Source organism: Streptomyces sp. NPDC101776 (assembly GCF_044766845.1).
GTDB lineage: Bacteria > Actinomycetota > Actinomycetes > Streptomycetales > Streptomycetaceae > Streptomyces.
Map to the genome: position 1 here is coordinate 57,101 of NZ_JBIWMV010000027.1, position 55,478 is coordinate 112,578.

53 protein-coding genes and 3 pseudogenes (1 of these 56 cut by a window edge) are annotated in these 55,478 nt (G+C 72.9%); 31 read left to right on the forward strand and 25 right to left on the reverse strand.

What is annotated here, in order from left to right; all coding sequences use genetic code 11:
• Nucleotides 1–14: 14 nt before the first annotated feature.
• Nucleotides 15–881: a hypothetical protein gene (locus ACIRRY_RS46075; RefSeq protein ID WP_403985395.1), complete on the forward strand. Its 867-nt coding sequence runs from the start codon at nt 15–17 to the stop codon at nt 879–881.
• 250 nt (nt 882–1,131) lie between these two features.
• Here ACIRRY_RS46075 and ACIRRY_RS46080 read toward each other — a convergent pair.
• Nucleotides 1,132–1,413, reverse strand: a pseudogene (locus ACIRRY_RS46080) (MFS transporter); the annotation flags it as partial.
• A gap of 541 nt (nt 1,414–1,954) precedes the next feature.
• On the opposite strand from ACIRRY_RS46080, the gene ACIRRY_RS46085 reads away from it, so the two are divergent.
• The 4 genes from ACIRRY_RS46085 (at nt 1,955) to ACIRRY_RS46100 (ending at nt 4,045) form a co-directional block, all read left to right on the forward strand.
• Nucleotides 1,955–2,179, forward strand: a complete 225-nt coding sequence (locus tag ACIRRY_RS46085) for a hypothetical protein (protein WP_019888794.1) — start codon at nt 1,955–1,957, stop codon at nt 2,177–2,179.
• The gene (locus ACIRRY_RS46090; RefSeq protein ID WP_403985397.1) at nt 2,176–2,586 is read left to right on the forward strand and encodes a type II toxin-antitoxin system VapC family toxin; all 411 of its coding nucleotides are present in this window, start codon (nt 2,176–2,178) and stop codon (nt 2,584–2,586) included. Before ACIRRY_RS46085 ends, ACIRRY_RS46090 begins: the two co-directional genes overlap by 4 nt.
• A 426-nt stretch (nt 2,587–3,012) precedes the next feature.
• The gene (locus ACIRRY_RS46095; protein ID WP_403985399.1) at nt 3,013–3,204 is read left to right on the forward strand and encodes a hypothetical protein; all 192 of its coding nucleotides are present in this window, start codon (nt 3,013–3,015) and stop codon (nt 3,202–3,204) included.
• A 283-nt stretch (nt 3,205–3,487) separates the two neighbouring features.
• On the forward strand, nt 3,488–4,045 hold the full coding sequence (locus ACIRRY_RS46100; RefSeq protein ID WP_403985401.1) for an SMI1/KNR4 family protein: 558 nt from the start codon (nt 3,488–3,490) through the stop codon (nt 4,043–4,045).
• A gap of 15 nt (nt 4,046–4,060) precedes the next feature.
• Here ACIRRY_RS46100 and ACIRRY_RS46105 read toward each other — a convergent pair whose 3' ends face one another.
• From ACIRRY_RS46105 to ACIRRY_RS46155, 11 genes are all read right to left on the reverse strand, one after another.
• Nucleotides 4,061–4,942, reverse strand: coding sequence for an IS5 family transposase (locus ACIRRY_RS46105; protein WP_403985403.1), 882 nt, complete (start codon nt 4,940–4,942; stop codon nt 4,061–4,063).
• A gap of 293 nt (nt 4,943–5,235) precedes the next feature.
• A complete protein-coding gene (locus ACIRRY_RS46110; protein WP_403985405.1) occupies nt 5,236–6,768 on the reverse strand; it encodes an FAD-dependent monooxygenase in 1,533 nt (510 codons plus the stop codon).
• 83 nt (nt 6,769–6,851) lie between these two features.
• Nucleotides 6,852–8,276 (reverse strand): FAD-dependent monooxygenase, encoded by a 1,425-nt coding sequence (locus ACIRRY_RS46115; protein WP_403985505.1) that lies wholly within the window; start codon nt 8,274–8,276, stop codon nt 6,852–6,854.
• A 67-nt stretch (nt 8,277–8,343) separates the two neighbouring features.
• Nucleotides 8,344–9,288 (reverse strand): aromatase/cyclase, encoded by a 945-nt coding sequence (locus ACIRRY_RS46120; RefSeq protein ID WP_403985407.1) that lies wholly within the window; start codon nt 9,286–9,288, stop codon nt 8,344–8,346.
• 52 nt (nt 9,289–9,340) lie between these two features.
• Nucleotides 9,341–10,174 carry a 3-oxoacyl-ACP reductase FabG gene (fabG, locus tag ACIRRY_RS46125; RefSeq protein WP_403985409.1) on the reverse strand — a complete coding sequence of 278 codons (834 nt, stop codon included), beginning with the start codon at nt 10,172–10,174 and terminating at the stop codon, nt 9,341–9,343.
• 12 nt (nt 10,175–10,186) lie between these two features.
• Nucleotides 10,187–10,456, reverse strand: coding sequence for an acyl carrier protein (locus ACIRRY_RS46130; protein ID WP_403985411.1), 270 nt, complete (start codon nt 10,454–10,456; stop codon nt 10,187–10,189).
• 101 nt (nt 10,457–10,557) lie between these two features.
• Nucleotides 10,558–11,769 carry a ketosynthase chain-length factor gene (locus ACIRRY_RS46135; RefSeq protein ID WP_403985413.1) on the reverse strand — a complete coding sequence of 404 codons (1,212 nt, stop codon included), beginning with the start codon at nt 11,767–11,769 and terminating at the stop codon, nt 10,558–10,560.
• Nucleotides 11,766–13,037: a beta-ketoacyl-[acyl-carrier-protein] synthase family protein gene (locus ACIRRY_RS46140; protein WP_403985415.1), complete on the reverse strand. Its 1,272-nt coding sequence runs from the start codon at nt 13,035–13,037 to the stop codon at nt 11,766–11,768. Before ACIRRY_RS46140 ends, ACIRRY_RS46135 begins: the two co-directional genes overlap by 4 nt.
• Complete coding sequence (locus tag ACIRRY_RS46145) at nt 13,034–13,363, reverse strand: TcmI family type II polyketide cyclase (protein WP_403985417.1); 330 nt, start codon at nt 13,361–13,363, stop codon at nt 13,034–13,036. Before ACIRRY_RS46145 ends, ACIRRY_RS46140 begins: the two co-directional genes overlap by 4 nt.
• A 268-nt stretch (nt 13,364–13,631) precedes the next feature.
• Nucleotides 13,632–14,330 (reverse strand): antibiotic biosynthesis monooxygenase family protein, encoded by a 699-nt coding sequence (locus tag ACIRRY_RS46150; protein ID WP_403985419.1) that lies wholly within the window; start codon nt 14,328–14,330, stop codon nt 13,632–13,634.
• A 77-nt stretch (nt 14,331–14,407) separates the two neighbouring features.
• Nucleotides 14,408–15,874: an FAD-dependent monooxygenase gene (locus ACIRRY_RS46155; protein WP_403985421.1), complete on the reverse strand. Its 1,467-nt coding sequence runs from the start codon at nt 15,872–15,874 to the stop codon at nt 14,408–14,410.
• A 175-nt stretch (nt 15,875–16,049) separates the two neighbouring features.
• Here ACIRRY_RS46155 and ACIRRY_RS46160 point away from each other — a divergent pair, with 175 nt between their 5' ends.
• Complete coding sequence (locus tag ACIRRY_RS46160; protein WP_403985423.1) at nt 16,050–16,661, forward strand: nuclear transport factor 2 family protein; 612 nt, start codon at nt 16,050–16,052, stop codon at nt 16,659–16,661.
• Here ACIRRY_RS46160 and ACIRRY_RS46165 read toward each other — a convergent pair.
• From ACIRRY_RS46165 to ACIRRY_RS46190, 6 genes are all read right to left on the reverse strand, one after another.
• A complete protein-coding gene (locus tag ACIRRY_RS46165; protein ID WP_403985425.1) occupies nt 16,651–17,073 on the reverse strand; it encodes a pyridoxamine 5'-phosphate oxidase family protein in 423 nt (140 codons plus the stop codon). The genes ACIRRY_RS46160 and ACIRRY_RS46165 overlap by 11 nt on opposite strands.
• Nucleotides 17,074–17,256: 183 nt before the next feature.
• The gene (locus ACIRRY_RS46170; protein WP_403985427.1) at nt 17,257–17,484 is read right to left on the reverse strand and encodes a hypothetical protein; all 228 of its coding nucleotides are present in this window, start codon (nt 17,482–17,484) and stop codon (nt 17,257–17,259) included.
• Between the two features lie 73 nt (nt 17,485–17,557).
• A complete protein-coding gene (locus tag ACIRRY_RS46175) occupies nt 17,558–19,045 on the reverse strand; it encodes a condensation domain-containing protein (protein WP_403985429.1) in 1,488 nt (495 codons plus the stop codon).
• Nucleotides 19,046–19,411: 366 nt separating this feature from the next.
• On the reverse strand, nt 19,412–20,233 hold the full coding sequence (locus tag ACIRRY_RS46180; RefSeq protein ID WP_403985431.1) for a 4'-phosphopantetheinyl transferase family protein: 822 nt from the start codon (nt 20,231–20,233) through the stop codon (nt 19,412–19,414).
• A gap of 91 nt (nt 20,234–20,324) precedes the next feature.
• A complete protein-coding gene (locus ACIRRY_RS46185; RefSeq protein WP_403985433.1) occupies nt 20,325–22,121 on the reverse strand; it encodes an acyl-CoA dehydrogenase in 1,797 nt (598 codons plus the stop codon).
• Nucleotides 22,118–23,080: an aromatase/cyclase gene (locus tag ACIRRY_RS46190; RefSeq protein ID WP_403985435.1), complete on the reverse strand. Its 963-nt coding sequence runs from the start codon at nt 23,078–23,080 to the stop codon at nt 22,118–22,120. The genes ACIRRY_RS46185 and ACIRRY_RS46190 overlap by 4 nt, the downstream gene beginning before the upstream one ends.
• 627 nt (nt 23,081–23,707) lie before the next feature.
• Here ACIRRY_RS46190 and ACIRRY_RS46195 point away from each other — a divergent pair.
• Nucleotides 23,708–23,914, forward strand: coding sequence for a hypothetical protein (locus tag ACIRRY_RS46195; protein WP_403985437.1), 207 nt, complete (start codon nt 23,708–23,710; stop codon nt 23,912–23,914).
• Here the strand turns inward: ACIRRY_RS46195 and ACIRRY_RS46200 are convergent.
• Nucleotides 23,903–24,982: a BTAD domain-containing putative transcriptional regulator gene (locus ACIRRY_RS46200; RefSeq protein ID WP_403985439.1), complete on the reverse strand. Its 1,080-nt coding sequence runs from the start codon at nt 24,980–24,982 to the stop codon at nt 23,903–23,905. The two genes, ACIRRY_RS46195 and ACIRRY_RS46200, sit on opposite strands and share 12 nt — an antisense overlap.
• 558 nt (nt 24,983–25,540) lie before the next feature.
• On the opposite strand from ACIRRY_RS46200, the gene ACIRRY_RS46205 reads away from it, so the two are divergent.
• The 4 genes from ACIRRY_RS46205 (at nt 25,541) to ACIRRY_RS46220 (ending at nt 30,073) form a co-directional block, all read left to right on the forward strand.
• On the forward strand, nt 25,541–26,362 hold the full coding sequence (locus ACIRRY_RS46205; RefSeq protein ID WP_403985441.1) for a BTAD domain-containing putative transcriptional regulator: 822 nt from the start codon (nt 25,541–25,543) through the stop codon (nt 26,360–26,362).
• 347 nt (nt 26,363–26,709) lie between these two features.
• A complete protein-coding gene (locus ACIRRY_RS46210; protein WP_403985443.1) occupies nt 26,710–27,492 on the forward strand; it encodes a thioesterase II family protein in 783 nt (260 codons plus the stop codon).
• Complete coding sequence (locus ACIRRY_RS46215; protein ID WP_403985445.1) at nt 27,489–28,754, forward strand: beta-ketoacyl-[acyl-carrier-protein] synthase family protein; 1,266 nt, start codon at nt 27,489–27,491, stop codon at nt 28,752–28,754. The genes ACIRRY_RS46210 and ACIRRY_RS46215 overlap by 4 nt, the downstream gene beginning before the upstream one ends.
• A 101-nt stretch (nt 28,755–28,855) precedes the next feature.
• Nucleotides 28,856–30,073, forward strand: coding sequence for a beta-ketoacyl synthase N-terminal-like domain-containing protein (locus ACIRRY_RS46220; RefSeq protein ID WP_403985447.1), 1,218 nt, complete (start codon nt 28,856–28,858; stop codon nt 30,071–30,073).
• A 390-nt stretch (nt 30,074–30,463) separates the two neighbouring features.
• Here ACIRRY_RS46220 and ACIRRY_RS46225 read toward each other — a convergent pair whose 3' ends face one another.
• The 4 genes from ACIRRY_RS46225 to ACIRRY_RS46240 all read right to left on the reverse strand — a co-directional run bounded on the left by ACIRRY_RS46225 (nt 30,464) and on the right by ACIRRY_RS46240 (nt 34,391).
• A complete protein-coding gene (locus ACIRRY_RS46225; RefSeq protein ID WP_403985449.1) occupies nt 30,464–31,303 on the reverse strand; it encodes a BTAD domain-containing putative transcriptional regulator in 840 nt (279 codons plus the stop codon).
• 411 nt (nt 31,304–31,714) lie between these two features.
• Nucleotides 31,715–32,338 carry a ScbR family autoregulator-binding transcription factor gene (locus tag ACIRRY_RS46230; RefSeq protein ID WP_403985451.1) on the reverse strand — a complete coding sequence of 208 codons (624 nt, stop codon included), beginning with the start codon at nt 32,336–32,338 and terminating at the stop codon, nt 31,715–31,717.
• 10 nt (nt 32,339–32,348) lie between these two features.
• Nucleotides 32,349–33,914 carry an acyl-CoA carboxylase subunit beta gene (locus tag ACIRRY_RS46235; protein WP_403985507.1) on the reverse strand — a complete coding sequence of 522 codons (1,566 nt, stop codon included), beginning with the start codon at nt 33,912–33,914 and terminating at the stop codon, nt 32,349–32,351.
• A gap of 267 nt (nt 33,915–34,181) precedes the next feature.
• Entirely contained in the window at nt 34,182–34,391 is a 210-nt protein-coding gene (locus ACIRRY_RS46240; RefSeq protein WP_403985453.1) for an acyl-CoA carboxylase epsilon subunit, read from the reverse strand.
• A gap of 360 nt (nt 34,392–34,751) precedes the next feature.
• Between ACIRRY_RS46240 and ACIRRY_RS46245 the strand changes: the two genes are divergently transcribed.
• The 6 genes from ACIRRY_RS46245 to ACIRRY_RS46270 all read left to right on the forward strand — a co-directional run bounded on the left by ACIRRY_RS46245 (nt 34,752) and on the right by ACIRRY_RS46270 (nt 42,437).
• Nucleotides 34,752–35,738, forward strand: coding sequence for a ScbA/BarX family gamma-butyrolactone biosynthesis protein (locus tag ACIRRY_RS46245; protein ID WP_403985455.1), 987 nt, complete (start codon nt 34,752–34,754; stop codon nt 35,736–35,738).
• Between the two features lie 1,336 nt (nt 35,739–37,074).
• Entirely contained in the window at nt 37,075–37,776 is a 702-nt protein-coding gene (locus ACIRRY_RS46250; RefSeq protein WP_403985457.1) for a ScbR family autoregulator-binding transcription factor, read from the forward strand.
• A gap of 1,210 nt (nt 37,777–38,986) precedes the next feature.
• Nucleotides 38,987–39,385: a DUF485 domain-containing protein gene (locus ACIRRY_RS46255; protein ID WP_403985459.1), complete on the forward strand. Its 399-nt coding sequence runs from the start codon at nt 38,987–38,989 to the stop codon at nt 39,383–39,385.
• A complete protein-coding gene (locus tag ACIRRY_RS46260; protein ID WP_403985461.1) occupies nt 39,382–41,007 on the forward strand; it encodes a cation acetate symporter in 1,626 nt (541 codons plus the stop codon). The genes ACIRRY_RS46255 and ACIRRY_RS46260 overlap by 4 nt, the downstream gene beginning before the upstream one ends.
• Nucleotides 41,008–41,535: 528 nt before the next feature.
• A complete protein-coding gene (locus ACIRRY_RS46265) occupies nt 41,536–42,189 on the forward strand; it encodes a DUF2975 domain-containing protein (protein WP_403985463.1) in 654 nt (217 codons plus the stop codon).
• The gene (locus ACIRRY_RS46270) at nt 42,189–42,437 is read left to right on the forward strand and encodes a helix-turn-helix domain-containing protein (protein WP_403985465.1); all 249 of its coding nucleotides are present in this window, start codon (nt 42,189–42,191) and stop codon (nt 42,435–42,437) included. The genes ACIRRY_RS46265 and ACIRRY_RS46270 overlap by 1 nt, the downstream gene beginning before the upstream one ends.
• A gap of 114 nt (nt 42,438–42,551) precedes the next feature.
• Here the strand turns inward: ACIRRY_RS46270 and ACIRRY_RS46275 are convergent, their stop codons facing one another.
• The gene (locus ACIRRY_RS46275; RefSeq protein ID WP_403985467.1) at nt 42,552–43,475 is read right to left on the reverse strand and encodes an RNA polymerase sigma-70 factor; all 924 of its coding nucleotides are present in this window, start codon (nt 43,473–43,475) and stop codon (nt 42,552–42,554) included.
• A gap of 243 nt (nt 43,476–43,718) precedes the next feature.
• On the opposite strand from ACIRRY_RS46275, the gene ACIRRY_RS46280 reads away from it, so the two are divergent.
• The 8 genes and pseudogenes from ACIRRY_RS46280 (at nt 43,719) to ACIRRY_RS46315 (ending at nt 49,764) form a co-directional block, all read left to right on the forward strand.
• Nucleotides 43,719–44,390 carry a hypothetical protein gene (locus ACIRRY_RS46280; RefSeq protein WP_403985469.1) on the forward strand — a complete coding sequence of 224 codons (672 nt, stop codon included), beginning with the start codon at nt 43,719–43,721 and terminating at the stop codon, nt 44,388–44,390.
• Nucleotides 44,391–44,600: 210 nt separating this feature from the next.
• A complete protein-coding gene (locus tag ACIRRY_RS46285; RefSeq protein ID WP_403985509.1) occupies nt 44,601–46,037 on the forward strand; it encodes a carboxylesterase family protein in 1,437 nt (478 codons plus the stop codon).
• A 128-nt stretch (nt 46,038–46,165) separates the two neighbouring features.
• Nucleotides 46,166–47,188: an alcohol dehydrogenase catalytic domain-containing protein gene (locus ACIRRY_RS46290; protein WP_403985471.1), complete on the forward strand. Its 1,023-nt coding sequence runs from the start codon at nt 46,166–46,168 to the stop codon at nt 47,186–47,188.
• 155 nt (nt 47,189–47,343) lie between these two features.
• Nucleotides 47,344–47,790: a YybH family protein gene (locus ACIRRY_RS46295; protein WP_403985473.1), complete on the forward strand. Its 447-nt coding sequence runs from the start codon at nt 47,344–47,346 to the stop codon at nt 47,788–47,790.
• A gap of 169 nt (nt 47,791–47,959) precedes the next feature.
• Nucleotides 47,960–48,391: a YybH family protein gene (locus tag ACIRRY_RS46300; protein WP_403985475.1), complete on the forward strand. Its 432-nt coding sequence runs from the start codon at nt 47,960–47,962 to the stop codon at nt 48,389–48,391.
• A gap of 121 nt (nt 48,392–48,512) precedes the next feature.
• Nucleotides 48,513–48,914, forward strand: a complete 402-nt coding sequence (locus ACIRRY_RS46305; RefSeq protein WP_403985477.1) for a VOC family protein — start codon at nt 48,513–48,515, stop codon at nt 48,912–48,914.
• Nucleotides 48,915–48,956: 42 nt separating this feature from the next.
• Nucleotides 48,957–49,145, forward strand: a pseudogene (locus ACIRRY_RS46310) (hypothetical protein); the annotation flags it as partial.
• Between the two features lie 259 nt (nt 49,146–49,404).
• Nucleotides 49,405–49,764, forward strand: coding sequence for a cyclophilin-like fold protein (locus tag ACIRRY_RS46315; protein WP_403985479.1), 360 nt, complete (start codon nt 49,405–49,407; stop codon nt 49,762–49,764).
• Between the two features lie 26 nt (nt 49,765–49,790).
• Here the strand turns inward: ACIRRY_RS46315 and ACIRRY_RS46320 are convergent, their stop codons facing one another.
• Nucleotides 49,791–50,642 (reverse strand): helix-turn-helix domain-containing protein, encoded by an 852-nt coding sequence (locus tag ACIRRY_RS46320; protein WP_403985481.1) that lies wholly within the window; start codon nt 50,640–50,642, stop codon nt 49,791–49,793.
• A 241-nt stretch (nt 50,643–50,883) separates the two neighbouring features.
• Between ACIRRY_RS46320 and ACIRRY_RS46325 the strand changes: the two genes are divergently transcribed.
• The 6 genes and pseudogenes from ACIRRY_RS46325 to ACIRRY_RS46350 all read left to right on the forward strand — a co-directional run.
• On the forward strand, nt 50,884–51,279 hold the full coding sequence (locus ACIRRY_RS46325; RefSeq protein ID WP_403985483.1) for an MmcQ/YjbR family DNA-binding protein: 396 nt from the start codon (nt 50,884–50,886) through the stop codon (nt 51,277–51,279).
• The gene (locus tag ACIRRY_RS46330; protein ID WP_403985485.1) at nt 51,276–51,644 is read left to right on the forward strand and encodes an MmcQ/YjbR family DNA-binding protein; all 369 of its coding nucleotides are present in this window, start codon (nt 51,276–51,278) and stop codon (nt 51,642–51,644) included. Before ACIRRY_RS46325 ends, ACIRRY_RS46330 begins: the two co-directional genes overlap by 4 nt.
• A 121-nt stretch (nt 51,645–51,765) precedes the next feature.
• The gene (locus ACIRRY_RS46335; protein ID WP_403985487.1) at nt 51,766–53,073 is read left to right on the forward strand and encodes a replication-associated recombination protein A; all 1,308 of its coding nucleotides are present in this window, start codon (nt 51,766–51,768) and stop codon (nt 53,071–53,073) included.
• 333 nt (nt 53,074–53,406) lie between these two features.
• Entirely contained in the window at nt 53,407–54,168 is a 762-nt protein-coding gene (locus ACIRRY_RS46340) for an SDR family oxidoreductase (RefSeq protein WP_403985489.1), read from the forward strand.
• Between the two features lie 40 nt (nt 54,169–54,208).
• Nucleotides 54,209–54,901, forward strand: a complete 693-nt coding sequence (locus tag ACIRRY_RS46345) for a TetR/AcrR family transcriptional regulator (protein ID WP_403985491.1) — start codon at nt 54,209–54,211, stop codon at nt 54,899–54,901.
• A gap of 532 nt (nt 54,902–55,433) precedes the next feature.
• Nucleotides 55,434–55,478 (forward strand): annotated as a pseudogene (locus tag ACIRRY_RS46350) (TnsA-like heteromeric transposase endonuclease subunit); its annotated part runs 426 nt beyond the window's last position; the annotation flags it as partial.

The following is a 55,478-nucleotide window of genomic DNA, read 5'->3' on the forward strand; positions in this document are numbered from 1 at the left end:
AGGAGAGCCCGCCCGTGCAGACGACCGCCCTCACTCCCTACGCCCACCTCCCCCGAGCTCACCACGACCGCCACGTCCTGGCCAGTACCGTCGACGTATTCGGTGTCGCCCACTGGCTGCTCGCCGAACACGCCCCGCAGCCCGGCGGCGATGCCCGGGTCTTCGACGCCCTGGTCGTGTCCGTCCATCCGGACGGCGCCGTCGGACTCACCGAGCTGAGCGCCGTACGGGCCCGCTGGCCGCATCTGGACCGCATGCCCGACGGCGGATTCGTCGTAGCTGCGTCTCGCGCCCGTCGGTACGAGGACGGGAACCAGGTCCAGGTCTTCGATGCGCTTGGCCGTGAGACCTCGTCCTTCTCAGTCGGGGACGCCATCGAGCACCTGCTCGTGGACGAGGCCGGCCTCATCTGGGTCGGGCACTTCGACGAGAACCCGTCCGGAATCCGCCGCTGGAGCACCACAGGCCACCCCATGTGGGCGTCGGACAGTGCCGACATCCCCGGTCTCTTCGACTGCTACGCCCTGAACGTGTCGGGCACCACCGCCTGGGCCTGTACCTACACGGACTTCCCGCTCGCTGAGATACGCCCCAACCGACGCGAACAGCCCGTGAGGGTCTGGACGAACCAGATACGGGGCGCCAAGGCAGTGGCCGTCCACGGAGATCAGGTGGCCTTCTACGGCGGCTACGGCGAGGAGCAGGACCGACTCGCTCACGGCAAGCTCACCGAATCATCGGTCGAGCCAACGGACGTCGGCCTGCTCACCCTCCCTGATGGCACCGCCCCGGGCCGCCGACGGGTCGTCGGCCGAGGAAGCAGGATCTACGTCCAGGTCGAGCCGTTCACCGCGTGGGGCATGCTCGACCTCAGCAGCTGATACCCGGCGCCGGCGGGGCGCATCAGCGAGGGGCAGATGGTCTTCGACCGGTTGATCGAAATCTCCGATGCGCAGGCACCCGGCGCTCCTGTGCTGCGCTGAGTCCTCGACGCCGCAGCGGGGCCACGGCCGAGGCACCGTTCCGCTGGTCGACACGAGCAGGCGAGCCAGCTCGCGCTCGGCGTCACCGTCGGGCGGAATCTGTGCATCGGGGTTGTCCATCCGGGCCAGGTACAGCGCTCAGTCACAACATCACGGGTATCGCACCAAGCAGGACTGCCCTTCCGAGATCCGTGGCGACCATCATCGGCTTGCGCCGCCAGCGGTCCACCACCACCCCGGCCACGAGTCCGAAGAGCAGATACGAAACCCAGCGGGCGGCGTTGACGATGCCCACCTCCGTGGCAGACGCGCTCAACGTCACGGCGGTAAGGATCTGCAAGGCCAGCCCCGTGACCTGAGAACCGAAAGCAGACACCGCCGAGGCGGTCCAGAAACGTACGTACCCAGGAACTTCCACCAGGCGCGGCATGACCGGACCGTATATCAGCGAAGATCACCGGCAGGCGATGGCGGAACAGGTCACCCAACTACGGCAGACATGCGCCAGTGTTGTCGGCTCTCTCATCGACATTGCCGAGCGATCTGGTGCAGCACCAGGTGTCTGCCTCCTGACACCGCGGCCAGAAAGAAAGCCGCGCGCGGCCCTCACGGGCACCGGCTCAAGTGGGGCCAATCGACTCGTTCACAGCAGGCCCCGAAGATTGCCAATCGGGGCCAGAAGACTCGTTCCTCTGGGGCCAGAGGACTCGTTCGAAGCCAGTGGGCAGTTGGAATTGTGAACCAGGACCGGAGTCTGGCCCGCCAGCACATAGTACGTGTGCTAGGTGACCCCTCCCACCTGCGTTTTCCCAGTTCATCGGCAGTTTCGTACTCCGCTGGCGTCCGTGGCTGTGCCCTGGTGTCCGTGGTTGTTGCCGTCGGCGCTGCCGTCAGAGGTACGGACGGTGCGCAATGGCGGGGTGGTCCGGCAACTCCTGGGCTGCAGGGGCTCGGGACCTTACACTGAGCGCATGACCGTACGCGAGGAAGCACACCGGCTGCTCGACGCGGTGCCGGAGGACCGGCTGCCCGACGCCATAGAGCTGCTGCGGCAGTGGGCGGAAGTGGAGCGCGGCGAGCGCCCCCGCCGCCGGTTCCGCACGACCGGCGTCTTCGACGGCGAACCCGACCTCGCGGTCCGCTCAAAGGAGATCGTCCGCGACGCCTGGGCCAGTGAGGAGCCCCGGAGCGCGTGATCGTCATCGACACCGGCCCCGTGGTGGCAGCCGCCAACCGCAAGGACGACTACCACCTGCAGTGCGTCGACCTGCTCCAGAACTTCCCCGGCCCACTCCTATTGCCCGCCCCACTGCTGACCGAGATCGGCTACATGCTCGCCAGTCGCGCCGGAGCCAAGGCCGAGGCCGATTTCCTGCGCGACGTCGCGGACGGCGTCTACGAACTGGTGCCCGTGTCCTCCTCCGAGGTCAGCCGGGCCGCCGACCTTGTCGAGCAGTACGCAAGCCTGCCCCTGGGCACCGCCGACGCCTTCGTCGTCGCGGTCGCCGAGAAATACCGCGCGGTCAACGTCGCCACCCTGGACCGCCGCCACTTCACCGTGGTGCGCCCAAGCCACCTCCCGGCATTCACTCTGCTGCCTTAGCCGGGCCGCCCCGCTGACGTACCCGATCACGCAGGGGCGGCGGGACCTTGGACCGGTGTCCTGTCCAGTGCTTTCCCCGGGGGCGGGGCCGGCCGCCGCCCCCCGGCGCGCCTGCGGCGGACCTGAGGGTCGGCCCCCCTGGTCGGCCCTGTGCCTGCGATCCGGCCGTAGGACGGTCGCGGGTGACAACTTGCTCCGCCAAGAGCCCAGTTACGGTCAGCCCAGCGATCTGCCCGGTTGCCACCCTCGCAGCCCTGGATCACGCCCCGGCCACAGGGGCGGCTCGCCACCTGCCGCGCTGCCCTCCCGCGTGAACAGCGGGCTTGTCGGCAACGGCGGCCAGCTCCGGCGGGCGGGACCCGCCTTGAACCTCGTAGAGAAAATCTGAACGCACCGCCCTGACCAGCGTCCCGGCACGGCGGGTCAGTGGCCCCGCCCGCCGCCGCCCGACTCCAGCGCCTCGACACGGCCACGAAGGTCGGCAATCTGCTGAGCGGCCTCGGCCAGCGCCAGCTCCAACGCCTCGACGCGGGCCGCCATCCCGCCGACGGGTGCGGTCGCCTCCGGGCAGTCGAGGTCATCAGCGTTGTCGGCGACGTGGTCGCGGTGGGCGACTAGGTTCTGTCCGGCGGATCGTGGTCGGAGCTGTGTCGAGCAGTAGAGCCAGCTCCTCGCGACTTCCCTGGCTAACCCGTGAAGCGTCTGCCTACAGGCCGCGCCCGTGCGGGGGGGGGATCGCTGCAAGCCAAGCCGTACCCGCCGCAGGATCCGCCGAGGCCGCGCCGCGTCCCGAGCGGCGGTTTCGAGGGCCAGGTCGCCGCCGGGTCAGCACACGCCTCGATTGTCAGTGAGTCGTGTGAGGCTGTTCGAGACCCACCGTATAAATCACCGGAGTTCAGGTATGACGACCCCTTCGCCCGTGACGGTCGCGGAATGGCGCGCGTTCCTCAGCGGCTACAACGCCAGGCACATCAACTCGGACAAGGTCCGTAAGGCCATCGAGGATCATCGGCAGGTCATCAGTGAGGAGCGGCTGGAGGCCGGGTGGGCCGGTGCCGAACCGGCTGGCGAGGAACCGATCGTGGCCGCCGAGGAGCGGATCGGGGTGAGGCTTCCTCCCTCGTACCGAAACTTCCTCCGGGTCAGCGACGGCTGGGAGAACATCGGGTTCGTCGACCTGCTCCAGGTCGGGGACATCGGCTGGTTCGCCGACCTGTGCGCCGACCTCATCGAAGCATGGTCGGACCTCGACCACTTCGTGGACCATCTCGCCATACTCAAGCGCTGCCTGCTGATCGGCGAAGACAACGGCGGCAGCGGCTGCTACTGGCTGCTGCACGCCGACAGCGTTGGGGAAAACGGTGAGTGGACCGCGTATGAGTGGTGGCCCGGCAGCGGTGAAGACCCCGAGCCTTGCCACGACTTCGCCGCCATGGTGCGGGAAGCAGCGCACCCCTAGGATCTGTGCGGCTGATCATGGTCGGAGCCATAAGCGGATCACCGCAGCGGTGATCGTGCCGTAAAAGATGTAGGCCCTCTTATCGTAGCGGGTGGCGACGGCTCGGGAGTTTTTCAGCCGGTTGATGGTCCGCTCGACCTCGTTGCGGCGCTTGTAGACCTCGCCGTCGAAGCCAGTGGGCCGGCCGCCCTTGCTGCCGCGTCGTTGGCGGTTGGCCCGTTGGTCCTTCGGCTCGGGGATGGTGTGACTGATCTGTCGTCTGCGCAGGTAACGTCGGTTTCGGCGTGAGCTGTATGCCTTGTCGCCGCCCACGTGGTCCGGCCGGGTGCGTGGGCGGCCGCCCTGCGGGCGGGAGACACGGATGTGTTCGAGGACCTCGATCATCTGTGGCGCGTCGCCCCACTGGCCGGGGGTGAGCAGGAAGGCCATCGGTCGGCATCCGCCTTCACCCGCGAGGTGGATCTTGCAGGTCAGACCGCCCCGGGAACGTCCAAGTCCTTCGTCCGGGCGGTGGTGCCGGGGCGTTGTCCTTTTTTTCGGGACGCGTGGCTTCCTCTTTCGGGCACCGGCCGCGTGTTGATGGGCACGGCAGGACGTCGAGTCGACGCTGACCATGCTCCAGTCGATCCGGCCCGCAAGATCGGCATCCGCTTGGACGGCACGCAGGATCCAATCCCACGTGCCGTCCGCCGACCAGCGCCGGTGTCGTTCATAGACTGTCTTCCAACTGCCGAAACGCTCAGGAAGGTCCCGCCACGGTGTGCCAGTCCGGACCCGGAACAAGATCCCGTTGATCACCATGCGGTGATCTGTCCACTGCCCGCCGCGCTGTCCCGGCACCGGCAAGTGCGGCTCCAGCCGCACCCACTCCGCATTCGTCAGATCACCCCGCCCCATGCCGGATATAACGAGCAGGCAATCCGCCGGTCACATGATCCGCCGGACACTGCCTAAGACCGTGTCCTACGTGGTGAGGCGGCGGCCCCGGGGTCCGCTTCCTGCGCGCGGGCACGCCGGGCGCAGGAAGAAAGACAGAGGAGGGGAGGCGCAGGAAGAAGCCGGGGCAGAGACAGGGAGAGGGGCACGTCCGTGCGGGCATGCCGCGGGCCCCGGCCGCGCGTCAGGGCGCGGCCGGGGCCGGTGGGGGAACCCCGGGGGGGGTGGCGGGGTCCGCTTCGGTGCGCGGGGGTTCAGTCGGCCGGGCCGAACCAGCGCTCCAGCGCGGCGGTGAGACCGTGCACGGCCCCGCCTGCCGGACAGACCCAGGCCACGTGGCCGTCGGGGCGCACCAGGAGGGCCACGGTGCCGGCCAGCGGGTCGGGGCCCTGCCCGTCGGAGGGCTTGGCCAGGACGCTCTCCACCCGCACCCGGCCCTGCCAGCCCGACGCGGCGGCCCGCACCCCGGGGTCGTCGGCGAGGTCGAGGAGGACACCGCGCCCGTCGTGCAGCAGGTCGGCGATGCGGCGCTCGCCCGTGGCGCCGGCCAGCAGCCGCGGCGGCATCCGGACACCCGCCAGCGGATGGCCCGCCTCCCCCACGCCGTCGCCGAGGTCGTAGCGGATGTCGAGGTGGCTGACGATGCCGGCCAGGTGCCGTTTGACGTCGTCGTAGCGCAGGAGCTCGGCGAACAGCTCGCGCAGCGGCTCCGCGGGTTCGCCGCCCAGGAAGACCACCCCCTGGGCGCGGGTGTTCATCAGCAGCCGGCGCCCCACCGGGTGCCGTTCGTCGTGGTAGCTGTCCAGGAGTGCGCCGGGGGCCGTGCCGCGCACCGCCGAGGCCAGTTTCCAGCCGAGGTTGACCGCGTCCTGCACGCCGGTGCTCAGCCCCTGGCCGCCGGCCGGGAGGTGGATGTGCGCGGCGTCGCCGGCCACGAACACGCGGCCGCGCCGGTAGCGGGAGGCCTGGCGGGTGGCGTCGGTGAAGGAGCTCACCCAGGTCGCGCCGCCGTGGTGGATGTCCTCGCCGGTGATGTCCTGCCAGACGTCGGCGATCTCCCCGAAGCCGACGACGGCGTCGCGGTCGCCCGACGGGGTGCCGTGCGGGCAGGCGATGATGCGGTCCACGCCGTCGCCCAGCGGGCCCACCATCACCATGCCGCCCGGCAGCCGCTCCCCCAGGTAGCGCGGGCGCAGACCGCAGCCGGTCACGTCGGCCACGTACATCGTGCGGGTGGCGGGGGTGCCGGGGAAGGCGAAGCCGGCCGCCTTGCGCACGGCGCTGCGCGAGCCGTCGCAGGCCACCAGGTAGGAGGCGCGCAGCCGCTGCGGGCCGTCGGGGGTGCGCAGGGTGATCTCGACGCGGTCGCCGTCCAGGAAGCCGGCGGCCAGTTCCTCGAACTGCCAGCCGCGCCGGATGTCCGCGCCGAGTTCGCCGGCCCACTGCTCCAGCACCTCCTCGGTGCGCCACTGCAGCACGCCGCGGGCCCCGAAGTGGCCGTCGGGCAGCACGCTGTAGTCGAACTGCACCCCGCCGAAGTGGCCGACCGGCATCGTCTCCAGCCCGCCCCAGCGGGGCAGCAGCCCGCGCTGGTCGAACACCTCCATGGTGCGGGCGGTGAAGCCCAGGCCGCGTGACTGGCGGGTGGGTTCGGTCAGCTTCTCGGTCACGATGACGCGTGCCCCGCCCAGGCGCAGTTCGCCGGCGAGCATCAGGCCGGTGGGGCCGGCACCGACGACGATGACGTCGGTGTCCACCGCCGGCGGTGTCCCTTGCGTGTCCTGCATGGGTTTCCCTTTCGTGAAAGTGCCGCGGGATGCTGCGACGGCCCGGGGGGTGGCGGGGGTGTGGCGGGGTGTAGGGGCGGGGGTCAGGCGGGTGGGCCGAACCAGTGTTCGAGGGCGGTGGGCAGGCCCGCCGTGCCGGTGCCGGCCCAGGCCACGTGGCCGTCCGGGCGCACCAGAAGGCGTTCCGTGCCCGTCGGCAGGCTGCCGGCGGGCACGGACGCGGACACCGTGCGCACCCGGCCGGTCCAGCCGTCGGCGCACGGCGGGCCGGCGGGGTACGGGCGGCTCCGGCCGGCGGGGTGCAGGTCCAGGAGCAGGCCGCGGCCCTCGCGCAGCAGCCCGGTGGTGGTGACGGTGCGCCCGCCCGTCAGCAGCGCCGTGTCCGGCAGCCGCAGTCCGGCCAGCGGGTGGGGCGCGGCGCCGGTGTCGTAGCGCACGTCCAGGCCGCTGATCATGCCCGCGAGCCGGGTGCGGACGTCGGGCAGCGCGGTCAGTTCGGCGAACACGGTGCGCAGCGGTTCCACCTCCGCCCCGCCGAGCAGCATCAGGGCCTGGGCGCGGATGTTGGCCAGCACGCGCCGGCCGGCCGCGTGGCGTTCGCTGTGGTAGGTGTCCAGCAGGGTGTGGGGGGCGGCGCCGCGCACGTGCAGCGCCAGCTTCCAGCCGAGGTTGAAGGCGTCCTGCAGGCCGAGGTTGAGGGCCTGCCCGCCGATGGGCATCTGGCGGTGGGCGGCGTCGCCCGCGAACAGGATCCGGCCGTGCCGGTAGCGGGTGAGCTGGCGGGAGGCGTCGCCGAAGGAGTTGGCCCACAGCGGGGTGCCGCCGCTGATGTCCTCGCCGGTGACCCGTTTCCAGACGGTGGCGATCTCCTCGAACGCCGGCGGGCCGGTGCGCGGCCCGGTCCCGGAGCCGAACTCGTGGACCATCACCCGGGTCACACCGTCCGGGCGGCGGGCGGCGATGGCCAGCCCCCGCTCAAGGCGTTCGAAGCGCCGGTCGGGCACCTCAATGCCGGCGACGTCGGCGCGCAGCAGTTCCCGGCCGGCGTCCTGGCCGGGGAAGTCCGCGCCGGCCAGCCGCCGCACCGTGCTGTCCTCGCCGTCGCAGGCCACCAGGTAGGAGGCGTGCAGCCGCAGCACTCCCTCCCGGCCCAGGGCCACCGCCTCGACGCCGTCGCCGGTGTCGGTGATCGCGGACACCTCGTGGCCGCAGCGGATGTCGGCGCCCCGGGCCAGCGCCCACTCCTCCAGCACCGCCTCCGTCTTGGCCTGCGCCACCTTCCACTGGCCCGGATGGGGGCCGGGCAGGGTGAGGTCGAGGGGGAGGCCGCCGAAGTGGCCGTGCGGCTGGCGGGGCGGCGTGCCGAGGTCGGGCAGCAGCCCGCGGCTGTCGAGGATCTCCATGGTGCGGGCGTGCAGGGTCGAGGCCCGTGACTCGCCGGTGGGGGCGCGCCGTTTCTCCAGCACCACCACGGCGGCGCCGCCCAGGGCCAGTTCGCCGGCGAGCATGAGCCCGGCGGGACCGGCCCCGACGACCACGACGTCCGCCCGCACACTTCCCGGGGCCGTCACGGCGTCAGGCCCTCAGCTGTTCGGCGTGGGCCTTGGCGTGGGCCAGCGTGGCGCTGCTGTTGGTGGACAGCGCGGTGTGGACGTAGGAGCGGGCGTCCGCCACCGTGGCCGCGGGTCCCAGGATCCGGGCGATGTTGGCGGTGTTGAGGGTGACGGTGTGCTGCGAGGAGGCGAGGGTGCCGGTGGCGGTGTCCGTGAACGTCCACTCGCCGGTGTGCAGGCTCATCAGGGCGGGCAGGGTGACCTGCTTGTAGGCGATCTTGTGGTGCGGGAAGACGACCCGGTAGGACTTGGTGGTGTGCACCGAGCCGTCCTTGGCGCGGGTGTCCATCTCCAGTTCCTGCAGGCCCGGGCTGTCCTCGCTGAGCCGTACGGTGGCCACGTGCGGCAGCCGCCGGTCCCACAGGCCGGCCTCGTTGACGAAGTCGAAGGCGTCCTTGGCGCTGCCCGCGATCCGCACGCTGTCGACGAAGGAGAAGGTCAGCTCCGCGGTGTCGGCCGCGTGCACCAGCTCGACGTTCTCCTTGAGCGCGGCCAGCTCGCTGGTGCTGTTGGTGTCCACGGCCCGTTCGATCCACAGCAGGTCGTGGGGGTCGTCGCCGAGCGCGCTGTAGTCGTGCAGCAGCCGGACCCGGCAGGCCTGTTCGTGAAGCGGTTCGATGATCCAGGTGCCGCCCATGTGCGCCACCGGCGGGGCGGGGACCTCCTGGCGGAACGTGATGCGCAGCGCGGCGGCGTCCAGGGTGCGCTGTGAGGTCCAGTTCTTCGCCCTGCCGTTGGCCGTCGCCCAGATGCGGATGCGTTCGCCGGCGTCGTCGCCGCCGGTGCGCTCGGCGTGGATGGTGGGCGGGAAGATGCGCGGCCAGTTCGTGACGTCCGCGAGCAGGGCGTAGACCGTGGCCGCGGGTGCGCCGACGGTGATCTCGTGCTCGACCTCACGTGTGGTCATGAGGTTTCTCCTCCTGGTGGTGTCGGGGGGCGGGCCGGAGCCGGCCGTCGGGTCAGAAGTTGCCCAGGCCGCCGCAGACGTTGAGGGCCTGGGCGGTGATGGAGGCGGCCGGGTCGGAGGCCAGGTAGCCGACGAGGCCGGCGACCTCCTCGGGCGTGGAGTAGCGGCCCAGGGGGATCTTCGCCCTGAACCGCTGGAGGATGGTGTCCTCGGTGGTGTCGTAGGCGGCGGCGTAGCCCTGGCGCACGCGCTGGGCCATCGGGGTCTCCACGTAGCCGGGGCAGACCGCGTTGACGGTGATGCCGGTGGGGGCCAGTTCGTTGCCCAGCGCCTTGGTGAAGCCGACGACGCCGTGCTTGGAGGCGGAGTAGGGGGCGCCCAGTACGACGCCCTGCTTGCCCGCGGTCGAGGCGATGTTGATGATGCGGCCGCGGTTCTTGTGCCGCATGCCGCCGGTGGTCAGGGCCGCGCGGGTGACGCGGAAGACGCTGTTGAGGTTGGTGTCGATGACGTCGTCCCACAGCTCGTCGGTGAGGTCGGCGGTGGGGCCGCCGCCGGAGCGGCCGGCGTTGTTGACCAGGACGTCGAGGGTGCCGAAGCGGTCGACGGCGGCCTGGACGAAGGCCTCGACGGAGGCGACGTCGCGGACGTCGAGGCAGGTGCCGTCCACGGGGAGGCCCTCGGCCTGCAGTTCCTTGACGGTCGCGGCGACGTTCTCGGCGTTGCGCGCGCCGATGAAGACCCGGTGGCCGGCCGAGGCCAGCAGCCGGGCGGCGGCCAGGCCGATGCCGCTGGTGGCGCCGGTGACGACGGCGACACGCGACGGGGCGTGCCCGGCCGTCCCGGTCGTCTCGCTCGTTTCGGTCGTCTCGGTTGTCTGGGTCATGGCGGGCCTCCTTCAGGCGGCCGGGGCGGGCACGAGCTGGGCGTTGACGACGTCGATGAAGGCGCGCGGCGTGTTGGCCTCGCCGACGGCGTCCTCGTCGAGGCGGATGCCGTACTCGCGCTCGATGAGGCTGCCGGTCTCCAGCAGGGCGAGCGACTCGTAGCCGATCACCTCGAACTCGGTGTCGAGGATGTCGGCGTCCAGGTCGACGCCCTCGGTGACGCCCGCCGCCTCGCGCAGGGTGCGCTTGAGGTCGGCGAGCGTGAACGGTTCGGTGGCCATGACGGGTCCCTTTCGTCGATGGTTCGTCGGTGGTTCGTCGGTGGTGAGCGGTGGCCGGACAGAGAACAGGCCGGGGGTCAGGGGGCTGGGGGCTGGGGGGGTCAGGGGGCGCGCAGGAGCAGGGCGGAGTTGAAGCCGCCGTATCCGCGGGCCAGCACCAGTGCGGTGCGCACCCGGGCCGGGCGGGGCCGGCCCAGGACCAGGTCCAGGGCGTGGTCGGGGCAGGGTTCGATGTGCACGGCCGCCGGGATGACGCCGTCGCGCATCGCCAGCAGGGCGGCCGCCACGTCCAGCGGCGCGGCGCCCGCGTACAGGCGGCCGGTCATCGTCTTGGGGACGCTCACCGGCACGGCCCGTTCACCGAAGACGGTGTTGATGGCGGCCGCCTCGGCGCGGTCGCCGGCCGGGTCGCCGGCGCCGTCGGCGAAGACCACGTCGACGTCGGCCGCGTCCGCGCCGGCGTCGGCGAGGGCGATCTCGATGGCCTTGCGCAGGCCGGGGGCGCGGCCGCTGCCGGGCCTGGGGTCGGTCGTCGCGCCGTAGCCGGTGATGTGTCCGTAGACGCGGGCGCCGCGGGCGCGGGCCGCCTCCTCGTCCTCGGCGATCAGGATGGCGCCGCCCTCGCCGGGTACGTAGCCGTGCGCGTCGCGGTCGAAGGGCAGGTAGGCGCGGGCCGCTTCGCCGCTGGTGGACAGCCGGCCGGTGGCCAGCTGGGCGACCCAGCCCCAGGGGCAGATCGAGGCGTCGACGGCGCCGGTGACGATCAGCGGGGTGCCCTTGCGGATCTGCCGGCGGGCCTGGGCGATGGCGTCCAGGCCGCCGGCGCCCTCGCCGACCACCACGCCGGCGGGGCCCTTCATGCCGTTGCGGATGGAGATCTGGCCGCTGTTGACGGCGTAGAACCAGGCGAAGGACTGGTAGGCGCTGACGTACTGGCTGCCGCGGCTCCACAGGTTCTGCAGCTCGCCCTGGCCGAACTCGAAGCCGCCCGCGGCGGAGGCGGTGATGACGCCCATGTCGAAGGCGGGCAGCCGGGCGGGGTCGGCGCCGGCGTCCGCCAGCGCCCAGTCCGCCGCCGCGAGCGCGAGCCGGGTGACCCGGTCGGTCTGCGGGAGCAGCCGGCTGGGCAGGTGGTCGGCGGCCGTGAAGCCCGCCACCTCGCCCGCCAGCCGGGCCGGGTAGGGGGAGGGGTCGAAGCGGGTGATGCGGCCGATGCCGTGCTTGCCGGAGAGGGTGGCCGCCCAGTAGTCGGCCAGGCCCAGGCCGTTGGGTGCCACGACGCCCAGGCCGGTCACCACCGCGCGGGCGGTCATACCGGGCTCCTCTCGGGCCGTGCCAGCACCATCGCGCTCTGGAAGCCGCCGAAGCCGCTGCCGACCGTCAGCACCACGTCGACCAGCTGGTCGCGGGCGGTGAGGGGGACGTAGTCCAGGTCGCACTCCGGGTCGGGGGTGGTCAGGTTCGCCGTCGGCGGGACGACGTCGTACTCCATGGCCAGCGCGGACGCGGCGATCTCGATGGAGCCGATCGCGCCCAGCGAGTGCCCCACCATCGACTTGATGGAGCTGACCGGGGTGCGGTAGGCGTGCTCGCCCAGGCTGCGTTTGAAGGCGGCGGTCTCGTGCCGGTCGTTCTGCTTGGTGCCCGAGCCGTGGGCGTTGATGTAGTCGACCGCCTCGGGGTTGAGGCGGGCCTCGTCCAGCGCGAGGGTGATCGCCTCGGCCATCTCCACGCCGTCGGTGCGCAGCCCCGTCATGTGGTAGGCGTTGGAGCGGCTGGCGTAGCCGGCGATCTCGGCGTAGACGTGGGCGCCGCGCCGCTTGGCGGCGGCGGCCTCCTCCAGGACGAAGAAGGCGGCGCCCTCGCCCAGCACGAAGCCGTTGCGGGTCGCGTCGAAGGGGCGCGAGGCGCACTGCGGTTCGTCGTGGCGCGGGGTGGTCGCCTTGATCGCGTCGAAGCAGGCCATGGTGATCGGTGAGATCGGGGCGTCCGAGGAGCCGGCGATGACGATGTCGGCCGAGCCCTCCCGGACCAGTTCGGCGGCGTAGCCGACCGAGTCGATGCCGGAGGTGCAGCCGGTGGACACCACCGTGCTGGGGCCCTCCGCGCCCACCGCCCAGGCGACCTCGGCCGCGAACGAGCTGGGCACCATGTAGTCGTAGAGGTGGGGCACCGCGTAGGTGTGGTCGACCAGGTCGAGGCGGCCGCCGTCGCTGACCACGCGGTACTCCTCGTCCAGGCCCATGGTGGCGCCGACCGCGCTGCCCACCGTCACCCCGATGCGGTGGGGCGCCACGGCGGCCAGGTCCAGGCCGCTGTCGGCGACGGCGGCGCGGGAGGCGACGACGGCGAACTGGGCCGCCCGGTCCAGGCGGCGGGTCTCCTGCGGGCTCAGACCGTGCTCGTAGGGGTCGAAGTCGGCCTCGGCGGCCACCCGTGAGCGGAACGGGGCGGGGTCGAAGAAGGTGATGGCGCGGGTCGCGGTGCGGCCGTTGCTCAGCAGGTCCCAGAACTTCTGCCGGCCCACCCCGCCGGGGGCGATGACCTCGATGCCGGTGATGACCACGCGTCGGCGGCTCACGCCGGTGCCTGCCACGTGTAGAAGCGGCGCGCCATGGCGTCGGCGGGCGAGCGCCAGGTGGCGGGGTCGTAGGCCTCGATGAACGGCTTGAGGTCGTCGCTGACCGCGAGGAAGCGCGGGTCGGTCTTGGCCGACTCGATCAGCTCGCCGCCGTTGTCCTCCTCGAAGTCCTGCAGATGGAAGTACAGGCCGCGGTAGGAGAACAGCTGGCGGCGGCGGGTTCCCATGCGCTGGGGCATGTCGGTCGCGTCGAACCGGTCGAACAGCCGGGCCACGTCGGGGCTCGAGGCGGCTGCCATCCGGGCGACGATCAGCGTGCTGTGCATAGGTGTTGGCTCCTCGGCAGTTGCGTGGGAGGGTTCGCGCACCGGGCCGGGACTGCGCGGCGGACGTGCGCGAAGGCTCGACTTCGACGGTGCAGGGCGGCGGTAGCGCCCCGCACGGGCGGCGCCGGAGTCCCGCCTGAGGCGCCCTCTCCCCCGGCCCCGGCGATCACGGTGACGGGGGTTGTGCGGGGGTGTTGGACGCCCGGCCCCCGCACGGGGCCGGGCGTCGGGGAACGGGGGGTGCGCCGCCGGGCGCGGCGCACCCGGCTCACTCCTCGCCGGCGGCGCGGGTGAGGACGACCTGGTAGGTGTTGGAGTCGGTGGCGGTGGCCGCCGCCCGGATGCGGGCGTGGGCCTTGTGGCGGCCCTGCGGCCACTGCTCCTGGGGCAGGTCGCGGTGGGCGTCGTAGGCCTGCTTGCTGTCCCACTGGGAGTAGGAGACGACGAACGGGCCCTGAAGGCCGCGGGCCCGCAGGCCCCTGAGGACGATGTGCGCGCGGAAGCCCGGGGCGTCGGCGATGCCGGCCTGGCCGGGGCCCAGGGCGTCGATCAGCTCGTCCTGGTCGGCGGCGGCGACCGTGTGGACGGTGATGACGGTGTGGTTGTCGCGGTTGGGGCAGATCACGACGTCGGTGTCCGGGCCGTCGGCGGTCAGCGTGTGGACGACCTCGTTCTGCAGCAGCCGGATCGAGGTGGTGATCTCGCCGAACACCGGCAGCGTGCGGTGCTTGAACTCCTCGCCCGAGTAGCGCTTTTCGAGGTCCTCGCCGCTGCGCCACTGGATGAAGTTGGCGGTGCCCGGGCTGTCCACGCCGGCGTGCACGGTGCTGGACATCCAGCCCTCGTACGTCGCCGCGTTGACGATCTTCGTCATCTCCTGGATGAGGGATTCCTGCTTGCCGGGCGTGTCGGTGGTGAAGAGGTTGAGGACGGTGAGGTGCTTGTCCTGGACGGAGATGGTGGGCATGTCTTCCTTCGCTTCCTTGAAGAAAAGAGGAGGGGCAGAAAGGGGCAGAAAGGGGTGGGGCGGGGGCAGGGCGGGGGTCAGGCGGCGGGGCCGAACCAGCGCTCCAGCGCGGCCGTGAGACCGCCGGGGCCGGCGCCGGCGGGCGCGGCCCAGGCGACGTAGCCGTCGGGGCGCACGAGGATGCCGTCCGCGCCGGCCGGGCAGTCGAACTCGGCGGCGAGCACCTCGACGCGGTCGCGCCAGCCGGCCGCCGCCGCGGCCAGGCCCCTGCCGCCCAGGTCGAGCAGGACGGGGCGGCCGGCGTGCAGCAGGGTGAGGCTGGAGGTCTTCTCGCCGTCGAGGACCACCTCCCGCTCCGGCAGGCGCCGGCCCAGCAGGGGGTGCTCGCCGTCGCCGACGTCGTGGCGGATGTCGAGGCCGGTGACCATGCCGGCCAGGTGGCGGCGCACCGGCTCGTGGCCGGTGACGAGTTCGGCGAAGACCTCCCGCAGCGGGGCGACCTCCTCGCCGCCCAGGTAGAGGGTGCGCTGGGCCAGGGTGTTGGTCAGGATGCGGGCGGCGACCGGGTGGCGCTCGCTGTGGTAGGTGTCCAGCAGGCCCTCGGGGGCGCGGCCCTTGATGTCCAGGGCCAGTTTCCAGCCGAGGTTGACGGCGTCCTGCACTCCCGCGCTCATGCCCTGCGCGCCGATGGGCAGGTGGATGTGGGCGGCGTCGCCGGCGAGCAGGACGCGGCCCTTGCGGTAGGCGGCGGCCTGGCGGCTGACGTCGGTGGTCGAGGACACCCACAGCGCCCGTGCGCCGGACAGGTCCTCGCCCGACAGGCGCTGGAAGGCCTCGCGGACCTCCTCGAAGGTGATCGGGTCCGTACTCGTGCGCAGCGGCTGGGCCCGGTCGTAGTAGATGATGCGGCTGCTGTCGGGGCCCAGCGGCATCACCATGACCATGCCGCCGCTCACGTGCTCCCCGCTGAAGCGGGGGCGCAGCCGCACGCCGCTCACGTCCGCGAAGCGCAGTTCGAGGGTGGGTTCGGTGCCCGGGAAGTCGATGCCGGCGAGGGTGCGGACGGTGCTGCGGGCCCCGTCGCAGCCCACCACGTAGCGGGCGGTGAGCTGTTCGGGGCCGGCCGCGCCCTGCACGAGGACGCGTACCGTGTCGTGGTCCGTCTCCAGTGCGGTGACCTCGCTGCCGCGGCGTATCTCGGCGCCCAGTCCCACCGCCCAGTCGCCCAGGACGGCCTCGGTGCGGGCCTGCGGGATGCCGCGCGCGCCGAACGAGCCGCCCTCGATGACCCGGTAGTCCAGCGGCACGCCGCCGAAATGGCCGACGGGAATGGTCGAGACCTCGCCGAACAGCTCGATGAGACCACGCTGTGCGAATTCCTCGACGGTCCGTGCCGAGAATCCCAGCGCACGCGACTGCCGCATGGGATCCGTCAATTTGTCCAGCACGATCACCGAGACTCCATTGAGCCTCAGTTCGCCCGCGAGCATGAGTCCGGTGGGACCGGCTCCCACCACGATGACGTCCGTGTCACAGAAGTTCATATGCCCTCTTCCCACTGGTGTTCCGCCAGTATCACGAGGGGTCCGGGCGGCCGTGAAGAGGGTTCGGTACAGGTCTTCGGACATGAATGTGAGAAATACGCAGGCTATGTCAGATCTTTGTCAGGACCGCCTGGACCGCTTGCCGGGAGCAGTGTCCGGTGCAGCATTCTCAGGCATGACTTCCACCCGTATCCGCCCCGCAGCAGAAACCGCCGAAGAAACCGCCGAAGAAACCACGGAAGAAACCGCAGCAGAAAACGTAGAAGAAACCGCAGCGGATTCCGGTGCGGAACCGGAGGCCGAAACCGGCGGCCGCGCCGCGCGCGAGCGGATCGCCGACCTGGTCGAGCGCTACTTCCTCTCGCTCGACGACCCGGACGAGGAACTCGACGACGCGTGGGCGGCCGCCCTGTTCACCGGCGACGCCCTCGTCGCGTTCCCGATGAGCCGGCACGAGGGCGCCGCGGGCCTGCCCGCCTACCACCGCGCGGCGCTGTCGGCGTTCGCGGCCACCCAGCACGCCGGCTCGCGGGCCGTGGTCGTGCTGGACGGCGAGCGGGCCACGCTGCGCGCCAACCTGATCTCCACCCACGTCCACCACGCGCGCAACGCCCGCCCCCAGGGGGATCTGCCGCCGCTCCTGGCGACCGGCACCTTCGTCGACGGCGAGGCCCGGCGCACCCCGCGGGGATGGCGGCTGTCGCGGCTGTCGTTCCGGCTGCTGTGGGCGGACGGCTCCCCGCCCCCGGCCGCCCCACCGGGCGGGCGGGAGCCGGTCAGAGGTTGAGGCTGAGGACCCGCTCCACCGTGATCTCGATGACCACCCGGCCGGGCGGGGCGGGCGGGGCCGTCCGGTAGCGCCCGGCATACAGCCGGGCGCCCAGGGCCACCCGCCCGGGGTCGGCGACGACGACGGCGGTGCCCTCCAGCGTGGCCCAGACGAAGCCGTCCACCTGGCACAGCGCCACCTGGCCGCCCGGCCCGGCCAGCAGGTTGCGGGCCTTGCGCGAGGAGGCCACCGTCAGCACCCGGGCCAGGCCGGCGGCCGCGTCCCAGGTGAACCGCACGGGTGCCACGTGCAGCGTCCCGTCGGGCCGCACGGTGGTGAACGCGGCGACGTGCCGCGCATCGCCGAGGAACGCCTCCAGTGCGGCGGACGCCACCACGGCGGCCGGGCGGCGCTGCTTCGAGGGCGGCATCCTGTACGTCCTTCACGTCCGGAGGGGAACGCGGCCCACCCGTCCGCGGGCCGCGCGGTACGGGGAGCCCGGCGGCTCCCCTCGGGCCGCGCCCGAGCACCGCCGGGCCGCGGCACGCACAGGCGGTGCTCGGGCGGCACAGGCGGTTCACGCGCGGCCGCGGCTGCGGCCGCGGCGGCGGTGTCAGTCGATGCTGCGGACGATGGTCGCCCCGTCCTCGTCCTCGTCCGTCCCGGCCAGCCGCAGCGGCGGCGCGGCCGGCGCCGGCGCGAACACCGCCGTCCCCGCCGTCCCCGCCGTCCCCGTCTTCCCCAGCCCGCTCCCGCGCGGTCCGCTCTCCCACCGGCCGGCCTCCCGGAGCCCGCTCTGCCGGAATCCGCCGCGCCGCACCCTGTCCGAGCCGTCGTCCATGGGTCCTCCCTCGTGGTCGATCACCCCAGAATGTCAACGACCGCTCAAGACCCGCTCGACGGCGGGGCGAGGGCTACTGGACGCCTCGTCGGGCGCGGGCGGAGCGCGCCGGCGGTGCACCGCCCGCGGCGGGCGGCGGGGCGACGCGGGGCAGCTCGTCGCCGCCGAGCACGTCCAGCACCTCGGCGACGGTCCCGCTCCCGCCGACGGCGGGCAGATGACGCAGCAGCCGGGCGCACTGGGCGATCAGCAGGTCCGCGTCGGCGTCGGAGATCCGGGCCCGGTCGTACAGGGCGGCCAGGGTCAGCGAGCCGTCGGCGCCGTGCCGTGCGCGCAGGGCCAGCGGCAGCAGGGGGTGCGCGCCGCCGGCGTGCCGGGGCCCGAAGCGGATGCCGGCGTCGCGGAGCCGGGCCCGCAGGCCGGCGGGGACGGGCGGGGCCGCCTCCACCGAGACCAGGCTGTCCAGCAGCCGGGCGCCGGCGGGGCGGCCGGTCAGCTCGTGGATCTGCGCGGTGGAGACCCATTCGTAGGCCGCCATGTCCAGCGCCTGGTCGCGCAGGGTCGCCAGCAGCCGGCCCATCGGATGGGCGGGGTCGACCCGCACGGCCATCGGGAGGCAGGTGCGCACCGGTGCGACCAGGCGTTCCACGGCGTCCAGGGCGATACCGCGCCCGGAGACGGTGATGCCGAAGCCCACCGGGGCGGGGCCGGGCGCCCGCGCCGCACGGTAGAGCAGCAGCGCCCACACGGCGTGCAGCACGCTGGAGTCCGGCAGGGCGTGCGCGGCCGCCCAGCGGTGCAGCAGGCCCGCCTCGGCGGCGGCCAGCCGCGTCTCGGCGCGGCCGCATCCCTTCTGCCGGGTGCCGGGACCGGGCCGCGCGGGCAGCACGACGGGCGCGGCCACCGCCGCGGCCCGGCCGAAGAAGTCCCGGGCCGCGGCGGTGTCCTGGCGCTCCAGCCAGCGCGCCCAGTCGCGCAGGTCGGGCCGGCGCTCGCCGCCCGGCAGCACGCCGCCGGCGAGGTAGGCCCGGCCGAACTCGTCCAGCAGCACGTACACGCTCCAGGCGTCCAGCAGCCCGTGGTGGAAGGTGAGCAGCACCCGGGTGGCGTGCGCGGCCGCCGGGGCGGGCCGGCCGGCGAGGTCGACGAGGGTGACGCGCAGCGGGCCGGGGCGTCCCACGTCGAAGCCGCGCAGCCGGTCGCGCTCCAGCAGGTCGTCCCAGTCGACGGTGCCCGCCCGGTGGCGTACGACCTCGGCGCGGGCGTGTTCGTGGAAGACGACGCGCGGGCGGGGGCCGTGTTCGAAGGCGGCGCGCAGAATCGTTTCCCGGTCGACGACGGACTGCCAGGCGGCGGTGAAGCGGTCGGTGTCCAGCGGTCCGTGCCAGCACCACCACACCTGTTCGACGTGGCGTCCGGTGTGCCGGTGCGCGTGGGCGTCGGACAGCAGGTCGTGCTGCTGCCGGGTCACCGGCACGAACGGCCGCGCAGGACGCCGGGGCGCCGCCGGGCGGCGGCCGGTACGGATGCGCACACGGCGCCGGCGGCTCGGCCTCGCCATGTCCCGTCCTCCTCCAGGTCACTGCCTCCTGCCGGCCCCGGCCGCAGGTCACCGGGGCCGTGCAGAGCCCCCGCCCCTCAGGGGCGTGGCGCTCCGGGGCACATCGTGCAGGAGTCCTCCGTCACCGCCCTGACACCGTCCTGACCCGGCTCGACGGCCGCTCGCGGACCCCTGGGACGGATCCCGGACGGGGCCGGCGGGGCGGGGCCGTGGACGGGGGCAGGGGGCCGCGGGGCAAAGGGCCGGGGGCAGGGGCGGGGGGCCGCCGGGCAAGGGGCCGGGGGGGCCGGGGCAGGGGCAGGGGCGGGGTCAAGAGGCGAGGTCAACAGGGCGGAGGTCAAGGGGCGGAGGTCAGGAGGGCGGGGATCAGGAGGGCGGGTCGTGGGCGGGGCGGGTCATCACGGACAGGAAGCCCGGATCGAGCATGGTTCTCACGGAGGTGTCGCCGGCGGTGTTCAGGCCCGCGTCGTGGCAGGCCGTGCTGAGCAGGTAGCGGTCCAGGACCGAGCGGGTGGCGAAACCCCACTCCCCGCGGCTGGCGGCGCTGCCGTCGGGGGCCAGCAGCCTGCCGCCCCGGCTGAAGCCGAACTCCGTGAAGCTCAGCCGCAGCCCCTGCCCCAGCGCCTTGGTGTAGGCCTCCTTGAGCGTCCACAGCCGCAGGGTGCGCGCGGTCCGTTCGGCCTCGGGCAGGGCGGCGAGTTCCGCGGCCTCGGCGGGGGTCAGCATCCGGGCCTCCAGCAGGTCCAGCCGCACGAGACGGTCGGCGAACTCCACGTCCACCCCGATCCGGCCGATACGGCTGATGCCCACCGCGATGACGTCGCCGGTGTGGGTCAGGCTCAGTTCGATCTGGTCCAGGCCCCGCAGATAGGGCCGCCCGCCCAGCCGGTAGGCGAGGTCGAGGTGCTCGGGGGCGGTGTCCAGCGCGGCGCCCGCCGTGTGCTTGATGAGGAGGCGGGCCGCCGCGAACCGGTAGCGCACGACCGGGTCGCGGGTGCGGCGGTAGCGGTTCCAGTCGTGGCCGAGCAGGTCGCGCAGCCTGGGGTGGGTGAGCATGCTGGGCAGCCACTCGCTCCACGTCGTGTAGACCAGCGCGTTGCCGCGCCGGGCGAGGTTCTCCCGCACCCCCTTCCAGGGGCCGGCCGGCCGCGGCACGTGAAGGGGCGGCGCGCATCTGACCCGGTCCATCGTCTCCCTGTCTCTCGTCCCGGCCGGCCCGTGTGCCCGGCCGGCCGCCGTGCCCGGCGGCGGGGGCCGCCGGTCTGCCGCACCGGGTGCCTCAGCCGGCCACCGGTGTCGCGTACAGGTCGAGGCTGCGGCCGGTGCGGCAGCGTTCCAGCACCTGTGCCAGCACCGCCTGTTCGGCCTCGGCGGGCACCTCGGGCACCGCCGCGCCGAGCCGGCGGGCGATACGGCCCAGCGCCAGCACCGCCCAGGCGGGGTCCTGCAGGAAGGAGTCGGTGCCGGCCCGGCCCTCCCAGACGCCGAGGCAGGCGGCCGCGGCCAGGACCAGGGCGTAGCGGTCGACCAGGGCGCACGCCTGCGGGTCGAAGGCGGTGGGGTCGGCCGGGGACAGCGCCGCGCAGCGGGTGCGCAGGAGGCGCAGTTCCCCGACGAAGATCTGCGCGAGCTCGGCGAGCGCGGCGTGCAGCGGGCCGTGCGAGCGGTGGCCCTCCAGCCGTCCGGCGGCGGCGACGAGGGTCGCCGTGAGCAGGTCGTCGGTGCCCGAGTGCGTCAGGCGGCGGGCGTCGAACGGCGGCAGCGGGGCGCCGGGCAGGAACAGTTCGGCGGGCGGTTCGGGGCTGCGGAACCAGGTGGTGCGGGCCAGCGCGGGCAGCTGGGGCACGAGCACCGCCTGGCACACGGCCGTGCCGGAGTGGCCGAGGCCGGCCACCGGCAGGTCGCGGGCGAGTTTCTGGAAGCTGCCGTTGAGCGGGCCGCGGTCGTAGCCGCGGGCGCCCAGCACGGTGGCCAGTTCCTCCAGGTCCTCGCGCAGCAGGTCCGGCATCGTGTACTTGACGGCCGCCGCCAGCAGGTAGGCCTGCTGCGGCAGCAGGCTCAGCGCGCGCAGTCCGGTGACCGCCATCGCGTCGCAGGCCAGCAGGTCCGCGAAGACCCCGGACAGGGTGCGCCGCCAGCGGCGGGCGGGCCGGTGCTGGGGGCGGTGCTCGGCGGCCGCGCGGACGGCCTGGCGCAGCACGCTGTCCACCGCCGCCAGCACCGTGCCCGGGATCAGGCAGTGGCTGACCTGGAAGCTGCGCAGCGCCAGGGACACGCCCTCGCCGACCGTGCCGACCACGGCGCTGTCGGGAAGGAGCGCGCCGGAGATGTCCAGGCCGCAGAAGCGGGCGCCGCGCATGCCGGGCGTCGCCACCCGGGCGCCCGGGCGCACCGTGCCGGCCGCGGGCGGGAGCGGGCCCAGCAGCAGCACCGAGTGGCTGGCGGGGCCGTCGTGCGCCGAGGTGCGCGCGTAGGTGACGAACACCTGCGTGCGGTCGGCGTTGATGACGGCGTCCTTGCGGCCGTTCAGCAGGAAACCGCCGCCGGGCGCGCGGGTCGCGGTCAGTTCGTTGCGCAGGATGGCATTGGCGTGCGCCACCTCACGGTGCACGATCGAGACCCGGCCGCCCTCCAGCAGCACCCTGGCCAGGGTGGTGCGCTGGGCGTGGTCACCCGCGGTCCACACCGAGGAGGCGGCGAACAGCGAGGTGATGCCGAAGCCGTAGCCCAGGGCGAGGTCACGGCGGAAGACCGGACGCAGCACGCGGGCCAGCCGCTCCAGGTCGGTGAGGTCGCCGCCGGCGTCCTGCGGGACGAACTCGCCGCCCAGCCCGTCCCGCGCCAGCAGCGCCTCGGTGGCCTCGGGGACGGCCCGGTCCTCATCGGCCCGCAGCAGCGCCAGGTAGCCGTGCGGGTTGCCCGCCTCGAAGGGGTCGCCGAGCGCCGCCTCCAGCCGGGCGGCCCGGGCGGGTTCGCCGCCCGGGCGCGCGGCGGCGGGTGCGCCTTCGCCGGCCGGCCGCGCGCCGGCCCGTGCCTGCGCGCCCGGGCCCGGGCCGGGGGCGGGGGCGGGCTTCACAGGACCCGCACCGCGCCGGCGGCGTGCCGTACGGCGTGCTGCAGCACCAGCAGGCAGTCCCGGCCCAGTTCGTCGCGCACGTGCCGGCCCGCCGCGGCCAGGCCGGCCTGCCCGCCCGCCGCGCCGGCGACGGTAGCGGCGGCGTCCTCGCGCAGCAGCACGTCGTGCCGGGCGGTGAGGGTGACCCCCCTCTCGTCGGGGGTCAGCGACCACTCGCCGGTGTGCGCGGCCAGCAGCGGGGAGGTCAGGGTCTGCTTGTAGACGAGCCGGCCCGCGGCGGGGAAGCAGATGCGGACCGACTCGGTGCGGTGCGCGCCGCCGTCGGCGCCGAGGCTGTCCATCGCCATCACCTGCACCCCCGCGGTGTCCTCCACCAGGTCCAGGGCGCGTACGTGCGGCAGCCGGCCGGGCCAGTCCTCGGCCCGGTAGAGGAAGTCGAAGACCACCTCGGCGGGGCCCTTGAAACGCACGGTGTCCTCGAAGGACAGCACCAGCTCGTCCAGCCGCGTCCAGCACGCGGCGAGCTGGGCCAGCCGGTCCAGCTGGGCGCGGCTGTTGGCGCGGGTGACGCGCTCCACCCAGGCCACGTCGGCGGGCACGTCCCCGATGACGGTGAACGTGTGCTCCAGCACCACCCGGCAGCGGTCGCCCAGCGGCCGCACCGTCCACACGCCGCTCATCGACTCGACGGGGGCCTCGGTCAGATCCTGGTGAAACGTCACGCGCCGCCGCCCGACGTCCAGTTCGCGCCGGGAGACCCAGGAGGCGATCGTGCCGCCGGCGGTGGCCCACATCCGCAGCCGTTCGCGGCTGCCGTCGAAGTCCAGTTGCTCCACGTGGACGCAGGGCTGGAAGAACAGCGGCCACCGGGTGGCGTCCGCGATCAGCCCGTACAGCACGCCGGCCGGCGCCGCGACGGTCACCTCCGAGACCATCCGGTGCACTCGCGCATCCGACATCTTCACGCCCCCTCCATCACCCACGTCACCCACGTCACCCACTCCGGCCGCATCACCGCCGGTCCGGTCGGTCCGGTCGGTCCGGTCGGTCCGGTCGGTCCGGTCGGTCCGGTCGGTCCGGTCGGTCCGGTCGCCGGGAGCGGCAGGTACCGCACCGGTGTCCCCCACGCCGGTGCGGCGCGTGCCGCCGTCCCTCACCCGGTGCGGCCCGGGCCCCGCCGGCCTCCCTTTCCGGTACGTCCCCGCCGCCGGCGACGCCGTGGCCGGCGGCCGTGGTGTTGATCCTGTCCGGAAACGCTCGCGGCCGGACCGGGCCGTACTCGGGCCCTACCGGAGCGGTACGGGCCGCCGCGCTGCGGGCCGTATCGGTGGGGCGTACCGGTGGGGCGGCGGTCCTCCTGCGGGCGGGGGGGGGCCGCCCCCGCGCCCGGCGCCCGCTCAAGCCCCGCCCCAGCGCCGGCCGAGGACTCCTGGGGCGCTGCGCCGCACAGTGATCCGCAGGCCCGCGTGCCCGCCCCCGGCCGACGGGGACCGCCAGGACCGCCAGGACCGCCAGGGCGGCCGCCCCGGCCAAAACAAAAGCAGGAGCAGGAGCAGCAGGAGGGGAGTCTTCATGAGGGGACGGCGATGAGCGACAGCTTCCTCCCGTACCGGTACATGCGCGGCGTGTGGGACGGCCTGGCCGCGCTCGGGCTGCTGCCCCCGTTCGGAGACGGGCACCCGCCGTGGCACGGGGTGCACGGCCCGGACCGCTCCGGCCCGAGGGAGGCGGCCCTGCCGCCGCACGCACCGCACCGCACGCACCGGCGGGGCGGGCGGGGCTCAGCGGCCTGACGCGTCCCGCGGCTCAAGACGGTCGAGTCGGTCGAGACAGCTGAGTCGGTCGAGTCGGTCGAGTCGGCTGAGCAGGTCCTGCTGTTCCTGGGTCAGCCGTTCGACCCGGCGGCGCAGCCAGGCGATCTCCTCGCGCAGCAGTCCCACGTCCGCGGTGGCGCCGGCCGTCCCGCCGTCCCCGGCCGGTGCCGGGACGGTGGCCGGCGCGGCGGGGTCGTGCTGCGGCCGCGGCGCCGGGCGGTGTGCGGCGGGAGACAGGTGGCGCGCCGGGAGGCGGGAGGGGCCTGCGCTGCGCGGGCCGGGGTCCTGGTGCAGGATCGCCTGCCTGCGGCCGCGCAGCGCGGGGCCGGGCTCGATGCCCAGGTCGTGCACGAGCCGGTGACGCGCCCGCTCGTAGGCGACGAGGGCCTCCGCCTGCCGGCCGCATCCGTGCAGCGCGGTCATCAGGAGTTCGTAGAACCGCTCCCGCAGCGGGTGGGCGAGGGTCAGTTCCTCCAGTTCGCCGGTGATCTCGCCGCCGCGGCCCGCGCGCAGGCACGCGTCGTAGAGGGTCTCCTTCGCCGCCAGCCGGCTCTCCTCCAGCAGTGCGGCCTCCGCCGTGCAGATGGCGCCGCGGCCGCTGCCCTCCAGGGCCGCGCCGCGCCACAGTGCCAGCGCGCCGCGCAGGACGTCGGCGCAGCGGGCGGGGTCGGTGGCGGCCAGGGCCCGGCCCTCGGCGGCCAGCCGGGCGAAGCGGCGTGCGTCGGTGTCGGTGTCGGTGTGTTCCAGTCGCAGCACGTAGCCGGTGGGGCGGGTCACCAGCCACTCGTGATGCGGGCGGCCCGCTCCCGGCGCGGGCCGGGGCAGCAGCCGGCGCAGCCGGGCGACGTGGGCCTGCAGGGCGTTGGCGGCGTTGGCCGGCGGGTGCTCGCCCCACAGTTCGTCGACGAGGCGGTCGGCGGGCACGGCCTGGCCGGCCTTCGCCACGAGCGCGCCGAGCAGGGCGCGCTGCTTGGCGCCCGTGGGCACGATCGGCAGATCGGCGCGGCCGACGTATATCTGCGCGGAACCCAGAATCCGAAACTCCATCTCAGCCTCGCAGCAAAAGATTCGACGAGTCCCCGGCACGCTAGCCGCCGCGCGTGCGGAATGCGGGATTCACCAACCGTCCGCAGGGCCCTGTGGAGTGATTCTCCAGGGAATTTCAGGTGCCGCCCGGCGCCGGCGCCGGCCGGCGAGGACCCGTGCCGCGCAGGGGCATCCGGCAGAAAGCCGCCCCGCGCAGGACGTCGGCGCAGCGGGCGGGGTCGGTGGCACCGGGGGCGGCCGGGTGCCCCGGCGGTGGCGCCCCGGCCCGGAGGCCGGCTGCGCGGCGCGGTGCGGGTCGGGTCGGGTCGGCCGTCGGCTCCTGCCGCGTGCACCGGCAGGTCGCGGACGCCGTTCCCGTACGGTCCCCGCGGCCCGCCAGCGGCTTTTCGAAAAGCCGCTGGAGAAATGCTTGATTCCGTCTCGCGGGCGCCTGTGCGGAAGCAGCAGCCCCCCTCGTAACTGAACAGCGGAACCGACAGGAGAATCCGGGAGAGGACACTATCTGGAAAATCGATCGCGCCTCTGAACCGACGGCCGAAGAAACCGCACGGAGGAAAGATGAACATAAATGTGCTGGGTTCACTTAATGCCGAAGTGAATGGAATGTCCATTGTCCCGACCGCGGGGAAGCCCCGCCAGATCCTGGCTCTGCTGGCGCTCTACCCGGGCCGGGTGGTGCCGGTGCCCACCCTCATGGAGGAGGTCTGGGGCACCGAGCTGCCGCAGAGCTCGCTGACCACGCTGCAGACCTACATCCTGCAGCTGCGCCGCATGCTGGGCACCGCCATGGGCCCGGACGTACCCGGTTCGGCCAAGGACGTGCTGGCCACCCGGTACGGCGGCTACCTGCTGCAGATCCCCGCCGAGGCGGTCGACGTGTACCGCTACGAGCGTCTGCTGGCCGAGGGCCGCCAGGCGTTCGAGCACGGCGAGGACGCGCAGGCGGCCGCGCTGCTGCGGGAGGCGCTCGATCTGTGGGAGGGCCCGGCGCTGGTCGACGTGCGGGTCGGGCCGATCCTCGAGATCGAGGTGATGCGGCTGGAGCAGAGCCGGCTGGTCGCCCGGGAACGCCGTATCGACGCGGACCTGCGGCTGGGGCGGCACGTCGAACTGATCGCCGAGCTCAGCGACCTGGTCGCCCGTCACCCCCAGCACGAGGGGCTGCACTCGCAGGCCATGGTGGCGCTGTACCGCTCGGGCCGGCAGGCGGGCGCGCTGGGCGTCTACCGGCGGCTGCGCCAGCGCCTCATCGACGAACTCGGCGTGGAGCCCTCCCCCCAGCTGCAGCGGATGCACCAGGCGATGCTCGCCGTCGACCCGCGCCTGGACATCATCGCCGGCCCGCGCCGCACCTCCACCTTCGACCTGTACGCGGCGTGACCCGTGCGGGGCGGGAGAGGAGGGGCGGGGCCGCGGGAGCGGGCCGGTTGTGCCCGCCCCTCCTCTCCCGCCGCACGCCCGTCCGCGCCGTACGGCCGCGCCGCGGCGGGCCTGGCGGCTGCCCGCGGCGCCCGGTGCCTTCCGCTTGCCTTCCGCGCCCGTGAGGGTGTGTGTGCTTCCTGCTTGCCGGGTGCCGGGGCGGTGCAGCGGGGCGGCGGGGCGGGGGCGGGTCGAGCGGCGCGCGAGGTGCGGCGGCCAGGCTCGTGGCGCGGGCGGATGTCGTGGGCCGCGCGTGGGCACGCCGTACGACGGCGGCGTGGGACGCAGTTCTCCCAGGAGGGTGACGGATGGCTTCCCGGACGGAGGGCGGGCAGGCGGCGGGCGGGCGGATCACGCTGCACTGCCTGGCCCATGCGGGCGCGGGCGTGGTCAGCTACCGGCGCTGGCCCGGGGCGGTGGGGCCGGCCGTCGACGTGGTCGCCCATCCGCTGCCGGGCCGTGGCAGCCGGCGGCGTGAGCAGCGGGTCACCGACCGCGCCGGGCTGCTCGCCGATCTGCTGCCGGCGCTGGTGAGTTCGGCGCGCCAGGGGCCGTACGCGCTGTACGGGCACAGTCTGGGCGCGCTGGTCGCCTACACGCTCACCCGGGCGCTGGCCGGCGCGGGCGCGCCGGCGCCCCTGTTCCTCGCGGTGGGCGCCTGTCTGCCGCCGCACGTGGCGACCGCGCTGGTGTCCGCGGCCGACCTGCCCGACGAGGAGCTGCTGCCGCTGCTGGGCGGGCTGGGCTCGCTGCCGCGGGGGCGGGCGGCCTCGCCGGGCGGGCTGTGGCGGCGCAGTGTCCTGCCGGTGCTGCGCGATGACCTGCGGCTGGCCGGATCGCTGCGCACGGCCGCGCTGGACGCGGCCACCGGCGGGCCGGTGGACTGCCCGGTGCTCGTCTTCGCCGGCCTTAAGGACCCGCTGGCCGCGCCCGGCTCGCTGGGGCACTGGCAGCAGTGGGCCACCGGGCCGATCGAGCGGCACACCATCGCCGGGGACCACTTCTTCGCCGACACGGCCGAGCTGCCGCGGCTGGTGGGCCGCGCCTGCCGGGAGCACGCGGGCGCGCGGACGCGGGGAGGGCACCGGTGAGACGTGCCGTGATCACCGGGGTGGGGGTGGTCGCCCCCGGCGCCGTGGGCCGGGAACGTTTCTGGTCGCTGCTGACCTCGGGCCGCACCGCGACCCGCCCCGTCACCCTCTTCGACGCGGCCGGCCACCGTTCCCGCGTCGCCGCCGAGGTCGACTTCGACGCCGGCGCGCACGGTTTCACCGCCGCCGACACCGAACGCCTGGACCGGGCCGCGCAGTTCGCCCTGGTCGCCGCCCGCGAGGCCGTCGCCGACAGCGGGCTGGACGGCAGCGGCGACCCGCTGCGGCGGGGGGTGAGCCTGGGTACCGCGGCCGGCTGCACCACCAGCCTGGCCACCCAGTACGCCCTGCTCAGCGACTGCGGCCGGAACTGGGCCGTGGACCACACGCCGGCTTCCGCCTGCCTGTACGACTACTTCGTGCCCAGCTCGCTGGCGGCCGCCGTGGCGCGGGAGTGCGGCGCGCAGGGACCGGTCAGCCTGCTCTCCAGCGGATGCACGTCGGGCCTGGACGCGATCGGCCACGGCGGCGAGCTGATCCGGGAGGGCAGCGCCGACGTCGTCGTCGCCGGCGCCACCGAGGCGCCGATCTCCCCGATCATCATGGCCTGCTTCGACCGGCTGCGGCTGACCTCGCGCCGCAACGAGGAGCCGGACAGCGCCTCGCGGCCCTTCGACCGCACCCGTGACGGGTTCGTGCTCGGTGAGGGCGCGGCCGTCGTGGTCCTGGAGGAGCTGGAGCACGCCCGCCGGCGCGGCGCGGACCCCTACGCCGAGCTGGCCGGGTTCGCCACGCACAGCAGCGCGCACCACATGACGGGGCTGCGGCCGGGCGGCGAGGAGATGGCCCGGGCCATCTCGGCGGCGCTGGACGGGGCCCGGCTCAACCCCGTCGACATCGACTACGTCAGCGCGCACGGCGCCGGGACCCGCAACAACGACCGGCACGAGACGCACGCCCTCAAGGCCGGCCTGGGCGAGCACGCCCACCGTGTCCCGGTCAGTTCCATCAAGTCGATGATCGGGCACGCGCTGGGTGCCGCCGGGGCCCTGGACGTGGCGTCCGGCGCGCTGGCCGTCCGGCACGGCACGGTGCCGCCGACCGCCAATCTGCACGAACCGGACCCGGCCTGCGACCTCGACTACACACCGCTGTTCGCCCGCCGGCACCCCACCGCCGCGGTGCTCGCCCTCGCCAGCGGATTCGGCGGCTTCCACAGCGCCACCGTGCTGGCCCGCCCCCGGCTGCGGGAGACGGCATGACCGCCCCGCCCCCAAAACCCGCGCCACCGCCACAGGCGGCACAGGCGGGAGGAGCAGGAGGGACGGAAGGAGCGGGAGGGGCGGGAGGGGGCGGGAGGGGGGTGCGGCGGGCCCTGGTCACCGGCATCGGCGTGGCCGCGCCCAACGGGCTGGGGGCGGCCGCGTGGTGGCGGGCGGTGCTCGCGGGCCGCAGCGGGCTGGGCCCGATCACCCGCTTCGACGCGTCGCGCTATCCGGTGCGCATCGCCGGCGAGATCGACGGCTTCGTCGACGAGGAGCACGTGCCCGGCAGGCTGCTGCCCGCCACCGACCGGGTCGCGCGCCTCGCGCTCGCGGTGGCCGCGGAGGCCCTGGCCGACGCGAGCGCCGACGCGCGGACGCCGTCCGCGCACGGGGCGGGTGTGATCACCGCGAGTTCGGCCGGCGGCAGCGAGTTCTGCCAGCGCGGGCTGGCGGCCCTGTGGGCCAGGGGCGCCCGGCACGTCAGCGCCTACCAGTCGCTGGCCTGTTTCCACGCGGCCGCAACCGCGCAGATCTCCATCCGGCACGCGCTGCGCGGGCCGGGCTCGACGATCATCAGCGAGCAGGCGGGCGGCATCGACGCGCTCGCCCGCGCCCGGCGCTGGATCGGCCAGGGCACCGACCTGGTGGTCACCGGCGGGGTCGACTCGATGCTGTGCCCGTGGGCGTGGGCCGCGCACCTGGCGGACGGCCGGCTCAGCCCGCGGGCGGATCCCGCCCGCGCCTACCTCCCCTTCGACGCGCAGGCGTGCGGCCACGCGGTGGGCGAGGGCGGGGCGCTGCTGGTGGTGGAGGACGCCGCGGCGGCCGCCCGGCGCGGGGCGGCCGGCTACGGCTTCGTCGCCGGCTGCGCGGCCACCTTCGACGGCGCGGACGGGCCCCGGCTGCGGGAGGCGGCCGAACTGGCCCTGGCGGACGCCTCGATGAGCGCCGGCGACATCGGTGCGGTCTTCGCGGACGGGGCGGGCGAACGGGCCGCGGACCGGGCCGAGAGCGCCGCCCTGTGCGCCCTGTTCGGCCCCCGGGGCGTGCCGGTCACGGTACCCAAGTCGATGACCGGACGGCTGGGCGCGGGCGGTTCCTCCCTGGACCTGGCGGCCGCCCTGTTCTCCCTGCGGGACGGCGTGATACCGCCGACCACCGGCACCCGCGCCGCCGCCCCCGACTGCCCCCTGGACCTGGTCACCGGCACGCCGCGCGAACTGCCCGGCCTGCACACCGCCCTGGTACTGGCCCGCGGCCGCGGCGGCTTCAACGCGGCAGCCGTGGTGACCACCACGCCACTCCCCCAGCCGTAACCACCGGGCCGAAGGCCGGAGGCGGAGGCCGGAGGCGGAGGCCGGAAGCCGGAAGCCGGAAGCCGGAGGCGGAGGCCGGAGGCGGAAGCCGGAGCCGGAAGCCGGAGGCGGAAGCCGGAAGCCGGGGCCGGAAGCCGGGAGCAGGAGGCGAGGGGCCAGGGCGGGGCACGGTCCCGGGCGCCGCCGACACGGGCCGGGCCTGCCGGCGGGTCCGGACTGCCGGCGGGTCCGCGCAGTCGCGCACCGGCCCGCAGCGCTGCGGGCCGGTGCGCCCGCGTACGGGGCCTCCGCCCGCCGCGCGCGCCGGCCGCGGGCCGCCCGGACGGGGTGCGGGGTGCGGGGCGCGGGGTGCGGGTGGCGGGTGGCGGGGTGCGGGTGGCGGGTGGCGGGTCAGGTTGTGCGGGCGATGAGCCGGCCGCTGCCGCCCGTCTGCTCGCGGCCGCCCGCGGCGGGGGCGGTGTCGGGGCGGGCCATGAGGATGGAGCGCTGCAGGCGGCTGAGGGCCGACGAGGGCTCCAGGCCCAGTTCCGCGACGAGGACGGTGCGCAGCCGCCGGTAGACGTCCAGGGCCTCGCCGCGCCGGCCCGCGCGGTGCAGGGCGAGCATGAACTGGCCGTGCAGGCTCTCGTGCATCCGGTGCTGGTTGACCAGCACCGTCAGCTCCGGCAGCAGCTCACGGTGGCGGCCCAGGCGCAGGTCGGCGTCGATGCGCTGGGCCAGCGCGCACAGCCGGGCCTCCTCCAGCCGCCGGGCCTCCATGACGATGTGGCTGCCGGCCTGGATGCCGGTGAGGGCCGGCCCGTTCCACAGCGCGAGCGCGTCGGCCAGGCGACGGGCCGCCCCCGCGTAGTCCTCGGCGTCCATGGCCCGGTAGCCGGTGCCCGCACGGCACTCGAACTCGCGGTAGTCCACCGGCCCGCCCCGCGTCTCCAGCCGGTAGCCGCCCGGCACGGTGGCGAGGATGTCCTTGGCACCCAGCCGCTCGTCCTCCCCCGCGGCCAGCGCCGCGGTGATCAGCTCGCGCAGCTGCAGGATGTAGGTCTGCAGGGTGGTGCGCGCGCTGCGCGGCGGGCTCGCCCCCCACAGCTCCTCGACCAGCGCGGCCACCGGGACCACCTGGTCGGCGTGGAGGGCCAGCAGGCCCAGGACCCGCCGCGGTTTCGGGGCCGTCGGCACGATCGACACACCGTTCTCGCGCACTGCCAGCGCGCCCAGCACTTCGATGTCCACTCTCTCCCCCACCTTGTCACCACGGGAAGCAGGTACTTGGCCTGCGCGCCTCCGCCGCCGGGGCCCGGGCCGTCACGGCACCAGGACCCTACGATAAAAAAACAGCAGGGTCGGTTTGTCAATACCCGGCCATGTCCGCACCGGCGGGAGCATGCATATCCGGCCACATTCCGGCCGCCCGGACCCGGCGCGGCCTCCCCGGCGGAAAGCGGAATCCACGGCTCCCGCCTCGGGTTTCACCGCGGGGGAACGGTCCCGACCGGGGGCGGGAAAGCGCCAGGCCGGCGGCCCGTGACGGCCCGGGACCGTCCGGGACGGCATGGCCGGAAAGACATGTCCGCCCCGGCCGCACGGAGCAGCTCCGGCGGCCGGGGCGGACAGGGCACCAGGAAATAACAGACCAGCGGGTCTTCAAAGGCGGGGAGGGAGTCCCGCGGCGTCGAGGTCGGCGCGCAGCGCCGCCGCGGCGAGGGTGGGCAGCAGCAGCAGCCAGAACTGGGTGATCACCGGCCGTGACAGCCACACCGTGTCCCGCGAGCCGAGCACCTCGAAGCCCACCGTCGCGGCCACCACGGCGCGCACGGCGCCGGCCGGCGTGACGCCCGCCCGCAGCTCGCCGCGGGCCGCGGCGCGCCCCACGGCCTCCTCGACCCAGGCCCGCCAGTGCGCGCGCACGTCGGTGCGCGGGGCGCGGGCCGCCTCGCCGCTGAGCTGGAAGCCGGCCCGCAGCACCGCGTCCTCGCGCAGCTGCCGGGCCAGGTCGTGCGTCACGTCGATGAGCTGCTGCAGCCGGCCCGCCCCCGCGCGCGGCGCCCGCCCGGTGACGGCCTGCAGGGTGCGCACGGCGGACTCCTCCACGGCCGCCGCCAGGGCCGCCTTGCCGGCGAAGTGGAAGTGCAGCGCCCCGCTGCTCACCCCGGCCCGCGCGCTGATCACCGCGAGCGAGGCGGCGGTGAACCCCTGCCCGGCGAAGACCTCGGCCGCCGAGAGGATCAGGGTGTCCCGGGTGCGCGCCGCACGTTCCTGCTTGACCATCGATGCTCCGTCACTGAGGGGGATTGCCGTGCTTGCGGGAGGGCGTCTCGGCATGCTTGGTGCGCAGCATCGCCAGCGACGCGACGAGCGCCTCGCGGGTGCCGGCCGGGTCGATGACGTCGTCGACCAGTCCGCGCTCGGCCGCGTAGTAGGGGTGCATCAGCGCGGACCTGTACTCCTCCACCAGGCGCTCCCGCATCGCCCCGGGATCCTCGGCCGCGGCGATCCGGCGGCGGAAGATGACGCCTGCGGCGCCCTCGGCGCCCATCACCGCGATCTCGTTGGTCGGCCACGCGAAGGTCAGGTCGGCGCCGGTGGACTGGCTGTCCATCACGATGTAGGCGCCGCCGTAGGCCTTGCGCAGGATCAGCGAGATCCGCGGCACGGTCGCGTTGCAGTAGGCGTAGAGCAGCTTCGCGCCGTGCCGGATGATCCCGCCGTGCTCCTGGTCCACCCCCGGCAGGAAACCGGGCACGTCCAGGAGGGTGACGAGCGGGATGCTGAACGCGTCGCACATCTGGACGAACCGGGCCGCCTTCTCGCTCGCCGTGATGTCCAGCACCCCGGCCAGGGTCTGCGGCTGGTTGGCGACGATGCCCACGACCTGCCCGCCGAGGCGGGCCAGCGCGCAGATGATGTTGCGGGCCCAGCGCTCGTGGACCTCCAGGTACTCGCCGTCGTCGACGATCTCCCCGATGACCGCACCCATGTCGTAGGGCCGGCTGCCGTCGGCCGGCACCAGGTCCGCCAGGGCCGGCGAACGCCGCCCGGGCGGGTCGGTGCACGGCACGTCCGGCGGCCCGGTGCGGTTGTTCTGCGGCAGCAGCGACAGCAGGTAGCGCACCTCCGCCAGGCAGGTCTCCTCGTCGTCGTAGGCGAAATGGCACACCCCCGACGTCTCGGCGTGCACGTCCGCGCCGCCCAGCCCGTTCTGCGTGATCTCCTCGCCGGTCACCGCCCGGACCACGTCCGGACCGGTGATGAACATCTGCGAGGTCCCCCGCACCATGAACACGAAGTCGCTCAGCGCCGGGCTGTAGGCGGCGCCGCCCGCACAGGGGCCGAGCATCACCGAGATCTGCGGGATGACACCCGAGGCCCGGGTGTTGCGCCGGAAGATGCCGCCGTAACCGGCCAGCGCGCTCACCCCCTCCTGGATACGGGCACCGGCGCCGTCGTTGAGCGAGACCAGCGGGGCACCCGCCGCGAGAGCCATGTCCATGATCTTGTGGATCTTCGTGGCATGGGCCTCGCCCAGCGCACCGCCGAAGATCCGGAAGTCATGCGCGTACACGAACACCGTGCGGCCCTCCACCGCGCCCCAGCCGGTGATCACACCGTCCGTGTACGGCCGGTTGTCCTCCAGCCCGAACCCGGTCGCCCGGTGCCGCCGCAGCTGCTCGACCTCCCGGAAGGACCCGGCGTCCAGCAGCAGAGCGATCCGCTCCCGGGCGGTCAGCTTCCCCCTGGCATGCTGCGCCGCCGTCGCCCCCTCCCCCGGACCGGCCAGCGCCCGCTCCCGCACCGCCGCCAGCCCGGCCGCCCGCTCACCCGCCCCCCGCCCAGGCACGGGCACGGGCACGGGCACGGGCAGCACGTCCTGCTCCTGCACAGCACTCACAGCGTTCCCCTTCCTCACAGCGCGGCCGGGACAATCCCCCCACGCTAACAAACCGGATGCGTGGTTTACATGGAGGGGCCGGAGACGCACGCACCGAATCAGCCACGGCCCAGCGCTCCGCCGGCCTGCCGCTCCCCCGCTCCGCCGGCCTGCCGCTCCGCCGCTCCGCCGGCATGGCGCTCCGCCGGTACTGCGCTCCGGCGGCCTGGCGGTCCGGCGGTGTCAGCGCCAGGCGCCGGGGGGCCGGTGGGCCGCGGCCCGCTCCCCGCGGCACCACGACGGGAGGGGCGGGGCGGCGCCCCTCCCGTCGTGGTGCCGGACTCCGTCCGCGCGCGCGGCCAGCACCGCACACAGCACCGCGGCGAGCGCGGCCAGCTCCCGCGGGCCCGCCTGCCCGCGCTCCACCCGAAGTACGCTCTGCGCACCGCTCATCCGGCCGTCCCCCATTCCCCGCACGTTCCCCGCGCGTGCCGCCACGCTCCGCCGGCGCGCTCGAGGAGCGCTCTCGCCGTGCTCGAGACCCGGCCTCCCGCCGTCCCGGGCGGCGGGGCGGACGGCGGGCGGACGGCCGCCCGGGGCGGCGGGAGGCGCACCGCGGCACGGTGCACGGCGGGGAGCGGGGAGGGACGCGCGGTGCCGCGGTTTCGGCCATCCGGCACGGAGCGGGTTCCTCCACATCCCGTGCCCCCGGAAGCCCGGATACCCCTAGAAAGAAAACCGAGTGGTATGTATCTTCGGGTGGTCCGAGGACCTCATCATCCGATTCATCCCGATCTCGGCCCAGGGGGAACCATGTCCGCGCACACGTTCCACGCCGAACGCCCGGCCCGCACCCGGCCCGCCACCGCCGCCGCACCCGCACCCGCCGGCCGCCCCGCCTTTGGCCACCCGTCCCTGACGACCACCGTCCCCAAGGAGTTCGTCCACCGCGCCAGCATCGCCGAAGTGCTGCTGACCGACTGGCAGCGCACCGGCGAGGACCGCTTCACGGTGAGTGCCCAGTGGCCGCGCGGACACTCCTTCTTCACCCCCGTCGAGGACCGTCACGACCCGCTCATCGCCGCCGAAACGATCCGCCAGAGCGGGCTGCTGCTCGCCCACGCCGAGTTCGCGGTGCCCCTCGACCACAGCTTCGTCATGCACGACCTCACCCTCACCGTCGACCCGGCCCACCTCCTCGTCGGCCACGCACCCGCCTCGCTCGCCATCGACGTCGCCTGCTGCGACATCACCCGCCGCCGGGGCCGGCTGGCGTCCCTGCGCTACCGCACGGTCCTGCGCCGCGCAGGACACGTCGTCGCGACCGGCGACGCCTCCTGCGCCTGCACCCCGCCGGCCGTCTACCGCCGGCTGCGCGGCGAACGGCACCGCACCACCCCGCCCCTGCCCCTCACCGCACCCACCGCACCCCAGACCGTCGGCCGCACCTCCCCCACCGACGTCGTCCTCACCCCCCTGGCCGAGCCCGGCACCTGGCAGCTGCGCGTGGACACCCGCCACCCCGTGCTCTTCGACCACCCCGTCGACCACATACCGGGCATGCTGCTCCTCGAAGCCGCCCGCCAGGCCACCTCCGCCTGCCTGGGCCGCCCCAGCCCGCCCCTGTCCCTGTCCACCGCCTTCACCAACTACGCCGAACTGGACGCCCCCTGCCGCATCACGGCCCGCCGCGTCCCCGCACCGGACCACACCCCACACGAAACCGTCCTCATCACCTGCCACCAGAACGACCGGCCCGTCTTCCACTCCACCGTCACCGTCGCAACACCCACCGCCTGACCCACTCCCTGACCCACCCCCAGCCCACCCCGCACACAGGAGCCGGCACGGGCCAGACGGGCCAAGCAGGCCGAGCGGGCCAGGCGGGCGGCCGGCGCCGGGGAGACAGAGGCCGAGAAGGACCACAGACCCGGAAAAAGCAGGAGCCAACCAGACAGGAGCCAGGGCGGGCCGGAGGCCGGGAAGAGGAAACAGAGACAGAGAGCCGGAGGCCGGGAGCCGGGGACCGGGGGCCCGGAAGGGGAGACAGGGGCCCGGGGGCGCAGACCCAGGCAAACGGGGCCGCGCAGGCGGGAGCCGGGGCGTGCGGGGCCCACCCGCCCGAGCCCGGCGCCCGGGCCGCCACGGGCCGGGCACCGGGCCGGCGCCACGCGGCAGCCGGCCGCACCACCACGAAGACCATGCCCCCGCCCGGCAGCGACACAGCGCCCCGCCCCCAGGACCGGCCCGCCCCCGGACCGCACCGCCCACGACGGACACCTGCACCCCGGAACCCGGGCCGGTACCCGCTCAGGAACCGGGCGGCCATGCCGCAACCCGCCGGCGCCACAACCCGTGCCGCCCCACCCCTCCGTCCGCAAACCCCTGCCCCGGACCCGCCCGCCCCGCGCACCGGACCCTCCCTCAACGGACATGTCCGCGGCAGGCGCGTCCATGGCTGGCGTGTCCGGGGCGGGCGTGTCCGGGGCTGGCGTGTCCGGGCACCGGCCCGGCACCGGCCAGCGGGACGCAAGGCTCCGGGAAGACGGGCGCCGGACCCGGGCCGCTTCCCGGCCTCCTCCCGGCATGAACGTCACGAGACGACCACGCACCCACGCCTCCAGGGCGCCCGCCACACACCCCGTCAGTTCCCGCACACCCTCGGCCCGGCCCCGCCCCGGCCTCCTGCAACTGCCGCCGCGCACTCCCCGCCAGCGCCCCGACGACCGGCGGGACAGGACCCGCCCCACACGGCCCGCACCCGCTCCCCATGCCACAGCACCACACCCACAGCCGGCCCGCAGCGCCGTCCGCCCGGCCGCGGCCGGCGCCCCGGGCCCGGCCAGGGTGCAGGCCCGGCCCCGGTCCGCCACCCCGACACACCCCTGCACCCCGGGTGCCAGGACTCCCGGCCCGCCGTCGCCCGGCGCCGGTTCTCCCGGTCCACCCGGTCCGCCGTCACCGGGATACGCCCCCGCGCACGGGAACCCTCCCCGGCGACGGACACCCCCACGACCTGTCCGGAAACCGGTATGTGCAAAGCCTCAACAAAACCCCGGGCACCGTAGAGTATACGAACTGGACGGTTTTTTAGTGGGCCCCTCACGCGGCCCACGACGTGAGAGGAGACCCGAACGTGCCGGAACCCAAACAGGACCGGGCCATCCGCACCCGCCACACCATCCTGACAGCCGCGGCCCGCATCTTCGAGGAACGCGGCTACCAGGCCGCCACCATCAGCGACATCCTCACCGCCGCCAACGTCACCAAAGGCGCCCTCTACTTCCACTTCAAATCAAAAGAACAACTCGCCCAGGGAGTCCTCGCCGGACAGGACCTCGGACCCGCCATCCCCGACCGACCCTGCAAGATCCAGGAACTCGTCGACACCACCATGCTCCACGCCTACCGCCTCCAGACCGACCCCATGGTCCGCGCCGGCGTCCGCCTCACCCTCGACCAGCGAGCCGACGGCCTCGACCGCAGCGGCCCCTTCCTCCGCATGAGCACCGCAGCCGAAGAACTCCTCGAAAAAGCCCGCGCCCAAGGAGAACTGCTCCCCCACGTCATCCCCGCCCAGACCGCAGAAGTCCTCGTCGGCTCCTTCGCCGGAGTGCAGGCCATGTCCCAAGCCGTCACCGCCTACCAGAACCTCCCCCACGCCATATCCGCCCTTCTCCGGCACATCCTCCCCAGCATCGTCCTCTCCTCCGTCCTCACCTCCCTCGACCTCACCGAAAAACGCGGCGAAACCGTCTACATCCAAACCCAACCAACCACAAATACGGCAGAAACCGCAGAAACAGCCACGAACACCACAAAAACAAACGCGGCCTGAAAACAAACACCACAGACAACGGCAACGAGACGGCGGAAACAGAAGCCACGACGGAGCCGGCCGGCCGACACCACCGGCAACCCCGTCCCAGGACCCCGGATACGCGGGCCTGCCGAGCGCCGCGCACCGCGCTCGCGGCGAGGACGTGCGGCGGCAGGCGGAACCGGGGACACACGCCCGGCAACACCCTGCTGCACCGGGCCGCCCGGATGCCGGTCCGGCCCCGGGAGCCCCTGACCCGCACGGCGGTCGCGGAGCGCCCGGGCGAGGCCGCCCCCGGTGCCGGGCACACCGTGCGGAAGCTCCCAAAGCTCCTTGCGCGGGGCGGGGAGCACCGGTTACCGGGCCGCCGGTCAGCCGTCCGCGGCGCCGGAGGACCTGAGCACGGCTGCGGCACCGAGGCGAAGAACACCCAAAGTCGCCGCCCGCAGGCGGGGCAGGGCTTGGTGCAGGTCCTGCAGCGGCCGGGGGCGGCGACGGGCCCCGGCCGTCCCAGCAGCCGGCGGACCCGGTCTTCCTCCTCGTTTCCCGTACGGTTCGACGCCGGACACGCAGCCCTCGACGAGCCCGGTGAACACGGCGCGCACGACGGTGAGATCGCGGCGGCAGGCCCCGGGCAGCGCCAGGTACTCCTGCGCCGGCCGGCTCGCGAAGGCCCCCGAGCACGTCAGGTACAGGCCGACGGTGTCGACGCGGCAGCGGCCTCCGGCACCGGACAGCACGCAGCAGGCGAGCTGCCGGGCTCCGGCCCGCCGGAAGGTGCGGGTGGAGCGGGTGCTCCTGAAGCCGAGCAGCCCGCCGCCGACAGCCAGGCGGGCGTCGACAGCGAGGCGGGCGTCCGCGGTGAGGCGGCGGGCGGCGAACGCGGGACCGGGCGTGCGGTCCTCACCCCCTCCGGCAACGGCGTCCCGGCCGGCGGGCCCCGCCTCCGTGAACGCCTGAGCAGACCGCCGGCCGGCCGGGAGGACCTGCGCCCGCCCCCGCCCGCCGCCGGCCCACCGCGCCCGGGAACGTCACCGCCATGCTCCCCCGCCCCCCTGTCCTCATGCGCAACAGGCGAGGTCAGGGGGTGTGATGGTTTGTTCAGGGAGTTTGCCGGAAGTGCTGCGCCCGGTGCGGCAGACGCATAGCGTGCGGTGATCCGGGCCGTTCTCCCCGCGTTTCGCGGTCCGTGCCTTGTGGGGCCCACGACCCTCTAGGAGATCCTGGGATGTCCTCCGACAGTTCCGAGTTACGTCCGCTGCCGCACCGGGCCGGGCGGCACGCGTCCGCTGTCGCGCCGGGGTGGGCGGTGGGGCGGGTCCGCCCGTGGAGCGGGCCGCACCGGGACCTGCGGCTGCTGCGCCGGGCCTGCCGGTGGCAGCGGCGGGTCGCGGCGCTCGCGGCGCTCGGCTATTTCGCGGTGTTCCTGGGACTGACCGTGCAGATGCCGTCGCTGATGGGCCGTCCGGCGCCGGGCGGACTGCCCTTCGGGCTGGTGCTGGCGCTGGCGCAGCTGCCGGTGACCTGGCTGGCGGTGGTGTTCTACGAGCTCACCGCGCGCCGCTTCGTGGATCCCCTGGCACGGCGGGTGCGGCGCCAGGGCCGCGACGGGGAGCGGCGGCCGTGACGGACTTCGAGGGCGCCGCGCAGTCCTGGTCGCTGGTGGCGTTCTGCAGTGTGGTGACACTGACACTGCTGCTGTGTGTGATCACCGGCCCCGACCGGGAGGACCTCGACGAGTTCTACACCGGGTACCGGTTCCTGTCACCGCTGCGCAACGGCCTGGCGATCGCCGGTGACTACATCTCGGCCGCCACCGTGCTGACGGTGGGCGGGATCATCGCACTGTGCGGCTACGACGGCGTGGTGCTGGCGCTGAGCACGCTGCTCTCCCTGCTGCTGCTCATGTTCGTGCTGGCGGAGCCCCTGCACCACACGGGCCGCTTCACGATGGGCGACGTGCTGGGGCGCCGTATGCCGGGACGGGCGGTACGGATCACGGCGTGCGCGGTCACACTCGCCGCGCTGGTGCCGATGATGGTGGTGCAACTGGCCGGCGTGGGACAGCTGCTGGGATTCGTGCTGGGGTTCTCCGGCGGGGCCATGCGCACGGGGTGCGTCGTGGGCGCCGGGGCACTGATGATCACATACGCGGCGATCGGGGGAATGCGCGGGACGGCCCTGATCCAGATCCTGAAGACGGTCATCCTGCTGGGCTCGGGACTGGTGGTGGCCGCGCTGGTCCTGCACACCTTCGGCTGGAGCCCCCGGGCACTGTTCGGGGCCGCGGCGCAGCACAGCGGCGCGGGGCCCGGGTATCTGCGCTACGGACTGCAGTTCGCCGGGGGCCGCTACCCGGCCTGGGACATGGTCAGCACACAGTGCGCGATCGTGCTGGGCGGCGCCTGCCTGCCGCACGTGACGATGCGCATGTACACGGCCGGCAGCACACGCCAGGTGCGCCGGGCGATGTCCTGGGCGGTGTCGGCGGTCGCCCTGTTCATGGGCGTGATGACGGTGGTGGCGGTCGGGGCGACCGCACTGATCGGGGGCAGGGAAATCGCGGCCGCCGACCCGCGGGGCAACACCGCATACCTGCTCGGGGCGCGGGCCGCGTTCGGGCCGGACCTCTCCCGCGCCGAGGGACTGCTGTTCACCACGGTCACCACGGCCATCTTCCTGACACTGCTGGCCTCGGTGGCGAGCATGACCCTCGCCTGCGCGAACTCACTGGCCCACGACGTGCTCGCCCGTACGGGAACGGCGCCGCTGCAGGAGATGGCACTGGCACGGCTGTCGGCACTGGGCGTGGGAGTACCCGTGATCGCTCTCGCCGTGCTCGCCCAGCACCGCAGCCTGCAGCCGCTGGCCATCATGTCGTTCTGCCTGGGCGCCTCGGCGATCGCACCCGCACTCGTCCTCGGCCTCTTCTGGCGCCGCTACACACGGGCAGGACTGCTGTGCACACTGATCGGCGGCACCACCACCGTCCTCGTCCTGATGACCGGCACCAACCTCGTCTCCGGCACCCCCCAGTCGGCATTCCCCGGGGCGGACTTCAACTGGTTCCCCTTCACAACCACAGCCCTGGTATCCGTACCCGCCGGATTCCTCTCCGGAATACTCGCAACCCTCCTGACAGGCCGCAGGGCCCGCACACGTGAACGCAACCACTACGAGACAGTCGAACCCGTGATACTCGCCGGCCCGGCACACCCCCGGAACAACGAACAGACACAACACCCCTGAACACCCCACAGCCACCAGCCACACACCCCACCCCACCGCACAGGACGCCGGCCCCGACACGAACAACACCACAACCGCAGCCGCAGCCGGAGCCGGCACAGGAGAACACGCCCATCACAGACAGGACCGGCACCGTGCCCGACGAAGCACGGACGGGGACACCGAAGCACTCCACCAAGGACCAGCTCGCTGTTCTGGGGCCCGGATCACGATCATCGCCGCCTTCGACTGAGGGAACGTCATCGCACAGCGGTCGGCCGGTGGTTGCGAGGTGGGCCGGTTCCATTGAGGTGACCGGCTGCGGTTTCGGGACTGGAGGGTGAGGAGGCGCGGGGCGCGTAGGGCGACGGGGCGGCGAGGAGGAGCCAGCCGGCTTCGAGCCAGGCCGTCGCGTAGGACGGGGCCGGGTTTGCCCATGCCGGTGGGGCGGGCGGGGGGGCTGCGCTGCGCAACGGGGTTGCCTCGCACACATTCTCCGGCGTATCGTTTTTCGATAACATTGATAAACGATACAGGGGGCGGTCCACCATGACCGACGAGCAGGCCGGAGACAAGCGCAGCACCAGGGACCCGCTGGAACCCATGGCCGGCACGGTCACCGTGCTCTGCGCGCTGCTCGCGGTGTTCCTCACGCTGAAGGCATACGCCGCGGCCGGGATCGGCGGCGCCTTCGGATGGGGCGACGGCTCGGTCTGCGCCACCGACCCGTACACACAGGGGGGCGGTGAGGACTGGTTCGGGCGGACCATGCAGCCCGCGCCCGGCATCGAGGTCTCCTTCACACCGCGGTACTGCGACGACTCCCCCGGCGGCGGCGCGCGGCTGCTGAGCACCCTGACCGAACTGCCCTCCTCCGCCCTCGGCACCGGCGCCCTGTTCCTGCTGTACTGGCTGGTCCGCGCCGCCCGCCGGGACGGCCCGTACAGCGTCCGCACTGCGGGCCGCCTGCGCTTGCTGGGCTGGTACCTGGCCGCAGGCAGCATCGTCTGCCACCTCGCGGAGAGTGTCGCGGGAGCCGCCCTGCTCAACTCCCTGCGGGCGGCCGACCACCGGCCGCTGCTCTACGACGCCGCCCACGGCATGCCCTACTTCGCACTGCTCACCGGCATCGGGCTGCTCTCCCTGGCCCGGATCGTGCGGGCCGGCGCGGCGATGCGCGACGACCTCGAAGGCGTCATCTGATGTCCCCCGCCGACGCCGACCCCCACGCCATCGAGGTCCACCTCGACAAGATCCTGGAAGAACGCGGCATGACCCTGGCCGAACTGGCCGCCCGGGTCGGCGTCACCAACGTCAACCTGTCCATCCTCAAGAACGGCCGCGCGAAGGCCATCCGGTTCAGCACCCTGACCCGCATCTGCGAAGTCCTTGACTGCCAGCCCGGCGACCTCCTCACCCACCACCCGCACCACGGGGCCGCAGGGCGGTGACCGCGCCGCCGTCACCATCATGAGCAGGCCCAGCATCACGATGAGCCACTGCCTACGGATCATCGGGCCGCGGTCGATGAACTGCCGGGGGCTCAGGCAGGCCGTGGTGGGGGGTCAGTGGGCGGCGCGGCGGGCCTGGTTCGCCTCGCGGCTGAGGGCCCAGGCGTCGGCGACGGGGCCCAGGTGGGCGAGCTTGTCGGGGTTGGTCACCGAGCGGACCGTCTGGATCCGTCCGTCCAGGACGTCCAGGGTCCAGGCGGTGAGGACCCTGCCGTCGCGGTCGCGGAAGATCGCGCCGGGCCGGCCGTTGATCTCACGCGGCTCCAGCGTCACCTCCACCCGCACCAGGGCGGGGACGACCGAGGCCAGCAGGCGGGCGGTGTTGCCGGCGCCGCTGACGGCCCTGGCCAGCTGCGGGGTCTTGCCGCCGCCGTCGCCGACCATCTGCGCGTCCGCGGCGAGCAGTTCGCGCAGTCCCTCCACGTCGCCCTCGCGCAACGCGCAGAAGAAACGGGACGCGAGTTCGTCGCGCTCACGGCGGTCGGCCTCGAAACGGGGGCGCCCGGCGGCCATGTGCCGGCGGGCGCGCACCGCGAGCTGACGGCAGGCGCTCTGCGAACGGCCGACCGCCGAGGCGACCGCGGGGAAGTCGAAGGCGAACACCTCGCGCAGCACGAACACCGCACGCTCCAGGGGACTGAGGCGCTCCAGCAGGATCAGCGCCGCCACGCAGACGGAGTCGGCCAGTTCCGCCGAGCGAGCCGGGTCCTCATAGGGGTCGCTGAGCAGGGGTTCGGGCAGCCACGGCCCGACGTACTGCTCGCGCCGCACCCGGGCCGAGCGCAGCACGTCGATGGAGATGCGGGTGACCACGGCGCAGAGGAAGGACCTGGGCGACGCGGGCCGGGCCGGGCAGGCGTCGTAACGCAGCCAGGTCTCCTGGACGGCGTCCTCGGCCTCGCTGACGCTGCCCAGGACGCGGTAGGCGATCGAGAACAGCAGAGAGCGCAGCCCCTCGAACTCTCCGATCCGGCTCACCGCGATCTCCTCCCGTGCAGCCCAGCATCGACCCGGCGCGCGGACCCGGACACGGAACCGGCGCGCGGACCCGGACGTGGATCCGGACGTGGAAGTGGTCCCGTGCCGGGGCGGTTTCCCACCCCAGGGCCGGCCTGCGGGCACGCCCCGCACGGTCCGGAGGCCTTCGAGCGCAGCTGCAGCGGGCCTTGAGAGGGAACCGGGAAACGCCCAAAGGGGCCGGCTGCACCCGGGGTGACCCGGGTGCAGCCGGCCAGGCGGGCAGCGGGTGCCCGCTGCTGCGCAGAACCAACGCGGACCAGGACCCGATCATGCAGTCCAAGGACTCCTTTATCGACAGGTCCGCCCCTGACCGGATCACCCGCCCGCCTCGCCCACCCCGGCATCGCGCCCTCCACCCCCGCCCGACGCCGGCACTACCTGCGCTTCCGCTGGCGGATCCTGCCCGCCGAGGCCGAACTCCTCCACCACACCACACCAACGCTCCTCGACGAGCACGGCATCGACGAGCCCGTCCACTGGACCCCTCAGCTACCCGTCCATGCGCTGCGCGACCTCCAACTGCCCGGGCCCGACCCGCACAGCATCAGCCCGGACCGGCTCCAGCAGGCCGCGCCCGGTAGCGACTTCTCCGTCGCCCAGCTCGCCCGCGCCCTGGAGACGACCACCGCACATGTCGTCCACCTGCTAACCCAGCACCCCGTCGACTGGAGCCCGCCGCGCTTCCGCCGCACCCAGCACACCGCTTCCCGGTCAGTGCAGTGGCAGCTCTGGTACGAACGCGACCTCCTCTCCCTCCAGGCCATCGCCGACCGGGAGGACACCAGCCTCGCCACCATCCATCTCGCGCTCCTCAAGAACGGCACCCGACTCCGCCCCGCCGGCTCCTACCCAGGCCGGCCGAGGCGGAAGTGAACTGAGGGGCGGTCAGGAAACGCCGGTTGTCTCCTGAAGTTCATGGCCTGCACCAAGATGTTGTGGCCGAAGTGTCACCTGCTGACCACCGGGTGACCGCCACCCACCGGGCGTTTTGTCAGATCCCGGGAAACGATGGGAAACGTCACCGCGAGCGACCAGCCGCCGAAGCACCGCGCGTACACCCGAACCGCGCTGGAAGGACATGTCATGACCGCCTCCGCGCCCAAGGCTCCGACTGCACCAGGCGTGCGATCCTGGTGGGGGATCCCGTACGCCACCGCCGAGCGGTACCGCCGCCCCGTAGTCGCGGATTTCGATCCGGACCGCCCCTATGACCGCAAGGGCGTCGTCTCTGTCCAGCCCGACAGCGGCGCCTGGCTCGAAGCGGACAGCGGGATGGGCGAGGACTGCCTGAACCTGAACGTGTGGGCCCCCGAGCAGCCGACCGACAAGGTGCTTCCGGTGGCTGTGTACATCCACGGCGGCGGATTCGAGTACGGCGCGAACACCCAGATCACCTCGAACGCCTCCGGTCTCGCCGCGACGGGACGCGTGGTGGGTGTGTCGGTCAACTACCGGCTCGGCGCGCTGGGTGCGCTCTCACTCTCGCAGTACGGCGGTGCTCTCGCCGAGGCCAGCAACCTCTGTCTGCAGGACGTCATCGCCGCGCTGACCTGGATCAAGCGGAACATCGCCCACTTCGGCGGTGACCCCGACAACGTCACCGTCTACGGCCACAGCGGCGGCGCCTACGCCGCCTTCGGGCTGCTCGGCGCCGCCTCCGCAGGCGGCCTGTACCGGCGGCTGGCCGGATTCTCCGCAGGGCCCTCCCGTCTCCAGCCGGCCTGGTGGGCGGAGGAACTCGCGCACCGGTTCGTGACGGAACTCGGCGTTGCGGACAACCCGGAGAAGCTGCTCGGCCTTGATACGGCCTCCCTGGTGGCCGCCCTGCACAAGGTCACCCCGACGGACCTCGGAGTCCGTGGCGGGATGGACAGCAAGAGCCTCGGCGTCGTCCTGGACACCGGGCAGCCCGGTGCGGTGCTGCACGCCCACCCGATGGACGAACTCGTCTCGGGCGCTCACCGTGATGTCGACGTGCTGCTGAGTATGGCCAGTGACGACATGGGCTGGTGGGTGGCGAACGACCTCGACCGGTTCGACCCGTGCACCGTCGAGGGCATCGTCGACGAGGTCGCGGGGTGGCGTATTCCCCGCTCCCGCGCGAAGAGAATCGTCGACGCCTACGACCAGGGTGGCCGGACCCCGGCCGAGGTCCGTGCCGCGCTCCTGTCGGACTACATCTTCGGGCTCCCCGCGGCCCGCGGTGCCCTGGCGCACGCTGCGGCGGGCGGCAACGCCCATCTCCTGGTGATCGGGCCCGCGGAGGGCGCACCTGCCGTGCACGGCACGGAGATGTACGGCCTGGTCGGCCAGGAACGGCCGGGCCGCAGCCCTGAGCAGGCCGAGCGTGACACGCGTATCCACGACATCGTGCTCGACTTCGTCACCGGCGAGCAGACCCGTCTGTGGCCCGCCGTCACGGACCGGCCCACCTCGGGGAGCGTCGGCAACCCGCCGTTCGAGGCCGGCGCCCACTATCAGGCGGCGCTCGACCTGTGGGAGAGCACCGACCGCCCCTGACGATCACCGTGCGATACCGAGATACGCAACAGCGCAGGGCCGCCACGGGCTGATCACCCAGGTACCTGCGTCCGGAGCCCCGGCTCCGCCTTCACATCCTCGGGGGCGAACAGAGTAAGGAACTCGACATGAGCCAACCGACAGCAGCCGGCGACGCAGCGCCGGCGACGATGCGGGCCGTCGTCGTCACCCGGCCCGGCGGCCTCGACGCACTGGAGATCAAGGACGTCCCGGTGCCCGTACGCAAGCCCGGCTGGGTGCGGATCAGGGTGAAGGCGTTCGGCGTCAACGAGTCCGAGGTCACCACCCGCAAGGGAGAGTCGGACGCGGTGGTCACCTACCCGCGGGTGCCCGGCATCGAGGGCGTTGGCGTGGTCGACGAGTCCGACGAGGCCAGCGGGCTGCGGCCGGGACAGCAGGTGGCCACGATGATGGGCGGCATGGGCCGCTCCTACGACGGCTCGTACGCCCAGTACGTGTGTGTCCCCGCCGGGCAGGTCATCCCGTTCGAGACCGGCCTGCCGTGGGAGGTCCTGGGCGCGCTGCCGGAGATGTTCCAGACCGCCTACGGATCGCTGACCCGTGGCCTGGACCTGAAGGCCGGGCAGACGCTGCTGATCCGCGGCGGCACCTCCACGGTCGGGCTGAGCGCGGCCACCATCGCGAAGGACCTCGGCGCCACCGTCATCTCCACCACCCGCAGCGAGGCGAGGGCCGGGGAACTGCGGGCGGCGGGCGTCGACCACCCGCTCGTCGACAACGGCACCCTCGCCGACCAGGTGCGCGAGCTGTTCCCGGACGGCGTCGACACCGCCCTTGAACTGGTCGGCTGCTCGGTCCTCGCCGACACCCTGCGCACCGTCCGACTCCACGGCACGGTCTGCTTCACCGGAGCCCTGGCGGGCCAGTGGTCCATCCCCGACTTCACTCCGTTCATGATCCCGTTCGGGGTGCGGCTGACCTCCTACGGCGGTCAGGCCGCCGACCTCCCGGCCGACGCCTTCGCCCACCAGCTCCAGGCCATCGCCGCAGGACGCCTCAACGTCCCGGTCGCGAAGGTCTACCACGGTCTGGAACAGGTCCGCGACGCCCAGGCCGACCTCGAATCCGGTGCCACACCGGGCAAACACGTCGTCGTCCTGGACGACTGACCACCCGGCCCCCGGAGAACCGGCTCTTCCACCCCGCACTGTCCTCACCGAAGGAGCCGCCCCTCCTGCGGTTCCGGCCGAGGACAGATGCCTCCGAGGTAACCCCTGACGACCCCCCAAGATCACCCCAGAGATCCCTCGGAAAGGAACATGTCATGACCCTCACGCCCGAGGAAATCCAGACGCTCGTCGACTTCGAGCAGCAGATCCAGTGGCGCTGGACCAGCGGCGACCCGACCGGCTACATGGACGCGCTGGCCGAGGACGTCACCTACTTCGACCCGTTCACCGAGTACCTCGTCGTCGGCCGTGAAGCCGTGCGTGGGCACTTCAAGCGCCTCCATTCGGGCGCGGGCGGGGGCCTCGCCCGGCAGGAGTACCAGAACGAGACCGCCCGCCCTCTCAGCGATGACGAGGTCCTGCTGGTCTTCAACTTCACCACCTACCGGCGGGACGACAACGGCGAGGAGAAGGAGCACCTGACGTGGAACATGTCGCTCATATTCCGGAAGGCCGACGGCCAGTGGCTGCTGAAGCACGGGCACTTGTCCCTGCGCGACGCATGGGCCCGCTACAACCTCGGGCGCAGCATCGGAAGGTAGCGCCCCGCGGTGCGCTGCGGAGCCGCACACCGTGCCGCTGAGGCCGGCACCACGACGGGCAGCACGTCGTGCTGCTCGACGACCGACTCACACATCCAACCGGCAAGGCCCCCCAATTCGCCGGTCAGGCGGGAGCCGGCCGACCGCGGCTCACCCGAGAGGAAACGCCATGAGCGTCAGCAAGGAAGACATCAGCAAGACCATCATCGAGCTGGAGAAGTCCTTCAACGAGCGGTGGAGCGCCGGCGACAACACCGGCTACCTCGACGCGTTCGCCGACGAGGTCAGCTACTTCGACCCGATCCTGGAAAACATCGTGGTCGGCCGGGACAACGTCATCGCCTGGATCAACTCCATCTACAAGAACCCGCACATCGTGCGCAGCGATTACATCGACCCGCAGGTGCACGTCAGCGACGAAGGAACCTTCGCCGTCCTCGCGTACAACCTGCACACCTTCGAACTCGACGAGAACGGCGAGGAGCGGCAGAAGCGCGCCTGGAACGCCTGCCACGGATACCGCCTCATCGGCGACCAGTGGCGCATCGCGCACTCCCACTGGGCCTTCTCCCAGACCGTGACCGAAAGGGTCGCTTCCTGACCACGGCGGCTACGAGAGGGCTATCACCGACCGACTCCGCCACCGGCAACAGCTCAAAGACACGCCCCGAGACACCGACGCATCCGAACCACCGTCGAACGACCGAACGTAAGGACCCCTGATGACCGGCGCCGCGACGGATGCCTACAGCTCCTTCACCGTGAACGACCTGGAATCGACCCGCACCTTCTACCAGGACGTACTTGGCCTGCGTATCGAAGACCGGGACGGAATGCTCTTCATCCACCTCCCCGGCGGCGCGTACACCGTTGCGTACGCCCACCCCAAGCACCAGCCCGCACGATTCACCATCCTCAACATCGTCGTCCCCGACCTCCCCAACGCTGTCGCGGACCTCACCCGGCGCGGCCTGGAATTCGAGCACTACGAGGGAACCTCCATCAAGATCGACCCGGACGGGATCTACCGCGCCAAGGGCCCCTGGTTCGCCTGGTTCCACGACCCCTCCGGCAACGTTCTCGCCGTCTGCGAACGCGACGTCCGCCCGTCCGGCACCGCCTGACTCACATGACTGCCCTTCGCCCCGGCGAGGAGGAACCCGGACATGAACCCAGCCCCTGACAACGGCTCCGCCACACCGGGCACGGTCACAGTGCGCGGCGCCCGGGTGCACAACCTCAAGGACGTCGACGTCGACATCCCGCTCAACAAGCTGGTGTCCCTCGCAGGGGTATCCGGGTCGGGAAAATCGTCCCTCGCTCTCGGCGTCCTGTACGCCGAAGGGTCACCGCGCACTGGCGGTAGTCCGCGGCGTTCACGGAAGTACAGCTCCACGGCGTCCAGGAGGCGCCCGTACCCGTCGGCGCGGCCCGTGCCGGGCACATGGCCGACCAGCCCCGAACCCCGATAATAAGTGGATCGACTTGCCACCGGAGTGGTGGGGAAGTTGCGTTCACGGGGGCCCTGCCGAACTGAAGCTCGCACCCCGATGAATGGCGTACGTGTCGGCCGCCGACATTCCCTCCAACAACACCCGAGAGGGCAGAAACCCCATGAGAATCCGACTGACCGCCGGAGAAACCGTCCTCGACGCAACCCTCGACGACAACGCGACGGCACGCGACTTCGCCTCGCTGCTTCCGCTGACGCTGCGGATGAACGACCTGTTCAAGCGCGAGAAGTACGCTCACCTGCCCCGGCCTCTCGCCGCGGGAGGCGAGCCGCGGTCCAGCTACGAGATCGGCGACATCGTCTACTGGTCGCCCGGTCCCGACATCGCCATCTTCTATGACCACGACGGCCAGTCCATCCCCGACCCCGGCATCACCGTCCTCGGCCAAATCGGCTCCGGGGCCGAAGCCTTGAAGCAGTACGAGGGCACGGTCGACCTCACCATCGAGGCCGTCGGCTGAGACCCAGCCGGAAACCACCGGGAGCGTCAACCAGGCAGAGGAGGAGGGAGAGTCGTGGCCTCGCCGGCGGCAAAGGCGGCCGGTGTGAGACCGGTGCGGTCGCGGAAGAAGCGGCCGAAGTTCGCGGGATCGGTGAAGCCGAGGTGGACGGCCACAGCCCGGGCATCCCACCGGGCACCTCCCAGCAGGCGCCGGGCTTCCAGGAGGCGCCGCTCGTCGATGAGTTCACGTACTCCCTTGCCGGTGGCGTCCCGGGCGGCACGACTCAAGGTGCGGACCGAACAGCCGAGCAACTCGGCGTAGTCCGAGGCCTGATGCAACTCGCGGAAGTGCAGCTCCAACGCGTCCAGGAAGCGCCCGTACCTGTCGGCACGGCCACGGTCGGCGCGGGCCGTGGTCGTGCCGACGGGGGCGAGGCCCGGGGAGTTGGCCAGGCGCAGCAGCAGCGATTCGAGCAGGCTGCGCCGCAGGGCGTGGTGGATGCCGAGGGGGCGGCGCCCCAGTGCGCGGTGTTCGTCCAGGAGCTGGAGTGCCGTCTGCTGGAGCCATGCGGTGTCGTCGGCGTGCGGGGTGAGCACGGCAGGGGCCTCGTGCGCGGTGAGCGGGGCCAGGAGACGGGCGATGTCGGGCCGCAGCACGTCCGGTTCGAACAGGATGAACGGGCCGCGAGCCGCGCCGGGCGGATGCCAGCACTGCGCGTGCCCGGGACGCACCCACAGCCACTGGCCGGGGGCGACGGTCCGCGTGACGTAGTCGACGTCGTGCCGCAACTCACCCTCGGTGACCAGGATCAGGTAGTGGAAGGTCGCACGGCCCGGACGGGGCGGGCTCCACGGCCAGTCGTCGTGCTGGGCGAAAAAATCCTCGACGGTATGCACCTCAAGGCCGTACGGAGTACCGACCGGGGGCTGGAAACCGAACAGCGGAACCGCAGCAGCTGGTCCGGCCTGCTTGCTCCTGCTCGGCCGGGAATGTCGCTTGTCGACCATCACGTGTCCGCAGCCTACCGCCCTTCCGGCCGGATGCGACGGAAGGATGAGACGTCCCACCGCGCCCACGCGGCGCGCCCTCCGCCTCCTTCGACGCCACAGTCCCTCCCCACCCGAGAAGGCCCACCCCATGAACGGATCGGCCCTGCACCAGACCGCCGCCGACTGTGCGCAAGAACTCCCCGGAGCCCGGCTGGAGCACCCCTTCGGCCTCGACTGGGAGGTCTACAAGGTGCGCGGCAAGGTGTTCATGCTGATGACCGAAGTCCCGGGGCGTCCCGTCGTGATCCTCAAGGCCGACCCCGGCGAGGCCGACGCCCTCCGGGAGCAGTACAGCCACATCACCCCCGGCTACCACATGAACAAGAAGCACTGGATCACCCTGGAGAGCGGCGAAGGCGTCGACAGGAACCTGGTCGAGGAGCTCGTCACGGACTCCTATCTGCTGGTCGTCGCCCATCTGCCCAGGGCCGAGCGGCCCGTCGACCCGCGCACCTACGGCACCGGCACTCGGGCGGCCCGGTGAGCGCGGCCGGTGACCGGCTCCAGGACACCGCCCGCCGGGCGGCCCTGGCCCTGCCCGACGTCAGCCACGGATACCCCTTCACCCCGGGACTCGACGTGTACAAGGTCGCGGGCAGAGTGTTCCTGATCGTCACCGACGACCCGCACGATCAGATCATCACGGTCAAGTGCGAACCCGAACACGCCCGCGCTCACGTACGCGGCCACGCCTCGATCACACCGGGCCGCTATCTCGACAAACGCCACTGGATCTCCCTCGGGCCAGGACCCGGCATCACCGATCGGCTGGTCACCGACGCGGTCGAGGACTCCTACGACCTGGCCGCCGAGCGGCTGCCGCGACACGACCGCCCCAGTGGCCGATGAGCACCGAGGGCTTCCCCGCGAACACTTGAGCCGACGCCTGAACCTGAGTACCAGCATCAATGTCAGTGCCCCGTGCAAGGCTCGCCACGTCCGCACACGTCCGCCTGCGACCGAGAGACCAATGGAACCGACCCTTCCGCTCTTCGGCGAGGAGCCCTCCCGGCCGCTCGCCGACCGCCTGCGCCCCACCCGGCTGGACGATGTCGTCGGGCAGGACCATCTCCTTGCCCGGGACGCCCCGCTGGGCCGCATGGTCGCCCAGCAGCGCCTCGGCTCCGCCATCCTGTGGGGCCCGCCCGGCGTCGGGAAGACGACCATCGCCCGGCTCCTCGCGGACGCCGGCAACCTTTCCTTCGAGCCGGTGTCGGCCACCTTCTCCGGCGTCGCCGACCTGCGCAAGGTCTTCGCCGCCGCACGAAGCCGACACACCATCGGCCAGGGCACCCTGCTGTTCGTCGACGAGATCCACCGCTTCAACCGCGCCCAGCAGGACAGCTTCCTGCCCTACGTCGAGGACGGCACCGTCACCCTGATCGGCGCCACCACCGAGAACCCGAGCTTCGAACTCAACGGCGCCCTCCTCTCCCGCACCCAGGTCCTCGTCCTCAAACGCCTCGACGAAGCCGCACTGTCCACGCTCCTGGACCGCGCCGAGCAGCTCACCGGCCACCATCTGCCCCTTAACGACGACGCCCGCCGCGCCCTCATCGCCATGGCGGACGGTGACGGCCGCTACCTCCTCAACATGGCCGAACAGCTCCAAGCCCTCCCGGACACCGAAACCACCACCCTGGACACCGCCGGGCTCGCCCATCACATCCAGCAGCGGGCCCCGCTGTACGACAAGGCACAGGAGGGCCACTACAACCTGATCTCCGCGCTGCACAAGTCGATGCGCGGCTCCGACCCGGACGCGGCCCTGTACTGGCTCGCCCGCATGCTCGACGGCGGCGAGGACCCGCTGTTCGTCGCCCGCCGCCTGGTCCGCTTCGGATGCGAGGACATCGGCATGGCCGACCCCCACGCCGTCCAGCAGGCCCTCGCCGCCTGGGACGTGTACGAGCGACTCGGCTCCCCCGAGGGCGAGTTGGCGATCGCCCAGGCCGTCGTCTACCTCGCCACCGCCCCCAAGTCCATCGCCGTATACCGCGGCTTCAACGCCGCACACCGATCAGCCCGCCGCACCGGCTCACTCATGCCACCCGCCCATATCCTCAACGCCCCGACCCGGCTGATGAAGGACCTCGGCTACGGCAAGGACTACCAGTACGACCCGGACACCGCCGACGGCTTCTCCGGTGACGACTACCTCCCCGACGGCATGGACCGCGAGACGTACTACCAGCCCACCCGCAACGGCTACGAAGCCCAGATCACCGAGCGCCTGCGCCACTGGGCCGCTCTGCGCGCCCGCCGACAACGCGGCTGACCGGCCGATCCGCGTTGGACCCGGAGTTCGCGCCCGGCGAGGAGGCGCTGGCGCTGTTTTTCCGACCCTGCCGGAGGAGACCCTGCCGGAGATCCGACGGCAGCTGGCCGACGGGTTCTCCGGGCGAGAACCGGGCCCCAGGGCGCTCCTGCCACAGGTGGACGCGGACGGCAGCGACATGGTCTTCGAGCTGTCGGCCGCCACCTCCGGCCTGGCCGAACCGCTCCAGACCGCCGATGGTAAGTGGATCGACTTGCCTCATGGGCGGTGCGGGAGCTACCTTCACATGGTGAGTCCATTGACTTACCTAATGACTCGGCAAGGAACAATGACATGAATCGTCTTGCGGGCAAGCGCGCCCTCATCACCGGCGGCACGAGCGGGATCGGCCTGGAGACCGCGCGGCGTTTTGTCGCGGAGGGCGCCGACGTGCTGGTCACAGGCGTCACCCCGGCCAGCATCGACAGGGCGCGGCAGATCCTCGGGGACAAGGTGCCCGTCGTGCAGGCCGACGCACGCGACCTCGATGCGCAGCGCGGCCTGGCGGAGCGGGTGCGTGAGCACTTCGGGAAGCTGGACGTGGCGTTCCTGAACGCCGGCGTCTCGGACTGGCGGCCGTTCGAGGACCACACGCAGGACAGCTACGACCGGCTCTTCGACATCAACGTCAAGAGCGTCTTCTTCCTCACCCAGGCCCTGGTGCCCGTGCTGGCCAACCCGTCCTCGGTCGTCCTCAACGCCTCCAACAGCGCGCACGGCGGCTACGGCCAGTCGAACGCCTACGCCGCGACGAAGGCGGCCGTCGGCTCCCTGATGCGGTCGTGGAACGCGGACCTGCTCAGGTCGCACGGCATCCGCTTCAACGCGGTCAGCCCCGGCCCGGTGGACACCCCGCTGTACTCCGGCTCCAAGCTCGGGATCGAGGATCCCGCGCAGCAGAAGGCGGTTCTGGAGGCGATCAGCTCCGGCATTCCTCTGGGGCGCATGGGTCTGCCCGAGGAGGTCGCGGAAGCCGTCGTGTACCTGGCCTCCGACGCCTCCGCCTTCGCCGTGGGCCAGGACCTTATCCTGGACGGTGGCCAGACCGTTCTCTGACAGCGAGGACGCTGCTGGGAGACGGGCGAGGGGCGTGGGTATGTCGGTGGCGGACCGTGACCGAACGGAAACCGGTGGCGATACGTGCCAGGCCGGCTATCACGCGCAGATCAAAGCGGAGAACCGCGCGCGCATCATCCGCGCCGCCCGCGACCTCTTCCTCGCCCGGGGATACGACAAGACCTCCCTGGCCCAGATCGCCCGCGAGGCCCGTGTCTCCACCGGCACCCTCTTCAAGCGGTACCCCTCCAAAGCCGCGCTGTTCGCGGCAGTCACCTCCGAGCAGTGGCAGCTGGACGTGCAGTACGCCGCACCGCCCCCGCCCGGTGATCCCCGCTACGGCCTGGACCACATCGGCCGCGACTACGCCTGCCTGGTCTCACGGCCCGGCACAGCGGCACTGTGCCGCCTCATCATCACCGAACTTCCCCAGATGCCGGAACTCGCCGACATCGTCGGCACCGGCTTCGCCATCGACCGCGGCCCCTTCTTCGACCGGCTCCGCGACTACCTGGACGCCGAAACACAGGCCGGCACACTCGACCTCCGTTCCGCCGACGGACAGCCACAGCCGACATCCGCAGTGGCCGAACAGTTCCTCGGCATGATCTGCGGCCAGCTCCTGTGGCCCCAGCTCGTACGCACCGACTTCATCCCGCCCGACCCCACCGACACCACGATCGTGGACGAAGCCGTCGCCCTCATGCTCACCCGCTACCGCACCCGATCCTGAACCCCGGACGCGGCAGCAACTGCCGGCCGACCACAGAAGCGTCTGACGCAAAATAATGGCCCCCACGTCAGTCGGCCCGTCTGGCGGAGAGCTCGGATTCAACAGGCGAGTCCGCCGCCGTACGAAACCATCGACCAGGCCCCGCTAGAAGGATTCGGGCACGGCCGTGAGAGTACACAGCTGGCCACGCCGCGAGACGGCGCGACATCCACCCGGTCGCAGCATCGCCGTTTGCCAGGGGCAGCGAGTCCCTACACCTCCTGTGCGATCTCAGATTCTGCGTCGGAATCTCACGGCTGGTATCGGATCGAAGTCGGATCCGACGCAGAGCTGAGACTCACAGGTCGCGGCTGTACCTCATTCAAGTGAAAACGTTGTGGGTGTGCTCCCGTTGATGTGTTGGCGGGAGCACCGTGTTGTCGACGACAGGTCCGACCCGGGGGTGGTGTCGCTCCAGTCGGTAGCCCCGTGGCGGACGTTCTGTTGGCATAAGGGCTAGAAGCACTGCTCAGGCTGGTAGTGGTCGGCGACGACGGGGCAGCATGTCGGCTACGAGTCATGGCTGGAGCGGGATCGT

What these genes read in the sequence shown, in the direction of transcription:
- ACIRRY_RS46085 (WP_019888794.1), top strand. Translation starts at nt 1,955, where the DNA reads ATGACCGTACGCGAGGAAGCACACCGGCTGCTCGACGCGGTGCCGGAG.
- ACIRRY_RS46100 (WP_403985401.1), top strand. Translation starts at nt 3,488, where the DNA reads ATGACGACCCCTTCGCCCGTGACGGTCGCGGAATGGCGCGCGTTCCTC.
- ACIRRY_RS46105 (WP_403985403.1), bottom strand. Translation starts at nt 4,942, where the DNA reads ATGGGGCGGGGTGATCTGACGAATGCGGAGTGGGTGCGGCTGGAGCCG.
- ACIRRY_RS46110 (WP_403985405.1), bottom strand. Translation starts at nt 6,768, where the DNA reads ATGCAGGACACGCAAGGGACACCGCCGGCGGTGGACACCGACGTCATC.
- ACIRRY_RS46115 (WP_403985505.1), bottom strand. Translation starts at nt 8,276, where the DNA reads ATGCTCGCCGGCGAACTGGCCCTGGGCGGCGCCGCCGTGGTGGTGCTG.
- ACIRRY_RS46120 (WP_403985407.1), bottom strand. Translation starts at nt 9,288, where the DNA reads ATGACCACACGTGAGGTCGAGCACGAGATCACCGTCGGCGCACCCGCG.
- fabG (WP_403985409.1), bottom strand. Translation starts at nt 10,174, where the DNA reads ATGACCCAGACAACCGAGACGACCGAAACGAGCGAGACGACCGGGACG.
- ACIRRY_RS46130 (WP_403985411.1), bottom strand. Translation starts at nt 10,456, where the DNA reads ATGGCCACCGAACCGTTCACGCTCGCCGACCTCAAGCGCACCCTGCGC.
- ACIRRY_RS46135 (WP_403985413.1), bottom strand. Translation starts at nt 11,769, where the DNA reads ATGACCGCCCGCGCGGTGGTGACCGGCCTGGGCGTCGTGGCACCCAAC.
- ACIRRY_RS46145 (WP_403985417.1), bottom strand. Translation starts at nt 13,363, where the DNA reads ATGCACAGCACGCTGATCGTCGCCCGGATGGCAGCCGCCTCGAGCCCC.
- ACIRRY_RS46150 (WP_403985419.1), bottom strand. Translation starts at nt 14,330, where the DNA reads ATGCCCACCATCTCCGTCCAGGACAAGCACCTCACCGTCCTCAACCTC.
- ACIRRY_RS46155 (WP_403985421.1), bottom strand. Translation starts at nt 15,874, where the DNA reads ATGAACTTCTGTGACACGGACGTCATCGTGGTGGGAGCCGGTCCCACC.
- ACIRRY_RS46160 (WP_403985423.1), top strand. Translation starts at nt 16,050, where the DNA reads ATGACTTCCACCCGTATCCGCCCCGCAGCAGAAACCGCCGAAGAAACC.
- ACIRRY_RS46165 (WP_403985425.1), bottom strand. Translation starts at nt 17,073, where the DNA reads ATGCCGCCCTCGAAGCAGCGCCGCCCGGCCGCCGTGGTGGCGTCCGCC.
- ACIRRY_RS46170 (WP_403985427.1), bottom strand. Translation starts at nt 17,484, where the DNA reads ATGGACGACGGCTCGGACAGGGTGCGGCGCGGCGGATTCCGGCAGAGC.
- ACIRRY_RS46175 (WP_403985429.1), bottom strand. Translation starts at nt 19,045, where the DNA reads ATGGCGAGGCCGAGCCGCCGGCGCCGTGTGCGCATCCGTACCGGCCGC.
- ACIRRY_RS46180 (WP_403985431.1), bottom strand. Translation starts at nt 20,233, where the DNA reads ATGGACCGGGTCAGATGCGCGCCGCCCCTTCACGTGCCGCGGCCGGCC.
- ACIRRY_RS46190 (WP_403985435.1), bottom strand. Translation starts at nt 23,080, where the DNA reads ATGTCGGATGCGCGAGTGCACCGGATGGTCTCGGAGGTGACCGTCGCG.
- ACIRRY_RS46195 (WP_403985437.1), top strand. Translation starts at nt 23,708, where the DNA reads ATGAGCGACAGCTTCCTCCCGTACCGGTACATGCGCGGCGTGTGGGAC.
- ACIRRY_RS46200 (WP_403985439.1), bottom strand. Translation starts at nt 24,982, where the DNA reads ATGGAGTTTCGGATTCTGGGTTCCGCGCAGATATACGTCGGCCGCGCC.
- ACIRRY_RS46205 (WP_403985441.1), top strand. Translation starts at nt 25,541, where the DNA reads ATGAACATAAATGTGCTGGGTTCACTTAATGCCGAAGTGAATGGAATG.
- ACIRRY_RS46210 (WP_403985443.1), top strand. Translation starts at nt 26,710, where the DNA reads ATGGCTTCCCGGACGGAGGGCGGGCAGGCGGCGGGCGGGCGGATCACG.
- ACIRRY_RS46230 (WP_403985451.1), bottom strand. Translation starts at nt 32,338, where the DNA reads ATGGTCAAGCAGGAACGTGCGGCGCGCACCCGGGACACCCTGATCCTC.
- ACIRRY_RS46240 (WP_403985453.1), bottom strand. Translation starts at nt 34,391, where the DNA reads ATGAGCGGTGCGCAGAGCGTACTTCGGGTGGAGCGCGGGCAGGCGGGC.
- ACIRRY_RS46245 (WP_403985455.1), top strand. Translation starts at nt 34,752, where the DNA reads ATGTCCGCGCACACGTTCCACGCCGAACGCCCGGCCCGCACCCGGCCC.
- ACIRRY_RS46255 (WP_403985459.1), top strand. Translation starts at nt 38,987, where the DNA reads ATGTCCTCCGACAGTTCCGAGTTACGTCCGCTGCCGCACCGGGCCGGG.
- ACIRRY_RS46265 (WP_403985463.1), top strand. Translation starts at nt 41,536, where the DNA reads ATGACCGACGAGCAGGCCGGAGACAAGCGCAGCACCAGGGACCCGCTG.
- ACIRRY_RS46270 (WP_403985465.1), top strand. Translation starts at nt 42,189, where the DNA reads ATGTCCCCCGCCGACGCCGACCCCCACGCCATCGAGGTCCACCTCGAC.
- ACIRRY_RS46285 (WP_403985509.1), top strand. Translation starts at nt 44,601, where the DNA reads ATGACCGCCTCCGCGCCCAAGGCTCCGACTGCACCAGGCGTGCGATCC.
- ACIRRY_RS46290 (WP_403985471.1), top strand. Translation starts at nt 46,166, where the DNA reads ATGAGCCAACCGACAGCAGCCGGCGACGCAGCGCCGGCGACGATGCGG.
- ACIRRY_RS46295 (WP_403985473.1), top strand. Translation starts at nt 47,344, where the DNA reads ATGACCCTCACGCCCGAGGAAATCCAGACGCTCGTCGACTTCGAGCAG.
- ACIRRY_RS46300 (WP_403985475.1), top strand. Translation starts at nt 47,960, where the DNA reads ATGAGCGTCAGCAAGGAAGACATCAGCAAGACCATCATCGAGCTGGAG.
- ACIRRY_RS46305 (WP_403985477.1), top strand. Translation starts at nt 48,513, where the DNA reads ATGACCGGCGCCGCGACGGATGCCTACAGCTCCTTCACCGTGAACGAC.
- ACIRRY_RS46315 (WP_403985479.1), top strand. Translation starts at nt 49,405, where the DNA reads ATGAGAATCCGACTGACCGCCGGAGAAACCGTCCTCGACGCAACCCTC.
- ACIRRY_RS46325 (WP_403985483.1), top strand. Translation starts at nt 50,884, where the DNA reads ATGAACGGATCGGCCCTGCACCAGACCGCCGCCGACTGTGCGCAAGAA.
- ACIRRY_RS46335 (WP_403985487.1), top strand. Translation starts at nt 51,766, where the DNA reads ATGGAACCGACCCTTCCGCTCTTCGGCGAGGAGCCCTCCCGGCCGCTC.
- ACIRRY_RS46340 (WP_403985489.1), top strand. Translation starts at nt 53,407, where the DNA reads ATGAATCGTCTTGCGGGCAAGCGCGCCCTCATCACCGGCGGCACGAGC.
- ACIRRY_RS46345 (WP_403985491.1), top strand. Translation starts at nt 54,209, where the DNA reads ATGTCGGTGGCGGACCGTGACCGAACGGAAACCGGTGGCGATACGTGC.